Raw genomic sequence first — 57,671 nt, forward strand, 5'->3', positions numbered from 1 at the left:
CTCAGCAAGAAAGGATGTCCCTACGATAATGCCGTGGCCGAAGCCACCTACAAGGTCATGAAAACGGAGTTTATGTACCAGATGGAATTTAGAAGCCTTCGTCATTTAGAACTGGAATTATACGACTACGTCAACTGGTTTAACAGGCAKCGAATTCATGGATCGCTGGGATATTTGACGCCTGTTCAGTATCGCCAAGAAGCCCTTAAAAAGTGGTCTGATTTAATGTTGACAATCCAATAATAAAAAATAGCGATGTAAGGGAGGTAAGTCCCTACGCCGCTATTTTTTATTGGTTTCTGTATTCTTGTTTCAATTTTACCATGATGAATTGCTCAGAGTTGATAGGGTCTCCCTCTATAATTCCGAATAAATTACAGCTCTTGTACAACTGACCAATGCTGTTAACTCTAGACATAGTATTGCTCATGGTTAAACTAACGTAGAATTTCTCGCCTGTAATCAAGATACCCAATTTTTTGTGTTACTATTTAGATTTCAAAGTGTTTTCGCGCTTTATTGATTCTTGAATCAATTTCAATGGCTAATTCATTTTTTTGCATTATATTAAGTTCCCACAGAAATGCAGAAAATCTCCGTGTTCCATCTTTATAAACCCCGTATCTCGGTCGGTTTTTGAAGGCATTTTCGATAGGTTCAAACAATAACAGGTTATCAATATTGAAGTCCCTCAGTCTTTGATTTACCTGTGCTATTATTTCTTTGTTTCGTTTCATTTTCCCCATTGTTACTTCCTCGCTCTCGTTTTTATAGTTTGATTAACAGGCGTAGTATTAAAATATCATTTGAGTGATTAATCGTATGTAAGTAACACGTAAAAAAAAGAACTCTCATTTTTCTTCTGAGAGTCCTTCAAGACTTCAACCGATGATAAACCTTCCAAGACCTAGCTTTATTTTTTTTTGTGATTCTTCATCACTGACCACTTCCAAAAAATTCAAACCCTCTAATACCTTATTTTTTCGATCAACAATAAACTTAAAAAGGAATTCTTTCCTATAAGTATTACTTAATTGTATTTCGAAAGTGTAGCACATTTCTCTTGCAACAATATAACTGTAATCATTGACGGCTTGCTCAGACTCAAAATCGCGAATCATATTGCCAATATCATGAGCTACTTTTTCCATCGTCTTCTCATAAAATAAAAATTCTCGGAACATATCCAAAACATTAATTCCTCTATCACGAATAATAAATCTATACTCACTACAATATTTATTAATAAGCTCTCCGAATTTTCCACTTATGTCCCAAGCCACATCTCTACTTATTAAACTTCTAGATACAAAAGAAAGGATCATTTTATTAGCAACTTCGAGTTCCTCCATATTTTGATAGATAAACAGCTTTTTCTTTATTTCAAAAATTACATTCTCAACTGATCGTTTGGTTCTGATAAGCTCATAAACACCTAAATTAGATGCATATCTGTTTTCTAATTTAGTAATCCATGCTTTCTTAATCACCGCATCTACTTCTTCTCCGTTTTTCAATACAGAAATCATTGACTTATCTCTATACTTATTTCCGTAAAAGTCATTCACAAACTTATCTTTATTTGTTTTTACAGATATCAATTCTTGTATTGCAGTAGTGAAAATAGCTAAGTGATACTCCTCTAAAAATTCAACGTTCTTAACATTTTCAAGCCATCTCAATAAAGTCTCGACATATTTAAATGCAAATTTAAGATTTTTTATATCAATCTTATCTAGTAACGTTTTTCCAGTAAGCATCTCTTTTATTATGTCAAGCTGGCTATCTTCAATAGGCCTGTCACTACAAATTCTTTCAAGCATTTCGGGTATTCTTTCTGCTTTTATAACCCACTGTGCTTCATGTTTTTTAAAAATTTCATTATACTGTTTTGTAGGCGGAATATCCAAAGAAATTTGATAATTAATATTTAAACGGTCTGCATCATTACAAAGTACTTCATGAGACAGCAATATATTATAAAATATTTCAAAAGGTGACTCCCTATACGGGAGTTTTAAATTTTCATCAGGAAGTCTACTTAAAACTCTGGTCTCGAGAAATGACTTAATTCTCTCTAATTCTTTTACTGCTGCCTCTGGATTATGCAATGCACCCTGAGATATAACGTAATCAAATAATTTTGTGATTATTTGATCCCAATATGAATTGAAAAATTCAAAAAAATCGTGTTTCTTTTTTCTGGTATCCTCTTCAATTTCTATGGCAATATTATTCTTTAACATTGAAGTAATCTCACCATACGCACTTTTGGTCGTTATATCTGTTGCAATGTTATCTAATCTAGGCTTATTTATTATGTCTATAATTCTAACTCTGGTTTTTTTAGCAAACCCACCTTTGGATTTACTATCCCCCTTTTTCTCTATATTGTATAAGTATTTCAGAAGTTTTAGACGACTATATTTATCCTCAAAATCTTCAATATAAAAACCCAACATTTTTTCCAATTTATTTATGATTCCACTTCGATCAGAATTCTTAAACTTATTTCTTATTGCCTCCACAGAACTAGATTCCATATTTTCACTTTCATCTGCTATTTCTTCACATAGCTCATTCATCGTTAACAAACAATTCATTTGTTCCTTTTGTCCCAAATTATATTTCGACATATACTTGACCAATCCTTCAATTTTTTACTTCTTCGGAAGTTATAACTCTTCCGAACGAGAAAAGCAATACCTCTTGGCTTAGATACATTATGGATTGATTCTAATAAGCACTCTTTTTTATCTTTACTATAAACGTGAATATACTGAAATGGGAAAAAGCCATCTGAGCCTTATCCAGGGTGACTAATACGGCTTGAATCACATCGTATCGATCGCCCATACCTCCAAATAATGCCGATTGCGCTTCATTTAGTGGCTTAGTTGACGGTGTAATGCGTTTAAAGACAACATAGGTACATTATTCTCATCAGCCATCTTTTTTTATAATTAACTCATCTGCGCCGAGAAATCCATAGATTGCCCGTTTACGATCAACAAGAACTAATATATGTATGAGATGATAAAGCAAATGGTCAATAACTCTTTCCTGCAAGAGATCGGTATCTTGAACTTCATCAACAAAGAGATATTGAAACCTGATTGCCAGCGGAGCAATGAGCTTACCATTTGCTACATCATAGAAGAGTTTTTATGAAGTAAATCATTAGAATCGACTCCACATAAAGACTCTTTCACACTTTTATATCTCTGATCTCTATTTATAGAGAAAGTATTCCTCAATTAAGTTTATTGCATAATCATCTACCAAACTTTCGTGATTGTATAAATCATAGTCTACACTGTTATAGTTGACATTATACAAACCTATTTTTTTCGCTATTTTTTTCATGCTTTCTCGCCCAATCTGCACCGCATCAATATCTTCAATAATATTATTGATAATCTCACAGGCTATTACTTCATAATCTTCCTCATCAGAATAATTATCAATGGAATCATTCATATATGTCTCAAAACAAGATGCAATTTCTTCTTCACAAGCCCACGAGGCGGTATCCTCCAGTTTTCTCAATAATTCGGTTTGAACATATTTCTTCATCTTATCAAAATCATAACCTTGTTCATCTTTTTCCTCAGTAACCTGAATAAGTTCCCATATATTCTCTGAGTTCGAAGCACGATATAACATTTCCATATATTTTTCATTGTTTATTATCTCGCTCATGTTAAAGTATTTCAAATTTAGAGTATTAATAACTATTTCTGAGGCCCACATTAACAATATGTGACCGTGTTGGAATACTATTTTTAAAACCTCATTTATAATATTCTCATATTGCTTATTCTGAAAATTACATTCAAATATACTTTTTAAATACGATATACATATCGTATTTGGAAGTTCAAGTTTATCATTCATATATTTAAACGGTAAAACTTTAAGTTCAAAAAATTCTTGAGGATTTAGTAATAGCCTATTAATTTCCTCCTTAGTTTCATCCAATCTCTCAATTTGTTCATAAAATACCGCTGATGAAATAAGATTCTCTTTGACCTGATATATTTTTTTAGACAAATAATCAATTATAGAGGGATGTCTAAATGAAATATTATTTCCGTTATCATAAGAAAGTAGTGCTTTCAATCCTCTCTTTGTGTCATTGAGGTCCTCAATTTTCTTAATTCCCATTGTTTTATTGAACTTTTCAAAACATTCATCAACAAATCTCTGTTCAACAAATGTATCTGAGAGTGAATAAAGAACAAATATATAGTTTAAAGCATTATTATCCAAAGCGCTAACTTCTTTTTCCCATATAAAATTTGGATTATCAAGATGGTTTAATATAGTCTCCCCAATCTGCTCTGGTTCTTTCGATTTGCAATCAGAAGTAGCTCTTTCAATTATCAAAGGACTGAAGTTCACATGCTGAATGGTTGCATAAAGTGTTTTTTTATCATTTAGCAAAAAACCAATTTTCTCTTTAATATCATTTTTCAAAATATACTTACCAAAAATGTTAATCCGATCATCTATAACATATTCTTCTGAAACTGACAACACTTTCGTATCGTATTCAAAAAATTGAGCGAGGCTTTCATTTAGCTTCTTAGAGTTTTCAAATATTGTAGTTCGAGTAGTAAAAACAATTTTTTTAGTTTTACATTGTTTCATAAACTTTAATAACTCTTCAATTTGTAACAAATAATCTTCAGATCCATTTAATTTCGTTTTACCTAAAAAATCATCAAAAATTATAACTTCATCTTCTTTAGCAGATTTTTTTAGACTCTTAAGGAAATCCTCAATACTTTTCGATCCCAATTTATCTGAACCATCTATACTAGTTAACTTGGAAAAATTACTTTTACTTACAAGAGAATTAGCTATCATCATTGCTGTCGATGTTTTCCCAATACCAGATTGTCCCTCTAAAATTAATATATTCGAATGTTTTAATACCTCTAATCCAGTATCAAATATATTTGTTTTAACGAAAACATCTTTCATATTTTCAGCAAACTCACTTGCATAAGAACTTTGTTGTGCTGTAAAGTTAATACCCTCTAATTCCGTCCCTAGTTCTTTCTTTATAAAAGAATATATCTTTTCTTGTTCATTGATTGACTTATGTATTACAATATTCATTATCTTAAAAATATCTAATATATCATCAACAGGAGAGAATAATATCCCATATGGGTTTGTAAAGGTCTTATTTCTTAAATTTGTTGCATCATCTGCTATTGATATAAACTTAAATCGGTAACCCTGGTATTCTGTTAATATCTCTTTATTTAATGAATCTTCAACTTTCTTTTTGCTACATGTCGATGATACCTGAGCAATTATCTTTTTTTCTTTGTCTATTAAGTCAATACCCTCAGCATTTGGTTTGTACGTATTTAGATTGACCAATTTATAATCATACACAAGTTCAAGCAAATCGGAAAAAAACATTTCGGAATGAATATTTAGATCTAATATATTTAGTTTTCCTCGCAACTTTAACTTAGTAGCCAATACTATTAATTTTTCTTCAATATAGTTATATAAATACGTCCGATTCATCTGTGTCTTCCTTTCTCAATTCCTTCTTAGGCTGTTGCTTCATAAGAAGTGTTTTTAATAGATTAACTGTGGATTTGCACTTACATAGTAGAGCTAAACTAAGGAATATAGGACCACTAATATACAAAATATCACTCAAACGATTGTTGAATCTTCTCTTAGTCGGAATCCTTTTAAAATGATCTTCAATAACGAGTACATCCTCTGCTTTAGTTTGATTGTTTCTTCCTCGGCTATCAATTGATCAAGTATGCTCATTTTTCAGGGCTATTCAATTGTATTTAAGTAGTGAATAACCCTGAATCAGATCGACTTGTTTTCGAAAATAAACTCGTTTTAGAATATTAGTTTGGAAATATCCATCCTGAGAAACCTTGTGACTTTTTTCTATCTTCAATTTGGTGCCGTATCGCAACATCAGTCCGACCTAGAATTATTGCTAATGCTGGAGTAATCGCTGGCATTTCATCGGGATGAGAAATTTTGGAAGTTATCCAATCAAGCAATACCTTCTCATCGGTTGTGTAATGTTTTGACATATTTTTCACTTTCCTCTCTATTTTTATAATACGACTTAATCAATCGTTGTAACTCAAATGATTAACTACCACAAATTCACTCGCTACAAAGGGTACTTAATCACTACTTAAAGCCAGACGTCGCAATTCCACTAATAATCCGTTTATATCAGAAATCCAATCATATTCCTCGATTTGCTTAAATGCCTCCCGTCTCTGTTCATCATTCATTTTGTGTAAATCATCTGCAACAACATTGGGGTGGAGCTCCGATGCCATAACATATATCTGTTTTCTGGGGTCTGTCAGGGACATTGTCAAATCAGTAAATTTTTCTACGTATTCGTTCACTAAATTTCGATTTTTCATAAATTCCAAATTTGATCGAATCTCCCTGCCAAGAAGATTAACAACATATTTTTGATCCAATCCATTTCGAAGTGAGGTAATGACAAAGAAAATTCGTTTGTTCGTAATATCGTACTTTGATTTGCAATGCTTCACAATTTCATTAGCGAATTCAAACCACTGCTCTCCACGATAAAAGCCAAGATCGGATAATATCTTGATAGCACCAATTTGAGTTTCTTTGGACGATACGATGATTAATCCATCAGCATAACGATTAAAACTAAGCCCTGTGTCATGTAATTGTTGAGTTAGAAACTCACACATAGCTCCTCCTACTTCAACCGACACTCTACGTGCTGATTTACGCACGTTATTAGACTCAATACGTTTAATCTCCTCTTTGAAATAAACGTTGGTAATCCTTTTGAAAAGATCAGCATTAGCATTTTCATGTGTAGCTTCCAATGCCATTAAATTTTGTACAGAAACATTGGCAGAGACATCCTCAATCGACGTATGTTCTGATTGTTCCAGATGTCCAAGTAAGAGCTGTTTAATTTCGTTGTTAGAATGGACACCCATTTGATTCGATCGAAGCAATTCCTGAATCATATCCTTCATGCTTCTCACTTCTTCAATCAATTGATCAATCTTTTCCATAGCGCCCCCTCTTTACTTTAGTATATTTTTTATTCTAGCAGTATAATAACACAATTAAAGACTTTTATTCAATAGTATATAATTATATATATGAGTATTAAATATGATTGTAGTAATCAATCCACTAATCCTTAATCTAAGCGTATAAATGAAACGCCAACCAAGCTAATAAGAGAGTCTATTATCGTGATTGACGGGTATGCGACCAGACCAAAGATAAAAGCCAAGGAAAACAGGATTGTATACCTGAGTTTCGCTCGGCTTTTTGAGGCAGCTATATAAGTTTTAACACGACCTTGATATTCTTCGGTCAACTTCTTGAGATGTTTACACTACTCCCGCATCAATAAAGCAACCGACTCCAAATGTGTTGAGAAACATTAAATACAAGTTACGGGAATAGCATTTTGAAAGGGGCGGCTAAGACTAGCTTCCTCTTTAACGTATGAGGTTTCTGTGTTTTTTATACAGACGATAAATCACTCATCCATTAATAGCGAGGAACAGCAAATCTCAGAGCGTTAGAACATTCTATATACTTTATAATTTTTGTATAATGACATTGCTAAAAAATTTTAGCTCTTTATCCATCTTAGCCTTCAGTTCGTGTACAACTTTCTTTTGAATACAACTATATAGTCTTAGATTAACTCACAATCATTATCATAATTAACGTCACAGGTAATTCTACCTCGAGAGCATACCCTTTTTGAACCTAAAATAATTATTCAATCAAAAGAAAAGCCGTCCCTGCTGACACAGAAGACGGCTCGTTCACCCTAATAAAACATGAAACGACCACTAACCAAAAATGATGGATGGAAGCCTACGGGCTTTTAAATGCTCACAACTTCATTATACAAAAAAGTCCATACTTAGCAAAAATATTGCAACTTTCTCATTACACATCAATAAGGGAGTCAGTTATGTAAAAATTCACCCCATCAATTTCACTTCCTCTTAGCAGGTCTCCATTTGAAACTACAGTTCATACAGCCGTTAACGATTTCACTTCTACCAATGAACCCGACTAATATACCTACAGGTAAGGACAAACTAACGGATATCCAACAAATAATGCCTATGATAAAAAGTAGAACTTCCATAGAATCACTTCCTGTGCTGCTTATACCACTTTCGATTCTCACATTCGATTGATAATAAAAGCCATCACCGCACCTACCACCACTAATATGAGAGGAAATAACCCCATCCATCCCAGCGTTTTAAACAATTTCACAAAGCTGTATCCCTTTTTATTGGCTACAATTTGCTGTGACTTGCACTTACGACAAACAACTGCATTTGCACTCTTTGTACTACTTGCTTGGGGACTATTCGCCCTAGATTGACCGCTAACAGCCCTGTTAGTTTGTGCGGATGATCTATTAGGCTGATTGTATGTAGTTCTATTATCACGTTGCACTTCTTTTGATTCCCTTCTAAATGAATCTTGATTTTATGGTTCGCTAGGTCTTTGACGCCTGTTCAGTATCGCCAGAAAGCCCTTGAAAAAGTGGTCTGATTTGATGTTGACAATCTACTTTCTCACTAGCCCCTGGGTGGGGGTATATAAAAGAGCGACTGTTGTCAGCCACCCCTTTTCAAACTTACGGTCAAAAAAAAGCGGGACATTACCCGCTCCGTTGCCCCCATTTAAAAATGGTAATAACTATACGTTCGTTCTCAAAACCTGTCTATAAAACTCTACTAATGTACGCACAACAACTGAGATTTTTATCGTTATTTATCATCTTATATTTTATTACATTGCTCTATTCCCTTTGTTGTTGATATCATCCCCCCTTTACAGAGGGGATTTTTCCTCGAAATTAGTACCTAAACCCAACCGCCATTATTAGAGAAACATATACATTAGTATTATAACAAGAGCAGCCACCATCAATAAAAAAGGTAGAATCGTTAAAGTTATTCCTGCAATTGCCATTCCTCTTCCTTTAGATGACTTTATTGCACTTAATCCTAGTGGAAAACCCACCAATGAGGAAATACCTGCGATAATAAAAAATGTTAAACCTGCTCCACTTGCAGATGTAACCACCTCTGCTACAATTGCTAAGACAACGAAAATGGCAGATATAATACCCAAAATCATTGAGACAATAGCAGCTCCTAGCCTATTCTTTAGTGGCTTTACCTTTACTTTATTTACTGTTTTAGTTAAAGCTTGAGTAGACATCAAGTATTGCTCCTTTTTACCTATGTATTTTGTCCTATTAGCAAATAGTACCTTTATCCTTTAACTCTTTCAACATCTTTTATAAAGTTTAATTACAATGGATCGGCTACACTTAGTTGGACATAAAAATAGGGGCGAAAACAGCAAGCCCACAGCTGCCATTGTAGAGACATACGACCTCACTGCTTCGGCTCTAGACCGCGGGATCGAGCAATAGAATGCAACTGTTTCATTCAAGGAGCAAACCGCGTTGACCATGAGACGATAGTAGGATAGTAGCTATCATCCAGAATAACTATGAACAATACTCTGTACCGTGGACGTGAGTTCAAAAACCACACGATAGACGAGCTTCTAGATACGTTTAGTATTGGAAGATCCCTGATTCCACATGACTAGTGTGCTATAACAAATCAAAAAAAAAAACGGCATCTCTGCCGTTTGTGTTTAACATGTTGATGCAGACAACGGTGGCCGATTCTCTGTTCGGGGCGGTTTTCATACGATGAAAAGACGAATGCACAGTATGCCTGTTGATGTGGCTCATTTTTAGCAAGATTAGATGTGATTTTACCTGAAAGCCTTTAACATTAAAAATAATTGATTATGAAAATGCACTTCATTCGTATATATTTTTGTAATTAAACCAATGCACTTGTCTATGATTTCCCCAGTGTACTTTTGGGACATGATGGCTTTATTCGAATAGATCCTTACTGTCTTCCAGTCATGAATAATTTGGTCCAATAACGGGTCAAGCGTATGTTTTGCATTGATATGATCAATGTTGTACTTATAGAGCGTATTTAACCTGTATTTCTCAGAACATTTTCTATAAATCGTACTGCTCAGTGTTTCTATAATCGTTTCATTTTGTATAATGAGCTCGTAATTTTCTGCGAGCAACAGTATATTATTCAAACTTTCCGTTATTTCATTTTGATACCTGCACATATTTTCTACGAATGTATTGATGGTTGTGTGTGCTGAATTCTTATTGTTCAAGATTTCATGACTACCTGGGGGCACTAGCGCATATTCCCAAAAGTAGTTTGGCATCTTTACGTGTTCTGAAGTCATGCATGACGATTTAAATTCTGAAAATGGCAGAGAATATTGTCTGTATTCCGTAATATCATCAACCGTATATATTTCCTGGTTCGCAAGATTGAAGCCATAGACAAAAACAGGGTGCAGTCCATGTTTTTTGTTATAGTAAAAGTCTCTCCCGCGTTGATAAAATAAATCAATAAATATGGAAATCGGATGACCACTAGAAATAGAGTTTATGATCTCATCTTGTAACGTATCTAGTGCAGGGGATTTTTTACGAATAGAGATCCCCATTTCCTCAAGAATCTGATCTCCCTCCTCAAGATCAAACACCTCTAACTTGAAATATCCTCTTGTTTGTATTTTTTGTTTATCAAATCTATAAATAGTAATGACATTATTCAAAATCGGCAACTCATCTTTTTTAAAGTATCTGGCAAGTGTCAACAACAAATTGTAGCCGCAATTAAAATAAGGAAAATTATGATGTGGAAACATTTTTGTCATGCCGTCGAAGGGCTGAAAGGTGTCCAGGGAAATCATTTCTTCCATACAAAAGTTCTCCTATACTAGGATGTGTCTTGAAACCTACTGAAGTACATCTTTTGCCGCCTTCAGGGTTTTCAAACACGCCCAAAATTATTGTTGATATTACGGCTATATTACCTCTTAACAAGGTTCATCATACGGTATTGCCGCGTTCCTGCCTTCATCTCTTCATATTTCTTCGAGCCGGGCAATGAGATGAAATCATTAATATCTCCAATATTCGTGCTCGCTTTGGCGTTGCTCGCAATCCCTTGTGTGCCAGTACGCTGCTTCGCACTCTCATCACATGATAGAAGAACATTCGAAGTCACATCCTGATTGCGGATTACAGACAGGCCTACTTCCTCTAACAGCCTGACGTTCTGCGCCACCTGATCTCCCAGCATCAGCTCCGTATACAGAAATACGCCGCCACCTCTCATGATCCGGTACACCTCTTCATAGAATCGTGATCGATTCGGATAGGCATGTGCAGATTCTATATTTAACACCACATCGAAGCTCTCGTCTGCAAACGGGATATTCTCCGCATCGCCGACGAGATAGAACGATTCACCCCCTCGGGATTTGGCATTGCAATAGGTAATATTCGCCGGGCAGATGTCGAGACCGACAATATACAGCGGCTTGAAATATTTAGACAGAGCTGCTATGTTTCCTCCCCTGCCGCATCCGATGTCGATTACCTGCCGCCCCCGAATCTCCGTCCTGCCCACTGTCTCAAGCAGCAGCTTGACTGAGTTTCTATTCCATGCATCATCGGGCTCGATTACCGCATGTTGCTCACTCCCATCCGGGACGTAACCATAATTTAAGAAGGTGGCGAATCGGCCTATACCGGACAGCGCAAGGGAGTTGGAAATCTCGCTATAATCCCGAATTTCAGCCTCTTTCCGGTTCCATTCGGAAGAGTGGGCAACCTGCTCACGCCGGTCAAGCATTGATACATAACGATCATCGATCGTATATACCGCATCGCAGTTGCAGCATTGCAGCAACGCCTCCGACTGGACCAGCATCCCCTTACAACTGGAGCATACCAACCTTGCATGCAGATGCTGTAGCATGACTACCACTCAGACGGTGTATGCATTTGATTTAACGCGTACACATTAAAGTAATTGGGGATATTCAAATCTTCATAGTAATCGATCCAGACCTTGAAGCCGTTGGTGCGGAAGATGTTCTCAAGCCTGCTGATCTGTTCTCCGTCCAGTCCATGTACCTCCATTACAATTTGCCTGATTTTGCCCCAATCCTCCGGCTCTATGCCTTCCAAGACCTCAAATTCACTTTTTTCCACGTCGATTTTGAGCAGATCAATGGCGTTCATATCGTAATAGCGGATCATTTCAGAGATCGTAGTTAACTTGCATCGATGGATTTGTTCATTCAGAAACTTCGGCGACATAAGTTGATCCACAAACCGGTTTAACATGCGCGGGTCGTCAAATTGATCCCGGTAATGGTTGATTAACCCGTATCGGAGATCCAGATCGTGGTTCTCCCGGTATTTGATCTGGACAGAATCCGTGGACATCGTGGGGAAATAGGCAAACTCCGCTTCCTTGATCTCATTGGAAAGCCCGACGTTAACCGTTGTTACGCGAGGCAGCGAGCTCGTATTCATCTTCAAGAGCTCAAACGTCGGAGGCAGTGGCTCAAAGGCATATACCTTGCAGTTGCTCTTGCTGCTGACATACAGGGTGAACATGCCGATATTAGCCCCGACGTCCATGACTGTGCCATGATCCGGGAGCGTAATCCCGTGCTTGAAATACATCTCCTTCTGGAAAATCTCGTTGTAGAGGAACTCGGTCTCGCCTTCGTTGTTTTGATAGATTTCGATCCCGTTGTCCAGTTGCTTCTTGGCAGTAGTCTCTATCTGTGGCGAAAAGCTCTTGTACTCCATCCTGCTCATCCACTTCACCCTCTCAACCATTTTGTTTTTGGCATCTCTCTAACTGCTGGCGCTCTCATAGTGTCTGACAGCCAGCTTCCAGAACAGCCTGACCACTAGAAGCGATATCACAGGAGCTATAAAAATCCATATCCCAAGGAAGAAGTCCAAGCGGTCGATCAAATAAACCGACGGCATGTTGGTAATAAACAAGATAGGCACGACATACAGTCCTATTCTCTGCAGCCATTTGGGGTATATGTACATCGGCATATTGTTAAAATCCCAACATTTGTCGATTATGTCGAAGATCGAACCGGACTTCACCGTCCAGAAAGCAAGAATTTGCGGAAGCAGAAGCACCGAGTAGGTCACGATCGTACTGCTCAAGATCACGCCGATATATCCGGCCACATGGATAAAGCTTGGCTCGATGCCAAGCCGCCGCCAAGCCACTACGATCATCGTGATGCCGGCGATCAGGTTCGGAATCGGAAAAGCGTAGTTAACGTTCCGGAATGAAATCATGAACTGAAGCGATAGCGGCTTCGTCATATACAAGTCCAGCGTTCCGTTGCGGATATGGCCGGAAAATCTATAAAAGTTATCCATAAACAATCCTGTATAGATTGCGATCATAATCGTATAGGTCCCGGTGAAGATCATCATCTGGTCAGGAGAAATTCCATTAATTTCGATCCCCAGCTGGAAAACGAAGATAACATAGATCAGCTTGGAAAACAGAAATACGGTCTCCATGATCAACCCAGAGTAGAAATTGGCCTTGTATTCCATATAACCGACCAAACTGTTCTTTGCGAAAATAAAAAACATACGTACATGCTTCCGAATCTCACTCAAGCTGATACTCACAGATCTAACCTCCAACGGCTACATATTTCTTCATCCCGGAATCCCAAGCCAACTTGGAAATGACCAAAAGCACCGTTACCCAAACGGCCTGTAATAGGAGCCCGCTCACGATCTCATGAACCGCCAGGTTCCCGATGATGATCTTAACCGGGAAGAATACGACATACTGGAACGGTAAATAGCTGGAAATTGTGGCAAACGTATCTCCGAAAATATTAAGCGGAAAGATGGCGCCACTGAGCAGATAGACGCCTTGGTTGAACGCGATATAAACGCCCCAAACCTCAGTAATGATGAACGCGAGCGCACTAATCGAATAAAAAAGCAGGAAGTTGATGAGCAGTCCGAACAAAATACTGACCAGGAACATAACGATCTGCCCCACTCTAAGCGGAAACTCCCAAATCTGAGTAAACACGGACATCAGTATGACGAATAAGACAAGGACGACCCCGGTTTGGACCGTTTTCTCACCGAAGAAATTGCATATCCGATAGCTGAAATAATGAATGGGCTGAGCGATAAATTTGCTTAGTCCGCCCGTCTTGATATCATTCGCGATCTCCCCTTCGAAGCCGGCAGAAACCAGCTTGGAGACAACGCCGGACAACACGGAATAAATGATGATCTCTGAATACGTATAGCCGTTAATAATCTCTTGCGGCGAACTGCGGAACACGGCTGTCCAAAGGAAGCATTGGACAAGTATGATAAATCCGCCGCTGATAATGCCCATCAGGAAATCCACCCGGTACTCCATCGCATTCTGAAGCGCAAGGATGTAGGTCCTTTTATACTTCTGCAAGGCTTTCATGTTTGCCCCCATCTTTCTGATATAAGCTTTCGATGCCTCGCTCGACAGGTATGTCTTCAACTGTGAAATCGAGGATCGGGAACCGGTCCAGTATCATTTTGGAAAGCCGCTGGAGGTCATGCTTATCAATTTCCATGACGGCATTCATGCCGTCATGTTGAGTAATCGTGCCATAGTCGCTTAGCGCTTGCCTCGGCACTTCATCCGTAAATTGCAGCTTGATAATCTTTTTGGCATGCAACAGCTCGTTCACACGCCGAAGATCGCCGTCGTATACGATCTTCCCTTGATTAATGATGATTGCTCGTTTGCATAGATCCTCAATATCCGCCATGTAGTGGCTTGTCAGAATGACCGTTGCCTTCGTCTGCTCGTTATAATACTTCAGAAACTCCCGAATACGCTTCTGCGAGATCAGATCGAGTCCGATTGTAGGCTCATCCAGGAAAATCACCTTGGGCCGGTGGATGAGCGACGCAATAAGTTCCATCTTCATCCGTTCCCCCAGCGAGAGTCTCCGCACCTGAATATTGAGCAGATCTTTAACGTCAAGCATCTCTGTAAGCTCATCCAGAACAAGGTTGTAGGGCTTATCCTCGACCTCATAAATGCATTTGTTCAGGTACAACGATTCGTTCGCCGGTAAATCCCACCACAACTGTGATTTCTGCCCCATCACGATCGAGAACTGCATCTTGAATTCTTTTTTTCGTTCCCAAGGGACATAGCCTAATACCGTCGCTTGCCCGCTTGTCGGATACAAGATGCCGGACAGCATCTTAAGCGTAGTTGTTTTGCCGGAACCGTTCGGGCCTAAAAATCCGACCATCTCACCCTGCTCGATTACAAGTGATATTTCGCTAACCGCTTCTTTGATCAGTGATTTCCGCCTCACTAAATTTTTGAGCGATTTTTTGAGCCCCAGTTCTTTCTCGTAATACTTGAAGCTTTTGGATAACCCCTCCATCTGGATAATACTCACTTGTGCACCTCATTTATGTGAATTTAGAATCGTTATACACCGTGCAAATGCAAGACACTGCACTTGGAACAAGCCGGTGTCAGTCGTTCATCCATCATTTCCCTTATCCTTCTGTAGGTCATGCTATGCCATAATTCCTGTACAGACGTATCATGTAATTTGCCGATCTCGAACTCCTTGAAAAATTTGCATGCGATAATTGTTCCATCGGGCGTAATGTCCATCCGGTTCGAGAGAGCCAGGCACTTCTTGTTCATCGTGCCTTTACCCCTCACCTCTTTGCCGAGCACGAAATCTTCAATCTGGTCATGATCCAGATTCGGCTGGTAGCGTAAACGCATTTTCCAGACCCGATTATTCACCCGGTCCAACTCGCTCATCAAAGCAGGGATACGCTCCGGATCGAGCTTGTAGTTAAAGGCGTGCCAGCTTCGTTCGCCCCTGTGCTCGCTCGCCGGAAGGAAGTCGAACTTCTCGTCAAAGTAATTGTCCATTCCCTGCGTGCATTCGTCCGAGATGTACCACGGGAAGCAGACCATGACCATATCTACACCGACGCCCTCCAGAAAGTCCAGCAGATCGTAAAGCTTGTCAGTCATACCATCGTTAACGACGGTATGGATCGTAATTTTGCCCCTGAACCGGTTTTCCTTGCGTAGCTCGACCAGCTTCCGGATCGCATCTATCGCCTTGTTGAATACCCCTTTGCCGCGAAGCGCATCATTCTCTTCTTCGAATCCATCAAGCGCAATCAGCAGCTCCAGGTTGTCGGAGATTCTCAGCAAGGCGTCCAGCTTTCGCTCGATCAGCACCGCGTTCGTGCAGATCGTCGTCTCACGAGGATGGGCTTCAAGCAAATCGGCCAAACGGTCGAAATGACTGTATACAAGCGGCTCGCCGCCCCAGATATAGAGTCTCGACTTGGCTGGTTCCGTCTCAAGGATCAGCTTCTCCAGCAGCCCGTAGTCGAGCTGTTCGCGCTGCTGCTCCGGTGTCATAAAGTGATGGTAGCCGGTGTCGTTCCATTGATAGCAATGTTTGCAGCGCAAGTTGCATTGGTTCGTCAGTTTAATTCCGACCGACTCTGGCAACGGTGTCGCGTAACCCGCTATTTTCTCCATGTTCCGCTTGGTTTCCACCGTATTCTTGATCGTACGTTTCAATATTTGTAGATCCTTTGCGGAATGCTTAATCTCAGATTTCGGATTCATATCAACACACCCTTCTTAAACGTAATAGGTTATTCACATGAATCAGTAGATATAATACCTTGAACAAGCCGTACAAATCGGAAGCATATTTTTTTTCATATACGCGCGATACTCTTTGTAATTGTCACTGCGCCAGATATCCAGCAAATTCTCTTCGTTCACGTTGCCGAAGGTCAAATCATAGAATGCATGGCAGGGCGAGACGTCACCCCTTGCCGTAATCTCCGCATAAGTCCATGGAAGGGAGCAACGGTTTCGTTTATCCGCCATCTGATGGAATTGTCCCGAGAAATAGTTGTGCAAATTCGGTTCATCTATCGTCTTGGGATAGGTAATCACATGGATACTGTTTTTCAAGCAATAATCTCTAACATTATTGAGCTGTCTGGTCAATTCGGGAATATCGATCTGGCTGAACGAACTGTTGTCTTGCCAGACCATCCCCTTGGCATACGGAGCTTCATGCACGCCGAATTCCTCACGAAGAACCTCCACATACTGGGAATACTGCTCTTCCGTGGCATAGAGCTGCACTTCCATGCTGATATGATCCAACTTCGACAAGTCGATATGCTTAAAGAAAAATTCCTCGACGTACATATAGGTCAAGGGCGTAATGATAAAGGATACACCCATCTTCGGAAATTGCTTGCCTTTGCTTTGCCGGAGCTCATATAGCTTCTCGATCCCTTTGATTACTTTCTTGAATACGCCTTTGCCCCTCTGCCTGTCGTTGATATCCTCGGGGCCATCGAGCGACACCCAGATCTTATTAGGCGGAGTCTCGACTAACATCTCGGCATGCTTCTCAAGCAGTGTGCCGTTCGTGGGGAAGTCGGCTATGCTTCCATAATGATTGATCATGGCGAGAATGTCGCTCAGCCAAGGGTACATCAGCGGCTCGCCGCCGAAGAAATCGTAATACGGCTTGCCGGGGCTGCACTCGATGATGATCTTTTTGATCAGCTCCGGGTCCAGCTGCGCTAATGTTTTTTTGCTTTTGTAGGGCCCTTCGAGTCCCCATTCATAACACATCTTACATCGTAAATTGCACTCCTCTAGCAGCTGCAAGACGATCCATCTCGGATAGCTCACCGTATCCTTGGCAACACTCAATTTACTTAAGCTCATCGCATTACCCCTTCTGCCATTGATATCTTAGCTCTTCGTTAACACAACCCTTGAACAATAGTGATCCACATAATTCGTCCGTTCACCGGGTCTGTTCTTGATCGCTTGATGCATCTCCTTAAGGATATCTACAGAAAAATCCATCTCTCGCCACTTCTCGTAGCGTATTCCAAATCCAAGCGACTCCCACAATTCCAGATTGCTAAGCTCATGACTGCCGAACGGCTCCAGAAGAATAAGAGGGGTTTCGGAGGCAAGCGAGTCGATCAATGTGCCCGCTCCCGGCTTCGCCACGATAGCCATTGCCTCAGAAGCGACGTCAAATAACCAATGATGATCAGCCTCAGCGGTGTATGAATTCGTATCTTCTCCCGCTATTTCAATATATGGCGGAAATTCGTGGAGGCCGTTAGCGCTCTTCACCCATGAACACCATTCCGGATCGTTCATCCAATATCGGTGATCGGGATCGGGCTTCGCTTCCTTCCAGTCGTAAGCTACAATATCAAGCCCATAGTTATGGCCGGCAAGCTCTGGAATTGTATTTTGATAAGTGCCCATCCCCCAGCCGCCGCCATGAACAACAAGCCGCTGTTTCCTTGATTCGAAGGGCAGTGGCGTACCAGAAAGAACCGGGATTTCGCATCGAATCGCCATCTTATCGGTGTCATAGAGACATGCATTGTAATAATGCTCGTCATACCGGGGATGAAACTTCTTCAGGCTCTTCCAGGACGGGGCCAGATCTGAATCGACGTAGAGCAGGTCTACATGAATCGGATTCGGCAACATCTTCTCCCTATACAAATCCAAAATATAGACCCAGTGTCCGGATAGCGATATGAATTCGTAGCGTTCTTCTGCTTTCCACGCCTCCAGCAATAGCTCGACCTGGGCATAATCTATACTACTGCGGATATCCATCGGCATTCGGGCCGAAAAATTGGCAAGTGCGAAATTATTGTGGTAAGCCGTCCTGCTGTCCGCAATATGCTCCCTCTTGTCATGCTCCAAATAGCTTTCGAACACGAGCACTTCCGTCGCGATATCCCTTTTCCCGAAATCGCTGGCAGCTAACAGGCCGGGAATATAAAATCCCAGACCGAAACCCGAGCATAGAATTGTTACTTTCCGCTTCCCCATAAACTCTCTTCCTCCATCCATGGTTTCAGGCACTTCGGAATGCATCAGCGGGCGATCTTGAAAGATAACGACAACAGAACCTCCTTAAGTTTCGCGGACAAACGTTCGTTATCCCCTGTCCCCTCGATCAGCGAATAATACAATCTGCCCTTCACTTGCTTATTTCGGTTCCCCTTGCACTCGCTGACGACCTTGTTAATAAAGAGTGTATTCGCGCTTAACGGTAGCATGCCAAACCCTTGATCAGGCTTATATAGAACACCCTCGCGGTCCAGCGATTCCAGCAATTGATCGAAGGATACATCCCCTGCAAACTGTAAGGTCGCATGTGTCATACTCCCGGCCGTATCGTGCTTCTCGAGATACCGGTCAACGTAATGCTTGATCAGACTCATCGATCTTCTGGCATTGACCTCAACAATCGGAACGATGCGTCCGTCTCTTAGCAACATCGAATCGATACATACGTCGCCGTGATAACCCGACTGGTAAAGCTCGCGGGCCGCCAGCTTCATTACATCAAAGTACTCCGCTTCGTGCAGCATTTGAAGCAGCCTGTCATCGGCTGTATAGGAGCCTTGGTAAGCGAAATCGTGATTGACCAATTGCTGCACAGAGACATGCCGGTACTTACCGTCCGGATCAATGTGGAATTGGCAAGAGAAATCCAGCTCCTTGAAGAGGAACGGCTCAATAATAAACCGAACCGTTCTTCCCTTTCCACACTGATCGGCAAGATAGGATGTGACCCGCCGCAGAATTGCTTCCGACTCGATTAGCAAATTTCCCTTCCCGGATACCCCAAACTCATCTTTGATCAGAAAGGGGCCTTGTTTCAGCAGAGCCAAGCCGCTTGACAGCAGCTCTTCGTGGGAATAGACCGTCTGGCTGTCACACCGAAGCCCAAGGCGACGGTTCAATTCGGTTGAATACAGCTTAGAATTAACCGTCTGAACCGTCTCGACAGCTGGACAATCCTGTTCCAACCCGAAACGCGCGGCAGCACGGTCCGCTCCCGGAATGACCGCAAAAGGCGATAACCGGGCGCCGTTCAGCCAGTCTGGATCTATGTCACCCACATGATCAGTTGCGGTGAGCAGGTCGAATATATTGGCCGTTCTGCCTGTGCTTCCTGTATCAGGACTCTCAAGATCGGTTGAATTGGACAGAAATCTGAATCCGATCTCATGCAAATACGCTTTATGAGAAGCGTTCATTCGATAACGGGTAATAAGCCTATCCTGCTCCCCGCAAAATGGGAAAAGCAACTCATCCATGGCCATCACGACATTCTCCATTTGAGGATCGTTAAACGACGGCAGTTTGGCTTGATTAGGGTCGCGCCAGAAGCGTTCCGCGTCAAATGTCCCGATAACGAGCTCGAACTTGCGTCTATCGTTCATGCAGATGCCGTCTTCTGCAGCTCCGAGATATAATTGCAGAAGATTGTAACCGATTCCATGCAATCGAAGTCGAATTGTTCAAAATCGATTTCAATGCCGAAGTGCTCCTCCACCTTCAATAAGAAAGTAATTAGCTGTAAAGAGTCCATTCCCCCATCTTCCATGATGCTGGAATGACCGTTCAAGCTGTTTTCCAGCTGGGCGTCATCCTTGACTTCGCTTATCATCGCTATGATCTGTTCTTGCATAGGTACCTCCCGTGTAATGGATATATTGAACCTGGTAATACTGGATCGTTCTAGCGAGTGCCTCATGGAGTTCTTTCAAAAATTTGCGAGAATTCATGAAGGGCAAGTTCCTGCGTATTCCCAAATTGACAGGCTGTTCATACGTGATGCCCAGAAATCTTATAACCCCTTCCAGCAAATTGTCGATATACTGAAAACTTCTCGTCTGTCTGTTAGGTATGGTTCTATGGCATGAATCACAAGATGTCGGGTCAAATACTAGGAGAGATTCTTGGGTGAGTGGATTTGTTGTGGTTGTACCGGAAAAAGCGCATGAAGCCATGCGGATCGCCTGAAAGACAAGAAGGAAATAGACTGTCAGCAAACGGAAGCTTTAAGATAAGGGCAACGGTTTGGCTTACTCAATACGCTGTATCGCAACGATTATAATCCCGGCATCACTCCCTCCAAAAAATGCCCGGATCATCACTGGCTTCGGGCTAAGGCTTCTATTTGGGTGCAAGAAGAGATATCCACAACTGACATCATCTCTACTCCCGCAACATTACTGAATGCCTACCTTCTTCAGCCATCGTTCAAGGAATATGGATTCTTCATTTTCTATATTCATAATCAGCGTTTGTAAGCTTTCGGAAGTATTCGTATCCTTTGTCAAATTATATTTAATCGCTAGATTCACAAGGATCTTTGCTTTAAGTTCAATGGCTGTGTATTCATCTATATGCTCTTGATTTAATTCAATTAAATGCCGATTATCGTACAAGTACTTGAATCTTAGCGTCATCATCTTCTTATGATCATAAAGTAAATGAAAGGGTCTTATATCAAGCATAGCCTTATGTTCCGATGTCTCTTTCGCATGATTAAATAGAGTTGTGTATATTTGCATACCGAAGTCAAGATTATCCCTGTCGCCCCCATAGTTGAACATCTCCCAATACTCCGGCGTTTTGTTAGTAAAATAATTTCTTATAGAATTCACCAGGGTATCTGCACTGAATTTATCCTGATATTGATCATTGAATGTATACAGATAAACCATCTCTCTTAGATAATCATGATTCGTTGTTAGATGATTCATGTCGAACGCAAGATTGAAATCATTAAATGATATCTCAGCCTGACTATACACCCCGTTCTTAAAAAAATCGGAAACATACAATATCTCTCTATCCAAATCATAGCCGTAAACAAATATGTCATGATGCAATTGAAGTTTATTGTAGCGATCGCTTAGGGGCACGTAGAAATAATTGATCATGGTGTGGACATAGTTATTCGCATTAATATTTTCTATAATAAAATGAGTAACAGAGTCCCATTTAGTTGTTACAGTATCTCTATGTAACTTTTGAGTCGTAATCCATTTGCACGCATCCGAAGGCCGTAGCTCATAAGTCACAGGGAAATAAAAATCTCCCCAATGATGTTTATAATCTTTGTTAATGAATAATTGAATATAATTGTTAAATATCCATGGGTGAGCGCACTCGTAATGGGTAAGTATGGACAAGAGATGAGCATGTTGCGTATAGGTTGTAATCATCGGGTAACTGACCGGCAATATTTTTCTGCCTAACGTTTGAGTTGAATTTTTCAACCTTTCCTTCACCCCTGGTTATTTGGTTAAATGGCTCAAAGATTCCGAATCAGTATATCTCATTTAGCAATAAGCGCTTCGTGCTTGCCCTGTCCAGTTTTCCTGTTTTTGTTTTTGGAATGTGATCGATAATCCTCCATTGTCTAGGCACTTTATACGATGACAAATGCAAGTTGCAATGTCGTGTCAGTGCATCTATATCAATCGGGTATTCATTAAAAACTTTCAGAAATGCGATGGGCACTTCCCCTAAAAGATCATCGTGTACACCAACAACCATGACCTCCTCCACTTCTTTCAAGCCATACAAAAATTCCTCGATTTCTTCCGGATAGATATTGATACCGCCGGATATAATGATATTCTTCTTTCGGCCTGTGAGTATAAGACATCCTGATTCATTCCAATATCCCAAATCTCCTGTCTTTAACCAACCCTCGATAATGGTATCGTTCGTTAACTCCGGGTTTTTGTAATAACCGAGCATCACATTCGGGCCCTTGACCCAAATTTCTCCGATATCTGCTCCTTCAACCTCATTCTCTTCTTCGTCAACAAGACGAATAGAAACGTCATTGATGGGTGTTCCACAGGATAAGGAGGGCTCTCCCCGTTCCATCATGCTCACCCGCGGAGAAGCTTCGGTCAATCCATAGGTTTGAATAATGTCTGCGTGGGGAAATACAGTCTGAAGATGGTCTACCAATTTCGCGGGAGTCGCCGCACCGCTAATTACAATAAGTTCAATGGAATCAAAGGCACTCCAGTTCTTTGTCTGATGGAAATCAGAAACAAACTGCATCAATTGCGTAGGCACCGCCGAGAATGCCGTGACCGTCTTATTCTGAAACAGTTTAAACGCGGTGCGTGGCAGCATGGGTAAGCTGATAAGTTTAATTCGGGTTCCATATAACATGCAAGAAATCAATTGCGTGACAATCGTAGAACTGAAATGAACGGGCATCGTTACAAGAAATGAATCTTGATCCGTATACCCCACCTTTCTGCCATGTGCCAGCGCATTCGTTAATACATTCCGATGGGATAACATAACGATTTTAGATTTTCCGGTTGTGCCCGATGTAGGAAGGAGAATCGCACATTGCTTGGGATCGGACTGATTGGTTAACGAGATCGATTCGAACGAAGGCATGGGTTCTTGCGATAAATCCTGAGCGGTAACCCAAGGAATGTCGCAATTGATATGCGCAGGCTGTGCAGATTTGCTGATAACCAATTTGGCGTCACTGGCATTTAAAATATTCTCAATTTCAGTATTGGATGCCGAATAAGGAACCGGTACTAACACATAACCACAGAATTGAATGCCAAGCGCCGCAAAAATGAACAAGGGCTCATTATTTGTGTATAATGCAACATGACTTCCGGACTCAAGCTTAAAATTCTTGTGGATATATAAAGCAATCAGATAAGCTTCTGTCATCACCTCTGCGTAAGTCCATTGTTGCTTTAGATCTTCAAAGATAACATGATCTTGGCGATTCGTTGCCTCCAGAAATAGACGCTGAATGATAGTCATCATAGCGTTTTCTCAGTCAAATAATTAAGGATTAATCCAGCCGTGGAGAAATTCTCAAATAACAGATCTTCATCAGGGATCGAGATGTTAAACTTCGATTCCACTAGAACAATAAGCTTGACGAAGCTTACTGAATCGATCCCTTGGTCCAACAAACGGGTATCGTGGTCTTCCGGATACTCGATGTCCAGCTCAGCAAAAATTTCGTCTTTCAAGATCAATTCTATTGAATTAGACATCATGTTTCCCCCGTTAGATAATCTTTAGAAAAAGGCTGATTAGAGAGGATCGTATACGTGATGAGCAAGTGAGAGTGATTGTGAAGAAGAATATGTTCATAACGATAAACAAGGTGAATTTGCACTGAAAGAGTTGTTTACAGAGTTGTTTGCAGAGATGCTGCAATTCATGTTGGAGGCGGAGTATGACACGATGCAGGACATAAAAAGCTTGACGTGAAGAGTACAACGACGGAAATAATTGAGGGTTACCATCGTCAACATAGCAAAGACCAAAAAAGCATTTCCCCAAGCCATGAAGCGTTGCTGAAAATGCTTTACAAAACGAAGAGGAATGTCACTCGTAAATGGATAGGGCATGTACAAAACTGGGACTAAGTAACCCATTCCCTTTTCATTTTCTCCCTCGACGGGATTGAACTATATTGCGTAAAATGTTGCTTGGAGAGCGTTTACACTAGTGCTTTACAGCACCAAGCAATTGATATATTAAATATAATTACATATATGCCAATTGTCAACAATTTTGAAAAAGCCCGTTGAAGCCAAGAAGATGTTCAAATCTTGCTGTGGGGCTTTCAAGAACGAACGTCGATCCTTTAAGAAGAATGGCTCGATTTCAAACTGGAATCGCTAACGAACACACGGTGTTTACTAAATCAGTAATTACTTCATTATTACAGGTACAAAAAAAGACACGGAATGTAGCCGATCCAGACATGGAAACATAGGGACCACTTTGAACGTGTATGGTCACGTTTTGCTGGCGGCTGATTAATGCGCTGCAGATAAATTTGAATCAGTTTTAGAGTTATAATCAGATAAACTAATTTAGCTTAACAACTTCTCAAAACTAGGGCTTGTCTTAACACTAGATTCAATCGAATGATTTTAATAAAATTAAAGTCAAAGCTATGTCAGGCCATATTTACTTTTAAGAATACCCTAGAGAGTTGTAAGGCATCGTAATACTTTCACACTGTCGTATCCGATACAATATGTTAAACTTAATTCCACAAAATTTATTTACCATTAATTTTAATATGAAAGAAGTGAAAATAAGAATGTCCTTTCCTACTGAATCCACTTCTACTTATGCGGCACGAAATATTAAATCTCTTGCAATTCAGGCTTATCAAGATACTCTCGCTAACAAAGACTGTGCCGATAAGATTGATGCAATTGGGACGCAAATCGCGGATCTCTTTGTTTTCATTTATGGCTATACCGCTATTGACAATTCTGAGGGCATTGATACTGATGATGAAATTCTTAATTGGACCTTTATTGATGTTATGGACGATCTTAACGCTGCAAACTGGAACATTGCTTGTGGATTTTATAAAGCAGCTGCTTCTTGCCTTCGTAATGCTCTCGATGTCTCCAATGCAGCCTTGTATTTTCAAATACATGAAAATGRTCATAGCAAAAAGAACAAGACGGGATACAATTCTGAATTTTCGAAATGGGATAGTGGTTTGAGCAAAACACCAAATTGGGGAACAACCACTTCGTTAATAAAAAAACAACCTAATGTCCAAAAATTCAATAGTGAATACTCTTGGGAGTTTCCAAAAGACTGCCTCAACTTCTATCACTATTTATGTAACTTTAGTCATGGAAGACCTTTCGCTAATGACAAAACTCCGACTAATAGCATGAATTTAGGTTACAATGCCCCACAACTCGAGGAAGATTTATTCGAAAGATTTACTGAACTCGCTGAAATAACTATAGCCTGGATTTCAACTATGTGGCTAATTACTTTTCCTCAAATCCTAAGTACAGATCCACTTGGAGACCTTTCAACTTTCTACCCGTATAAAGAAATATTAAATTCTTCCAAAGGAAAGGACGCTCTTGAATTCGCTAAAAAAGTATGTAATTTATAATTTTTTTAAGTACAATCAATTTTCTTAATCTTCCTCTTCTCGCTCTCAATGGCTCATTTCAGTAGGAGTTCGACTCAAATATTGGACATAATTGAGTGGGGCTTAAGACTAATTTCAATAAAGTCCATCAGCATTTTATTGTAACGCCCTTATTTATTCTGCAGCTCAGCTGCAGGCTTTATAACTGAGCTATGAGACGAAGCAAAGTTCTAATTCCTGCAATCGAGCATCTGTTCACTGTAAATACAGCATTTATAATATAAGTTATGGTCGATTCCTATGAGAATTCAAGAATGTCTTTAAAACCATAATGTTTATCCGATATCAGATAAATCAATGACAGCTAATTCGTTGAATCATAAATTTAAAATCAAAAAAATAGGGACGTAAATATATTGCGTCCCCATTTCGTCCCCAGCTCATCGATCCACTTACTCCAAACCCCGCCGCTCCAACAAAGCTACACTCTCCACATGCACCGTATGCGGGAACATATCCACCGGCGTGACCTCTACCGTGCGATAGCCGCCATCCTCCAGCACTCTCAAATCACGTGCCAGCGTACTCGGATTACAGCTCACGTACACCACGCGTTCCGGCTTCATCTCCAGGATGGTATCGAGCAGACGCGGGTCGCAACCTTTGCGTGGGGGATCGACGACGATGACGTCGGCTTCGATGCCTTGTTCTTTCCAGCGAGGGATGACGTCCTCGGAGGCGCCAACTTCGAATTTCACATTCTTCATCTCGTTCAGCATCGCATTGCTGCGAGCATCCTCAATGGCTTCGGGCACAACCTCTACCCCGTACACCTGATCTGCATGCTGTGCCAGGAAAAGAGAGATCGTTCCGATGCCGCAATAGGCATCAATTACGGTTTCTTTTCCACTCAGCCCGGCGTATTCTACCGTTTTTCCATACAGCACTTCAGTCTGTACCGGATTGACCTGGTAAAACGAACGTGGAGAGATCGCAAATTGAACGTCCCCGATAAAATCATAGATTACATCGCGGCCCCACAGGACACGGGTCTCATCACCGAAAATCACGTTCGTCTGCTTTTTGTTCACGTTCTGACAGATGCTCGCCACTTGAGGGATCGCTTCACGGATACTGCCGATCCACTCATCTTTGTGTTGAATGTCCCGACCATTCGTCACCAGAACGAGCATCATCTCGCCTGTACGGAACGCCTTTTTCACCACGACATGACGCAACAGGCCTCGGCCTGTTTCTTCGTTGTATGCACTGATGCCGAGATGGCTACCAATCTCCTTCACCTTCGCTACAACTTCATCATTGTGCTCGTGTTGAATAAGACAGGTTTCCATGTCGATGATTCGGTGACTTCCTTTGGCATAGAAACCACCCACCAATCCACCTTCGGTTACACCAATCGGCACCTGTGCCTTATTCCGATAACGCCACGGCTCGTCCATGCCCATCGTTGGCAAGACACGAATCGCATGTTCTGTATTTTCCTCGTTCGTCTCATCCTCCACCAGCACATTCAGCTTCCCGATCCTTTGCAAATTATCGATCACAAGCTGACGTTTCCACGCCAGTTGACCAGCGTAGCTCATATGCTGAATCTGGCATCCGCCGCATTGATCGTAGATCGGACATGGTGCAGATACACGATCTGGACTGGCTTTGACAATCTCAAGCAACTTGGCGTACCCGTACTGCTTCTTCGTTTTCATAACGCGCACGCGCACGGTTTCCCCAGGAAGAGCACCCTGCACAAAAAGTGTGTATCCATCCGCACGGCCTACACCCTCGCCGTCATGGTTCATGCCAATGATCTCAATGACGGTTTCTTCATTTTTGCTAACAGGCAATCCTTCAATTGGCGCGGATTCACGTGCTCTGCCTTTGGAACGCGAACCAGAAAGAGATGCACCATTTGGCCGTACCTCTTTACCAGACTGACTTGTAGATGGACGAGTGGATTGCATGGATTGACTTGGCTGACGGGAAGCTGAAGCCTTCCCTTTCCCTTGAGGAGCAGCCGAATTCCGGCGGTTTTTTCCACGACCGCTGCGGTTCGTATTTGACAACGTACATTCACTTCTTTCTTATATAGTACACCGCCTGCAATGACGGTGAGTTAACCTAAGCTGTTCTGAACTGTTCTGAACTTTTCCGTAATTTTTCGTAATCTTAATAAAAGAATTGCCTTCTTCACGCCAAAAATAACGTTCCAAAATTCTAACGAATCTCAGAGACGTTATTTTGATGTACAAACTTACCGATGGAATAGCTGCAGATGATGCTTTAGATTCGTAAACGTTGCTGGCAAGGTGCCGCCCAGTTCACCATCCAGATTCAGTTGCACATACCCCGGTGAAGTGATCTCCATGTGATCCGTCTGGAAATGTACGACTTTTTTGTCGTTCAGATGCTCTCCGCGCAGCGCCAGCGTAACAAGACGGATCATATCCGCCAGGTTACATTTGCGTACACCAATGACATCGAACAACCCATCATCGATGGTTGCCCCCGGAGCGAGCTTCTCAAAGCCGCCAACGGAGTTCGTATTCGCAATGAGGAACAGCATGAATTCGTCATGAATTTCTTCCTGACCATTCGCACGAATGATTAATTCCTGCGGGGACAGGCTTGCCATTTTCTCAATCCCCTTCATATAATAGGCCAGTTGCCCGATCATCGTTTTCAAACGGCTCGGCACTTCATAGGTGAGTTCGGTTAACGATCCACCGCCGGCGATGTTGATAAAATACCTGTCATTCGCCTTGCCCAGATCGAGTGGGCGGGTCTGCTGTTGAATGACCAGATCCACGTAATCTTCCCATTGTCTTGGAATACCCAGCGCACGTGCAAAATCATTGGTCGTTCCCAAAGGAAATACACCCAGCGGAGGACGATTCTCCCGTTCAGCCATACCATTAATGACCTCATACAACGTACCGTCTCCACCAGCAGCAAGAATCATGTCATATCCGCGTTCAATCGCAATTTCCGCTTCCCGGGTTGCATCGCCTTCCCCCGTTGTTGCGTGACACGAAGCCTCTATGCCGCCTTGATCCAAACGCTGCAAAATATCAGCCAGACGTTTCTTCATTTCTTCCCGGCCTGAAGTCGGATTATATATTAATCGAGCTCTCTTCATCTGATACGCCACCTATTCCACATTATCCATGAGTCCGAATGACCTCATCTTCTTACGCTGCATCAGTCCACCAAGGGGCATCATTTCAATTAACACAACCATGCACTTTCGTTAATCCTGCCCAAACACTATATATAACTATGCCAGAGGAATGACGTCCCATTCCTAAAGCTATTGCTTCTATCATATCATCAAACGTAAAGATGTCCTAGCCTATTCCAGCTGTGATTTTTGCATAAACCCTAACACCCAAAGTCCCTTACCCTAATAAACAAGTCAAAGTCATCTTGAAACCGTTCTCTCCATCTACTTTGGCAAAAAAACCACTGATCTTCCATTCTGCCCGCTTGCACAGGAATTAATCTTGGTACTTTCCACTGTCTACATATAAATATAGTATGACAAAAATATACAGCAAATTTACAAATCTCAATATAAAAATATAACCCGAATCAATATTTTTCCAGTACCATGAATATACAGAACGCATCCATACATAACTGACTTCACTCTACTACGTTTACAAAGGAGAATTGCACGATGCAAACAACCAAAAAACTGGTACTGATGCTAATGGTTACCCTCCTCGCCTATTTACCGATAGGCACCGTTGCGGAAGCAGCCGTCATTAATCATGACCAGGTCGTCGGTTTTCAAGAAGTCACACCCGTAACGGCCACGCAAATCACAGCCAAACGTTTTCAACCTTTCCTGAAGGTCTATCATGGATGCGTGCCTTTTCCAGCCGTTGATGCACAAGGCAACACCAGTGCAGGCTTGGCAACGTCAGGATCACACAATGGTGGATGCGGCTCCAATCTGGGTCAGGTCTACTCTCGTTCTGCTTGGCATAATGGAGTGTGGGCGATCATGTACGCATGGTACTTCCCTAAAGACAACCCTTCTCCGGGATTTGGACATCGTCATGACTGGGAAGGCATTGTCGTATGGGTAGACAACCCGGCAGTTGCTAATCCCAAAGTACTCTCGATCGCCTACTCAGGTCATGGACATTTCACCAAAGTGGCACCAAGCAACAGCAACATGCAGGGCGATCATCCGAAAATCTCCTATAATAGCACCTGGCCGCTCAATCATGAGCTTGGTGTAACCAACGTTGTTGGGGGAACTCAGCTGCTAATCGGTTGGGATGATCTGACTCCAGCTGCGCGTAATGCCCTGAATACAACAGACTTTGGCAGCGCCAATGTACCATTTAACGATAACAACTTTGCGAACAATCTGAATAAAGCCTGGTTTAGATAGTTGGCTGGATAAAAAAATAGATCCCCTTCATGGCTGATAAGCCGCTTGGAGGGGATTTATCTGTATAATATGCCGCGTATGCTGCTTCATATCGCACTCATATCTGAAATGGCAGCTTCAATGAACAAGAGGTCATATGTCGCCCGAACTCCTCCTGCTGCCCCGACACTAAACCTATCTTCATACACCTTGTACATCTGAGTAAACAGAGTTCGTAGACTAACCTCTGGTACTTCAACCGCTTCCGAAGCGCTGGCCCCCATGCCTTTTACCGAGTGCAGAAAATCTCTTGCTGAAGCATATCTCTCGATATGAACCAAACGCTTCTCCCGATAACTCGTAAAACCTGATCTCTCCAGCATAACTCTCCACTCGTCAGCCGAATGAAACGAAAGTCCATGTCGCTGCGGTTGCATTCCGCAGGCTAGATATACCTCATGAAATGCCTCATGCATCTCCCGAAAAGTGTCCGTCCCAAAAGTTGTGAACAGAAGCCTGCCTCTTGGACGGAGTATACGTTTCAAGCCGGTCAAGGTCCGTTGAGGATGACGCAACCATTGAAAACAAGCATTGGAAACGATGATATCTACCGAGCATGAAGGGACTTCATGAACCCACCTTTCAATATCAGCCTGCACAAAACGAATTCCTTCTGCCGTACCTTTTCCATCTTCAGCATGCTTTACACGCCGGGATGCCAGACGAATCATTTCGGGTGCAATATCCAAGGCCGTAATACTGGCATCGGACCAATCACGGGCAATCATTTGAGTCAAAACACCTGTACCGCAGCCTACTTCAAGAAAATTCAGTGAATGGCTCAACGTATTGTTCTTGCCATGTGCAACAATCTCTGCGAGCTGAGCGGCCATCCCTCGCTGAACGTGGGCATGTGCATCATAAGAAGATGCGTTACGATTGAAACGCCGCTGAACATGGATGCTACTGTCGAAGCTCGTTCTATTTTCATCCCAACTCCTGCTTATGCTCATGCCACCACCTCCTCCACTCCTTCTCAATTCTGACTTCCTCACCCAGAAAAACTGCATGTCCCCTATCGTTCAGCGTCACTAACCTAGCTCGCGGTAACCGATCCAATAGTTCCACCCCTGCATCATATGGACAAATTTTGTCCTCATGCCCGTGGAATAAAAGGACTGGACAATCGATTCGAGCAAGATCGGGCAAATGATCCTCATAACGTAAAATCTGAAGCCCTGCCAGTAGCGCTTCTGGTGTCCAGCAACCAGCAGGGGGCAGGCGGTCAGCATACCCCATTTCCCCCTCCCGTGCCGTAAACATCATTTTGCGAAAACGACTCTCCACGTCTGGCTGATAATCCTTGGCTATGTCTCGCATCATCTGCCTGACGTACGCATCGTGCACACCAAGGCTCAGTTCCTTCTTATCCCGAACAAAACGTGCCGTTGCACTAAATAACACCAGCCCATCGGCATAACCTTTGGCTGCCAGTCCAAGAGCAAGTACCGCTCCCATAGACCAGCCCGAGATGAGTAACGGAGCGCGAGGCACGTTCTCTCCGCAAGCCCCTTTCAGCACGTGGAACAGTTCCGGCATGCCGATATCGCCATGAGCGGCGCCCTCATCCAATCGATTAGACCGAACTGCCCGAGATAACCACTTAGCGGTTGTTTCCACGATGTCCAGCATGTCTTCGGGAGTACTTACAGCACTGTAATCGAGAGAAAGATGTTGATAATCAGGCAAACGTTCCCGCAGCAAGTCAAACACAGCATCTGTCATACTCCAGCCCGTTAACCATAAAATCGTCCCTTTTTCTTTTTGCTCTACTCGTCGCATGTATTCATTCCGATTGTTCATGATCTGAGCACCCCGAGCTGATCTCCAACTTTCTTAATGAGAGCACTCGCCTGCCTCAACTCATCAAACGTATGCGCCGACGATACAGAAAAACGAATTCGTGCTGTGCCGACTGGCACCGTAGGCGGCCTAATGGCAATCCCTGCAATGCCGACCGCTTCCAGAGCTTCGCTGAATCGAAGTGCACGTTCATTGTCACCAACCATAATCGGCACAATTGGCGAATCTCCTTCCCCTACATGGAATCCTGCATTCGTCAATGCGGAACGAAACATTTCACTGGTCGAACGGAGATAATTACGGCGCCAATGCTCCGTCTGTACCAAATGTAATGCCGTCATAATTCCTGCCAAAAGCGAAGGTGGAAGCGCCGTAGAATAGATAAGCGGTCTGACTTTATTCATAAGATATCGTATTAATACGTTGTTACCAGATGCATAAGCTCCATATATACCGAAGGCTTTGCTGAATGTCCCGATATGCACATCTACATGGCGATGCAGTCCCAACTCATGACACAGCCCTTCTCCCTTTTCCCCGTAAACACCTCCACTATGTGCCTCATCCACCATCAGCATAGCGTCATATCGCCGTTTGAGTTTCACCAGTTCATGCAACCGTGCCCGATCCCCATCCATGGAAAACAGTGCATCCGTGACAATCAGCTTACGCCCTTTGTCCCGATGTTTGTGCAACAGAGCCTCCAGATGCTCCAGATCGTTATGCCGATATCTGGCATGATCCGCACGGCTTAACACAGCACCATCAACGATGCTGGCATGATTGTACTGATCGCTAAAAACGATATCTCCTCGCCCCGTAAGCGCTGCAATGACACCTGAATTCGCCATATAACCATTGGCAAAAACAAGAGAGGCTTCCGCCTGCTGCCAAGACGCCAGCGCTGCTTCCAGACGGCCGTATACTGAACCATTACCCGTGACAAAACGAGAAGCACCGGAGCCTGCACCTTCAACCTGAAGTGCTTCACAAATGGCTTGAATAATATCAGGATGCCCTGCAAGTCCCAAATAGTTATTGGAAGCCAGATCAAGTAAGCTATTCCCTCCTCTTACAATATGACCAGGACGTTCAGGAGACTTAGTACTATCGCGTAAATGACGTTGATTTGAGGCGTGAGCCAGTTTCTCAAGTTCATTTTCCATCCAGTTCATATTTATCGGCACCACCCTGCAAAGCATTGAGTTCAATCTCAAACCCCAAATCCTCAATCATCTGATGATCATTCGTAATGTCCTGACCTACTGTCGTCAAATAATCCCCCACAAAGATCGAATTGGCCGCATACAGCGCCAAAGGTTGCAATGAACGCAAACTAATCTCACGCCCTCCTGCTACACGAATTTCTTTGGATGGACAGATCAATCGAAATAATGCCAGAACCTTAAGCGCTCTCATCGACGTTATACGTGAAGCCCCTTCCATAGGTGTACCGGGGATTGCATTTAAAAAGTTAACCGGAATCGAATCCACATCAAGCTCTCGCAGTGCAAAAGCCATCCCTACAATGTCTCGCTGACTCTCGCCCATGCCGATAATAACACCGGAGCAAGGAGACATGCCGGAAGTTCTGGCCTTCTCTACAGTTTCAACCCGCTGGTCATACGTATGTGTTGTCGTGATAGACGGATAGTTATCTCGGCTTGTATTCAGATTGTGGTTGTAACGATGCACCCCTGCTTCAGCCAAACGTTCTCCCTGCCCCTCCTTTAAGATGCCAAGGCAAGCACAGATTTTAAGGGGTAGCGTTGCACGGATTTCTTTTACAGCGTCGATGACCTGCTCCAGTTCGTGATTTGTCGGTCCTTTTCCTGATGCAACGATACAATATGTACCCGCTTGGCGAGCCATTGCTTCCTGTGCACCTGCCAGCAGCGTTTCCTTATCTAGCAGACTGTATTTCGGAATAGATGCGCTGGATCGGATGGATTGAGAGCAGTACCCGCAATCTTCCGGACACAACCCGCTCTTGGCGTTGATAATCATATTCAGCTTTACTTTATTGCCATAAAAGTGTTTTCTTACGAGATAAGCCGCATGCAGGAGTGGCAGTACCTCATCATTAGCCGCATCCAGAACAGCAACTCCTTCCTCTACTGTCAGGCATTCGCCTTTCAAAGATTTTCTGGCAAGGGATGCCCAGTCTGTATCTTTAGGAGCTATGCTCATATTCATCGATATTCCTCCATTTTCTGAATGGTCAAAGCATCTCTGACGGGAGAAAGGTTGATCGTTGCCTGAACCGCATGGATTAACCTCTTGGAATCAATCTCTCCTGTAAGCTCGGGAAAATGTCCCAGACAAGGAATGCCGCTGTAGTGTTCAATGATTCTCCCGTTTGTCTCCACGCTTGGGTCAAGGTGCAACTCACCTGAGAGGCCGTCATTCAGAATGAAACCTAGAATTGAAATTCCGCGGCGCTCTAAGTATTCCATCGTAAGCAACGTATGATTAATCGTACCTAGCCCTGATCTTGCAACGATTAGTACCGGAGTCTGAAGTTCGGCTATCAGATCAGTTGTCAGGGCATCTTTCGTTATTGGAACCGCTACTCCGCCTGCCCCTTCAATAAAAACGGAATCATATCGATGAAGTATCGATTCCCCGGCACTGAGGATATCCTGTAACGTAATGTTCAATCCCGTCTGTTTTGCAGCAAGCATGGGTGCAAGTGGAGCCTCAAATGTGAACGAGGCAATATCCTCCGCGTCCGAATCCATCCCCGTGTATTTCAGCAAAAGCTCTGCATCTGTTGTGCCTTCACCCGCAAGTCCACCGGTCTGGACCGGTTTCCAAACGCCGACGTTTCCCCCTTCCGCACGAAGCGCGGCAACAAGCGCACCTGTTATTACCGTTTTGCCTACACCCGTATCGGTACCTGTTACGAATAACCCTTGTGTTCCATTCATCTCTACCGACCACCTTCGGTGACATCAATAATGGCTTTCATCAGAATATCGGTCATCGCATCCAGTTCTGCATCGGTGCTGGCAAGCGGAGGCATGAACACCACGACATGGCCTAAGGGTCTCGTCAGCATCCCCAGTTCCCGGGCACGCCCGGTTACACGAACGCCGATGCGTTCTGCCCATTCATACGCTTGCCGGGTGGACTTGTCCTTCACCAGTTCAATGCCCACCATCAGTCCCTTTTGCCGGATCTCTCCGACATGCGGAGCATCCTGAATGGCACGAAGTTTGTGCTCAACCAACAGTGCTTTCCTCTTTACACCCTCTAACATATGGTGATCTTCAAATCGTTTCAGGCTTGCCAGCGCGACTGCACACCCGAGCGGATTACCTGTAAACGAATGACCGTGAAAGAACGTTTTCTGCTTTTCATAATCCGCGTAAAAAGCACGATACACCTCTTCGGTTGCCAGTGTAGCTGCTACAGGCAAATAACCGCCAGTCAGCCCCTTCCCAACTACCATCAGGTCAGGGGACACTTCTTCATGATCACAAGCAAACATCATGCCTGTCCTCCCAAAGCCTGTAGCCACCTCGTCAGCGATAAACAGTACGTTATACTCCCGGCATAATGTCGCCATCTCGCGCAGACAGCCTTCGGGCATAACGATGATGCCACTTGCGCCTTGAACGATCGGCTCGACAATCATCGCCGCAATTTCATGTGCACTCGTTTCAAGAATCTTGCGTAGCTCAGACAGGGTAGCTTCCTTTGCTCCATGTGCACCACTCTCATGTCGATAAGCGTATGGATAGGGGATGACATAAGACGGAAACAGCATCGGTCGAAATACGTCATGATACAACGGAATGGCACCTACGCTCACTGCGCCAATGGTGTCCCCATGATAAGCCTGATTCATGGTGATGAATTTGGTTTTGGAGGTCTTCCCGAGATTCATCCAATATTGAAAAGCCATTTTGACTGCAATTTCCACCCCGGTTGCGCCTGCATCAGAATAAAATACTTTCGTCAATCCGTGAGGTGTAATCTCTACAAGTTTCTCGGCCAGCTCAATTGCAGGGATATTAGCCATGCCAAGCAGTGTGGAATGTGCTACTCGTCCCAATTGTGCAGTGACGGCCTCATTCAGCTCCGGCACATTGTGCCCATGCACATTAAGCCAAACCGAAGAAAAACCATCGTAGTAAGCCCTCCCCTGTACGTCATACAACATAACACCTTCGCCTCGTTCAATGATTAGGGGATCAGACTGGTTGTAATCCTTCATTTGAGTAAAAGGATGCCAGACATGAGCCTTGTCTAAGGCTACAAGCCGTTCATATGGTGTCATCGTGCAGCTCCTTTCCATCAAAATCATCTAATTAATTCAATTGTTAACCAAAATAATTTTTATGGTTAACAATTAAGACATGCACATCTTATCAAACAAATTCTCCGCTGTAAAGAGAGTTTTACATTCTCCATGTGGCCTGTAGAGCGAAATAAAGGCCGCAATAAAACAAAAAAAAACGGCATCTCTGCCGTTTTTTATCATGAATGAATTTAAAGTAGAATCCAACTTTAATGCTATTTAACTTTTTACAGCCCCATCACACTTCTCCAGCAAAAACTGAATCTGGCGTTCCAGCCACTGTCCAAGCAAAGGATGAGGCAACAACGTTTCCCCACTATATGCATAGTCCAACTCTTTAAGTCGACCAGGAATAACATGCTGGGTAAAATAACCGGCACTTAAGAACAGCGGTGCCACAATTACGCGACTGCCGCGCTCTTCGGACCAGTATTTCGCCTTATCATATACACTTTCCGGATTAAGCAATGCATAGTCTGTATGAGCAACGCCACTGATCTGCTGCACTCGTTCCGCGAGCGAAGAAATGCCTGCTTCCCAGCGCTGGCGGAATCCATCGTGGATACTGCCATGTCCGACAAGCAAAATCGTTTCCTGCTCAGGTTGCTGTGATAATGACCGGACTTTGTCCCATACCATCACCGCAATATCAGGATCATTATCCACCGGATAGCCAAAATGAACCCGAGCTTTTACCTCAAATGGTTCGAGATCGGTTTCACGTTCAGGGGCATCTTTGGCCCCAATGGCATATTCTATCTCATCCACATGCGTACTGCCAGACGATACAAACAGAGGCACCACCAACAGATCGGTTACGCCTTGCGCTTCCAGTCGGTTGATCCCGTCCTGGATCAGACGCCCATCGACCAATTCCAGAAATCCAGCTTCAACAGGCAAAGAGTCAGGCAGATTCAACCGGGAAATCGCGTCATCGACGGACTCTACCCAGGTCTTCTCCTGAGAACCGTGACTAATGATGAGTACACCCGGCTTCTTCATGACTTAGCGCCCCAGGCGTTCCAGCGTCATTTTATAACCGTCATTACCGTAATTCAGACAACGCTTAACCCGAGAAATGGTAGCCGTGCTCGCGCCCGTCTCCGCTTCAATCTGGTTATACGTGTTGCCTTTGCCAAGCATACGTGCCACTTCCAGCCGCTGGGACATGGATTGGATCTCGTTCACGGTACAAAGGTCATCAAAAAAGACGTAACACTCTTCAATATCCTTAAGTGTCAGAATGGCCTCAAATAGTTGTTCAATGCTTTTATCATTTAGCTTTTTCAGCTGCATTTTATCATCATCCCCTAGCGGTTACTGTGTACATACATTGTACCTAGCCTGAGTTGGTATTTCAAGCGTTAACGATTTCACGCACTACAGAACAAAAACACATGTTACCGCTTACAAACAGTACTATTGTCCTCCGCATACGGACATCCAGCATAAAAACTGTGTTAATTCCCCCTTTATGGGTGGACATTTCCGATCATTCATCTAGGTTTTTAAACCTTATAATTGTTACAATTTTGTGTCTAAACTTCATTTTTATTCCTTCAAACATCCTCTGATCCCTTTTGCAGGTCTGCGCCCAAATCCGCAAATATCCCGTTTTCCGTGACACTCGCCTACGCCGCCTCTCCGCGGATGACATACAGTATATCAAAAGGGAGTTCCACCCTGTTTGTTATGGCCCTATCCCACACAATTAATTTCAAGATGCAACGGAATTCCGAAATCGATGGTGGAACGCAATTCCGAAAAATCTAATATAGAAGGAACGTGATCGTTCATGCCACAGCATTACTATCATCGCCAGCCAGGAACAAGGCAACGCCCAGCTCCCAATCCCAATGGCCATCGGCAAGCTCGTACTTCGGCTTATGTACCTTATGAGACCGTCCCACGCTCTTTGAATGAAACCCAGATCCAGCCGATGTACCCCGGAGTTAATCCGACCTACACAGGCTTCGCTGAGGTTGAAGCATCCGGTCTGGTGCCCTATGGGCAGGGTGTACCTAGCGGAGGGGTCTATGGCAGCGACATCGTGCCTGTTGCGCCCGTCGTTCCGACTCAAGCACCTGCCTCTTCAGGCAGCTCCGGTTTTTCTCTTGCCAATCTTGGCGAGTTAAAAGGTATGATTGACCGCTTCGGCGGCATTGATGGCATCATGAGCGGTGTTGCTAAAATGCAAAAGGTCGTTGGCGGTATTCAGCAGATGGCACCAATGATGAAACTGGTAATGGGCATTCTGCCTTTTGGAAAAAATAAAAATAACAGCAGCGAGGCGGATGCCGATTTCGAAGAATACTCGAAGCCCCGCCCGCGCAAACGCCGCAAAAAAACGACGGGAACGCAGCGGAAACGCACCTCGTCTCCTGCTCGCCGAAAAACAGCAGCATCCAAACTGCGTCCCAAAAGACGAAAAAGCTAGTTCCATTCAGGCACTCCCTTCACGAAGGCGGGTGCCTTAACTTTTTTGAGCAACCTTTTCTAGAACTTATGTTCTTATACTGGAAAATGAGGTATACTAGAGAATACATATAAGGAGGCAGACCATGGAACTGTTCAAAGACAAGTATACACCCGCACTCATTGATCGAACCGGCGAGCTACTGCGTCAGTTTTATCCTGAGCTACACACACAGCAATTTCGCGAACTGGTTTTCGCCGAAGGCTGGGAAGCGCTGGAGTTCAAGGCAAGGATTCGCCGAATTACGGAATCTTTGACCCGGGTTCTGCCCGCCGATTACGAACAAGCCTTACATATCCTTGAACAGGCAGCTCCACAATTGCGCGGGGTTGAGTACCTTTTTGTGCCTGATTTCATTGAAGTGAACGGACTCGACCCCGAAAATTACGACTTATCGATGAAATATCTTAAGGTATTCACACCTTATTCGAGTTCTGAATTTGCGGTGCGGCCGTTCATTCAGCGTTATCCACTACAGACGATGAAACAGTTGATGGAATGGACGGAAAGCAAGGATGAGCATATTCGCAGGCTGGCCAGCGAAGGCAGCCGCCCTCGTTTACCTTGGGGAGCCAAGCTTGGAGAATTCATTGTTGACCCTACACCGGTTCTTCCCATTTTGCATGCACTGCGACAGGACGATTCCCTCTATGTACGAAAAAGTGTAGCGAATCATCTCAATGACATTTCGAAGGATCATCCGAATCTTGTTCTTGATCTTGCTAAGGCTTGGTACGGTCAGAACGCGCATACCGACTGGATTGTTCGGCACGCAAGCCGTTCATTGCTTAAGAAGGGACACCCTTCTGCACTGAGCCTGTTCGGATACCACAAGCAGGAGGCTATTCATATTGAAAACCTGAAGCTGGAGCGGGAGGAAATTTCCACAGGTGAGGATTTGCATTTTTCATTCGATGTGGTCAATACAAGTGGTGAACCGCAGATGCTGAGGCTTGAATATGAGATTGGTTATATGAAGGCAAACGGTAAACAGGCACCTAAGCGATTTAAATGCTCCGACAAAGTGTATGCAAATGGTCGCAGCACCGTCACTACCAAACAATCATTCAAACTCATTACGACACGTAAATATTATGCGGGGCTGCACACGCTTACGATCATTGTAAATGGACAGGAAACGGAAACCGTCTCTTTTGTGCTGGAGGTCGACTGAGCTCGAACGGCGAACTCCCTTTAGTTGTGCACAGGTCGCTGTAAGCGAAACACTTATACACATGTGGATAGGAGCATGAAACGGAGCAAAGAGCTGTTCTAATCAACAGACCAAAGCCGTCCGGCAACACTCCTTTGAGCAGAGGATATCTTCTGCTTAGGAGGTTGGCTTGACGGCCCTTTTTTTCCATCCGTTCAATCACCTTATTTACTTAAACCAACCGCGTTTCACAAACCAAGCCACCATACAGCCTCCCAGGACAAACATCAGTAATAACACAGCACCGTACCCATACCTCCACTGAAGCTCCGGCATATGGGCAAAGTTCATGCCATAGATACCTGCAATTAGAGTGAGTGGCATAAATACCGTCGTAATGACAGTCAGTGTTTTCATAATCTGATTCATGCGGTTCGAATTCAACGAGATATAACTGTCGCGCAGGTCTGCCGTCATCTCCCGATCCGCTTCGATCATATCCGTCAGTTTGAGTAGATGGTCATAAATATCAGTAAAATACGCGGTGTGTTCTCCCGTTCGCTGTACATGCTGTGAGTTAACGACACGGTAGAGAAGATCGCGCATCGGGACAACGGTGCGTCTAAGCTTCAAGAGTCGACTACGCAGGTCAAACACCTGATTCATCAATTCTTCTACGGACTCCTGACCACCCCGGTTTTCCAGTTCAGCCAGCTCATCCTCAATGGCAAATAGCGATGGAAAATAGTGATCGACCAATTTGTCCATTACCGTATATGCTGCTGCTACCGGCCCTCTTGCCCAGATGGTACGCTCATGTGCATGTTTCAACAGCCGATCCCACGCCTCATCTACTTCTTCCAGTTTCCCATGATGAAAGGACACCAGAAAGTTCTGTCCCAGAAACAGATCCACCTCTTCTGCCTCGAGTGTGACCGGGTTCAGCGCATGTAACACAAGAAACTGCAAATTCTCATAGTAATCCAGCTTGGGACGCTGTAATACATGCAGACAGTCTTCAATCGCAAGTGGGTGAAAATGAAAATATGTATCCAGTAGCCGGCTTTCCTCTTCCGTTGGCTGGTTGAAATCTGCCCATACCCAGGCATAGTCATTCAAATCAAGCTGCTCCAGCGGCATATTCACCGTGACTTGATGATCCCGTGTAATTGCAAGTGTACGAATCATGGATTGGACCACGTCCTTGTCTTATCGAAGTTCTGATTCCATTGTATACTCTGAAAAACAAAAAAAGCCAACCCTGTTGGCTTCTCTCATTTCCCTATCCACAGTTCCCTGTATCCACAGGAAGGTTTCTTTTGGTTTATCATTCCACGGATGGCTATCCACATATCCAGCCTGTCCACACGTTCGTGCACAGGCATTTCTTCAACTCATTGTATATTTATCCACATATCCCGATATTCACATCGTTATGAACAGGCTCGTCCTTCACTTACAGTATCCAATTGATCGATACCCGGCTCTTCTGTTGACAACTATTTAGAAAATGATCCAGTACAACAGACCTGCAAGTGCTCCGGTAATTGGAATCGTAATAAACCACGTAATGATAATACGTCCAGCCAGTCCCCATTTTACAGCGGAGAAGCGTTTCGCCGAACCTACACCCAGAATCGCGGATGTGATTGCGTGTGTCGTACTTACCGGGAGGTGCAGCAATGTTGCTGAGAAAATAACGGATGCGGCAGATAGATCGGCAGCAAAGCCGTTAATCGGTTCGATTTTAAAAATCTTGGTCCCCATCGTTTTGATGATTTTCCATCCACCAATGGATGTTCCCAGTGCCATAGCTGTTGCTGCAGAAATTTTAACCCACAGAGGTACATCGAGATTATCTTGTACTTTGGCTGCGACGAGTGCAAATGTAATAATCCCCATCGCTTTCTGTGCATCATTGGTACCATGCGTAAATGCCTGCAGGGCAGCTGTGAAAATCTGTACCGTACGGAAGCCTTTATTCACATTGTGCGGACTGCGTTTCGCAAACACATATTTGAGAATCGTCATAACGATATAACCAATGGCAAAAGCAATCAGAGGTGATATCAGCAAACCTACGACAATATCTGAGAATCCGCTCCATTTTACTTTGTCCGAACCCGCTCCAACGAGTACAGCACCCGCGAGTGCTCCGATCAATGCATGTGAAGAGGAGGAAGGAATTCCAAACCACCAGGTTACCAAATTCCAAATGATTGCGGCAATCAAGGTAACAATGACGACCTCAATTCCGTTCTCAAGCTTGGTGGGGTCGGTCACGCTCCCCCCAATCGTCTTCGCCACGCCTGTAAACATCATCGCACCGACAAAGTTCATTACCGCTGCCAAAATAATGGCGCGGCGCGGCGTCAGCGCACGTGTGGATACCGATGTTGCAATGGCATTAGCCGTGTCGTGGAAACCGTTGATGAAGTCAAACGCCAGTGCAAGGAAGACGACTATACCTAATACCCAAATCGTTGTTTCCATTATTCTCTGGCTCCTTAAGAATTACGCATGATGATGGATTCAAGAACGTTCGCAACATGCTCGCAAGCATCCGTTGTTGTTTCAAGGCGTTCGTAGATCTCTTTGCGCTTGATCAACTCAATCGGATCGGACACCGTAGCGAATAGATTCTTGATACAGTTACGCAATACTTCGTCGCCTTGGTTTTCCAAATCATTCAGACGAATTGTATATTCACGAATCGCCAGCAATTTTTTCTGGGATAACAAATGAATCGCCTTCTGAATTTCGTAAGCCGATTCGCGCAAAATCTCTGCAAATTGAATGATATATTCGTCTGGTTCCACCAAATTGTACATATAAAAACGGGAAGCTGTCGCTTCAATGCCGTCCAATACGTCATCAAGAGTTGTTGTCAGTTCCATAATATCATCGCGTTCGATCGGCGTGATAAATGTTTTGTTGAGTTCTGTAATGATCGTGTGCACGTAGTCATCACATTGTGACTCGTACTTTTTCATTTCATTAGCAAAAAGAGTTACATCCTGAAGGTTGGAAATATGCTGGGAGAAGTAATCTGCCGCTTGAACAACCGTATCTGCCATGTTCTCCAGTGTTTCAAAAAATATGTCCTTCTTCTTCTTAATCTTCATAGCTCTATCCCCTCTTCGAGAAATTGCGCCGATAACCGATGAAACATGAAATGACAACCTTTGATATCTTATCATATTTGTTTCATGGTTTGTACAAAAGCTGCGATCCTTTTTTATATTCTTCTCATATTAACCTGAAATGAATCGTAATTATTTGGAATTATGGCAAAAACAGACTGCAATTTTACACTACGTTTACAAAACCCCACAAAATTCGATGCGTGACCCAAAACACTTTTCATATAAATCGCTAAGATACGACAACACATCTTCACCTGTTTTAAACCCTATTCATCGCTTTCCTTCATCTCAGTATTTCAAAAACGTGATTCATTACGTTGCCCTGACATTTGTCTATGGCCAATTATTGTTCCGCCAGCTTCACATGGTCTGCAAACTGTGGATGGTTCGGCACAATGCTGATGAAGGTTTTCCCCGGCACCAGATTCATTTCACGCCCATCCTTCACAAAACGAATAATATCTCCCTCTTTTCTAACCCATTGTCCGCGAATCATCTTGCCCTTCTGAAACAGCATCGCCTCGCCGCCATGATCCACGTTCACGGATAACCTGCCTACATCGTCCAGCACCTTATGGTCTGCCCCCGCAACAATGATATTGGACGCACCTAACTGACTTCCGTTATCTTTATCCTGATCTGGCTTCCCGTTCACCATTCTCATATATCGTCCGCTAACTTCATCATAATCATACGTTACTTTATAACTATTCAATAAATAATGGAGCTCAAACTGCTTCACGCTCTCTCCATTAGAGGTAGCCCCTGCCTCGTCATACTTGTACACAGGAGATTGGAATTCGTGGCTGTACCCTTTCTTGTCCGTTCCTTCTCTAAGCTTGTCCACAGATGTATATAGATTGTGAGGCGCTTTGCGTTCTTTGGAACGCCAGAAGTACGGCCCGCCATTCGAAATTTCATCCATGTGCTGTTTCCGCTGTTTTCGCAAAATGGAATAGGCCTCCGGACTGCCTCCGGCGTGAATAAGCACCCCGTCATAACTTTCACCAAGTTCAATCAGGTATGGACGAATGCTTCGTATTGGGCCGACGGTTTCTGCTCCACCTTCACTCTGAAAAATAGCAATGAAGCGTGTAATGCCGCCTTCGGCAAGCACCTCAATGATAATATCCGCTGCGCTGAGTCCCGATTGGGGACGGGCGGCAGGTGCATTGTTGATCATCACTGCCAGCGGTCTCTGTGTAGAAGCTTTCTCCACAGCCAGTCCCGTGAAAGGAGCTGTAAAGCCAGAATTAACAGGTTCCTCCACAGGCTTATCTTCTTGAACGGGTGCAGGTGTGGGCTCCGGCTGGGGAATTTGAGCTACCTCTTTATTCTGGCAAGCAACAAGACTAACGGTAAGAAGGCAGATCGATGCGGCTGATATAGCTTTGTTCCAAGAAAAAAACTTCAATATAGGACCTCCTGAACGATTTGGCTGACTTTCTTCTGCTCGTCATGTGATATTTCTCTCATGCAGGCAACCATCTCACGTATTTCTTTCCATTTAATCACAACGTTTCCGTTTTGTCTTCGTCTTCTAAGTCTTGTCCTATCTCAAAAGTTCTCTTTGAATCATGAAATGAGCAAATAAATATGTCCTAAATGTGAACTTCTTAAACCTTACTTAAAATTTGAACTAGATTGTGATTATTATCACAAACAAAACACCTTTACGAATATACAATAAAGACATCAAAGGTGATCACTTAGAAAAACAAAAACAACACACACACTAGATTAAATAAAAGGAGTGGTTTATATGTTCAGCTTCAACCAATGGCTTAGAGAAAACAAAGTGGCAATGTGGATTTTAACAGTACTTCGGGTGTACATCGGTTATGACTGGATGACTCACGGATGGAGCAAATTGACTGGCGGATTCCAAGCTGGCGGGTTCCTCACAGGGGCACTTGAAAAAGCAACAGGCGATCATCCAGCCGTTCAAGCTTGGTGGGCAACGTTCCTTGAAAAATTCGCTATTCCAAATGCCGGATTGTTCGACTTCGTCATCCCGCTCGGTGAATTCCTGGTAGGTTTGGGACTCATCCTTGGATGCTTCACTACACTGGCTGCTCTGATGGCTATGGTGATGAACTTCGCGTTCCTCTTCTCGGGTACAGTAAGCACAAACGCTCAACTGGTAGTAATGGAAATCTTCATCGTCGTAGCTGGTGCGAATGCTGGTAAAATTGGTCTGGATCACTGGGTACTGCCTTACCTTCGCGGATTGTTCAAAAAGGACAGAACCATTCAGCCAACAGACACACCAACCGTTACACCCACTAAGAGAACAGCTTAAACGCTAAAATAATAAGAATTTCCGGCCCTGCTCCCTCCCCTTGGAGCAGGGCTTTTTATTGCATTATTTTCATTCGTTTGTCCAGAACCAGACCACCTATGCTGATCTGCTCTTATTCTCAGCCACTCTGCCGTCTTCAACCAGCCCAAGTCCAACTCTCTACACTTGCTCAACAGTAGAATCCCATATTATGATAGTTATAAAGTCTATCAGAGCAAAGGAGTATCCCTATGCCCACTCAACGCCGTCTCGAAACGGACGCCGACTTTCAGGAAGCTATGACCTTAAAACATAAAATCAGGGTATTCAAAGATAACCACCAGATTGACTCTGGCGGCATTATCATTCGTTTTGACGAGAAAACCATTGTTGTCCAGTCCAGTGTCAGTGAACTGGCCTATCACTCACGTACCGAATGTGAGTTGTTCGAGCTTCGCAAATAGTGTTAACAATCAGGCTTTGGGCAATAGCTCAGATATAACAATGCTATAACATTTCTTCTTAATACCAAAAAAAGGTTCCACGCAGTCAATAACAGACGCGAGGAACCTTTTTGCATATTGAAATTTTTACATTATCGTCCTGAACAAAATGGTTATCTTCAGCTCATTAATCCTTAATGACCTCAACAACCTAATTATTCCCGAAACATAACCGAACATTTAGATCTTTGACCTGCTCATCTGCTCCAGGTTATATGCCGTCACCAAACTGCCAGCAATTCAAACTTAATGTGCCGCAAGCATACGATTGAAATAAGCGCTTCGCTGTGCGAGACATATCTGCTGCGCCCATAGCGTAGAACAATGGTGCCATATGTTCCATGCCATAGGACGGAACTGCCGTCCGAGCATGAGGGGCTTTTTTTTCATACAGAAACAATTCTCTCGTATTCCATTGCTGCAGACGTTCCGCGAGCCAGTCATCGAACTCTACAGCCCAATCCTGCGGCTCGTCATCCTGTGCCAGCATTCTCAGATTATGCACCGTTCCACCACTACCGATCATGAGCACATTATCATGCCTAAGCTGCTCTAACATTCGCCCAATATCATACTGCTCTTGAGGGGAACGAAGTGAATCCACCGATACGGCAATAACGGGAATGTTCGCCTCAGGGTACATATGCAGCAGCGGCACCCATACACCATGATCCAGACCGCGCCCTCGAACAGGTCGATGTGGCAAGTTGCTTCGCGAGAATAAAGCACAGATCTCATCCGCAATCTTGGTCTGCCCAGCCGCAGGGTACTGTATGTTATACATTGCTGATGGGTATCCGTAAAAATCATGCAGGGTCTGATGGGATTCATCCATCGTCACCGAAGGCTCGGGACAATCCCAGTGTGCGGTGAATACAACGATGGCCTTTGGAGCTGGCAGCCTGTCTCCAAGTTCGTTCAAAAATTGAGTGTAGTCACTGCTCTCCAACGCCAGAGTGGGAGAACCATGCGCAATGAATAGTGCGGGTAATGTCATTGCTGCCAACCTCCAGACACGGATAGGATGCTTACCTCTCTATTTTACCCCGAAGAAGTCGCTTTTCCAAGTTAATACCCGTTACTTTTGATTGATGACTTTTGAATGATGACGTTTGGCTTATGGCTTAGATCATCCAGTGTTGCCAGTTCTCTTCAATCTTCTGACGCTCCCCGAGCCATTCTCTCGTACGTGTGATCAGTTGTTCACGCTCTTTACCAGATGAGAAGGTATGATTGCCCTGGAAAATGATTTCCTTGTCGCAGCGCCCCTCTTGGCGCATCCAGAAGACTTTTTGATACAGAAACGCATAGTCTACAGGGATGACCTCGTCCGAAGTACCGTGCACAACCAGCACATCGCCGCTGAACTTCACCGCTTCCTGGAATGGCTGATGCTCTGCCAGAGAGTTGAAGAATTTGGGAGTGAATCTATAGCCGAGATAATCGGCAGCTCCTGCTTTTACACCGTCATCATACACATCTCTACCCGTAATCTTCACGATATCGTTGAACGGGTAACCGACAGCCGACCACATGACGAGATTTTTGACCCGTTTGTCACGTACAGCCGTTAACAGCGCAACAGCTCCGCCCAAGCTATGTCCAATCAAAGTCACACGTGTAGGGTCGACATCGGTGCAGTTCACAGCATAATCGAGCACAGAACGGGTTTGCAGTACCATCGACTCCAGCCCTTCCGCTCCGTATTCACCGCTGCTCTCTCCGCAGCCGATGTAATCAAAACGCAGCACCAGATATCCGTCCTCCGCGAGTTCACGAGCTGTCTTCACAAACAAGCGATCCACTCCGATTCGGCTTCCTACAAAGCCGTGGCAGATGACAGCCAGAGGCACACGTTGCTGACGTGTCTCCTCTTTGATATCTTTTACAACCGGATAGTGAATGGTTGCGGTTAACTCCTCTTCTCCGTGACGGATACTGATCTGACGTTCCATACGGATCTCCCCTTTCATGGTGACCTTGCTATATAAGTTGAACTAAAGTTTTTACACAGCCCACTCCGATGACAGAATAACCTTACAATCGCTGTTATCCCCAGATTTTTTGTTTCCCTTTTCCAAAGGGGAAAATCCGGTGATAAGCGTATGCTTCCGATGTAGCTTTCTTGCAGAAAGCTTTTAGGCGAACGCTTCGCTTTTTCAGGTTTTTTCTGTCCTCTCCGTTAGAGTGTAAAAGAAGAATTCAAATTATATAACAGTTCCTTGTTATATATTCAACTTTCACATATTAATTATGTTTAATCCGATAAGTTTAGTAAGTATTAAGAAGATATTAGTATATTATCATCCCCACACCCTGCAAGTCAACGCGAGAAATGATACAACTATTACATGCACAGCTGTTCTCTTTTTGACCCATTATCCCGCAAAAAAAAAGAGACCGAGCTGTATTCAGCCGGCCTCGCATTATTTCTGTTCAGTTCCATAATCCACACCATGTGCTTCTTTGATCCCTGTATTCATTTATTGCATCTAACCTAGCGAAGGATCACTCGATCTGCCTTTCCTTATTATCGCCATTGGCTATGATGTTTCTTACGATCTTACTCATAGCTCCTGCGGAACATCGCATGAGTCTCAATTCGTCCATTCCACTCATGCTGCTGACCCGCACCCTCGTTGTCCCAGAAGCTTCTGCCTTGCCAATTATCATCGTTCAGTTCTTCGCCAAACTCCGTATCCTCCACAGCCTCTTCCATCGGCACCACCTCATCCTCCACACCGCGGGAATTGCTGTTGAGCAGCATCTTGCGTGTCAGATCTGATTGTTTATCCATGCTAACCACACTCCTATCCATCATTTCGGTTTGAAAATGCTACTATTGTGATGGATTAGACAGCTCTTTATTCATGGTTCACAGAATCGTTGCTTCTTCCAACCAAGCTATGTATATTCACATCTCCACAGGGGAAAATAAAGCCAAAACAACAGGCTCGCCTCTCCCGAAAGCCTGTTAACGAAAGGAATGAACTCATGGCACATCTACTCGGATGGATTCAGCATCATGGAAAACTGGTGCTCTTATGCACCTGTATTGTGCTAGCCTGTATCGGGCTATGGGTGAATCATAAGCAGTTATTTTATAAGGAATGACTTTGCGAAACGAGAGCCCTTCCCGTATACTAAAATATCGGCAGGGTCTTCATGGAATGGGAGATCAGAACGTGTGAGACAGGGGGAGCAATCAGTGGGAATTTCCTATAAAAAGCTGAAAGAACTACAAAATCGGCAAATCACAGAGATGAGCCGCATGACACCAGATAACGTACAATTTTATAACCAAATCAGCAGCATCGCAAGGCAAGCTCCGGCAGACGAGAGAACCCAGGAAGAATGGATTCTCGCTGCGGGAAGGGCCATCGTACAAGCACAGAAGGACAACAAATCAGCTCGTGATCTGTACGGCTCTGATCTGGAACAGGATATTTACACTCAACTCGGAAAAGGTGCTACAGAAACAGATGGAGGCAACACCAGTACAATACAGGCTGCTGATCCTGCTGAAACAACAGAACCTGTGAAACGAACCCCTAAATGGTACGTTATGATTGCCTGGGCGGCAATATCGGTTGTGCTATTCATCCAAGGTTGCACAGGACTATTCTTCGGCTTCACAGACGGCGATACCGAAGCTTTCGAACATATCAGCCTATTCTCTCTCATCATTGCTGCTGTTGGCGGGATCGCACTCGTAGAGATGCTGCGCCGATTAGCAGAACGCCCGGACGACCAGGGAACAGACAAACATGTCATGCCCAAAGTTAACATTCGTGGCATCATCATTTACATCGTCATCGTAGTGCTTGTTCTCTTTGTTGGTTACCCACTTCGAGATAAACTTCCTGTCTTCTACATGGCTCCATGGGTTAGCGCCGTGATCGGTATAGCTGGACTTGCTTTAATCCGACCTCTCTTTGGGCAGAAAAAGCAGGCATAACCGAAAAGGACATTTTCGAAAGTATTTGTTGCCTTCCATTTTGGAGTAGAACAATACATCCAGAAAGTAGTGCAATAGAAGCAGTTACTTAAATTTTAAGAAATACTACTTAAGATTAAGAGACCGTAAGGTCTCTTTTTTTATTGAGGTGTTCTTATTTCATTGTTATGCAGGTGGAGGTTTTGCTCCAGTTCGGGCTGATTGCGTAGTTTAAGACCTTTACCAGGTGTTTCTCCAAATTGGCGCTTAAACATGCGAATGAAATAATTCACTTCCATGCCTACATTCTCTGCCGCTTCCTTCACACTGGCTTGAGGATGTTCGTTCATCCACTCCAGTCCCTTTTGCAAACGCCAGGACTGCATATACTGATGCCCAGTCACACCATAATGCTGATGAAATAATCGATTCAAATGCTGAACAGAGTAACCTGCAGCTTCGGCCACATGTTTCAATAAGAGGTCATCTTGATAGTGTACCTGCATTAGGGTTATTGCCCGGTTGAGCCCTTTCAGCCCAGCATCCGAATTTTCTTGTACATGTGAACCTGCCACATCACTCTCTTTCTTAGCACTTTTCGCCCTCATAGATGGTTGTCTCCTATTCCCCTCCCCATCAGAGGAAACAGGAACGACTGGAGCTAACGACTGAGCCATGTCCAGAATAAGCTGGTAGAGCAAGGCAGACGTTTTCCACATCGACATCCTTCCCTGATCCAACGCCTTCCACAGTTCTATCATCTGTGCCCAGATCAGATCAAATCCGGCTAATGTGCAAGGTTCTCCGCGGGCGATGCCAGCTGTGTGGAGCACCGATGCTGCTAGTTCACCACCGATGCCAATGAACCCAAGCTCTCCGCCCGCTTTTGAATGGGGAATGTACTCATGAGCAACGCCCGGTTCCAATGCAAATAATTGCTCTGGACCCATAACGAATGTTCCCTTGCCAGAAATGTTGAACCGCCCCCCGCTACCCCGTGCCAAAAATAACTGATATACCGGAAAGCCCTCCGGGCGATGCAACCCTTTCTCTTCCTGTGTACCCAAACCGTACAAATATAGTGGCATGCGGGCATCCGGCTGCCCCGTCAATCGAAATGCTAACATTCCATCCTTCCTTTCGGCTGATCTGCTCCCACGTTCTTTGACTTCTATTATCCATCCTTTGATCCAAACCCGGCAATGACCTTAGGAACCCTTTTGAGAATTTCATTTATTGGAAAAATAAGGACATCGGTCATAGCCCTAGCAGAATGCTGCCAATGTGCCATTTACGGTGGGACAGAAAAACTCCCTTTCCGAAGGTGGAAAGGGAGTTGGGCATAAAGTTCATGCTGTTTGAAACAGCGAACTTCATACAAGGATATACCTATTAGACTTATGAACTTTGTGTACCAGAAGTAGATGACTCACTGCCAGTAGAAGCCGGATTGTTACTTCCACCAGAAGCAGGTGCTCCGGTATCCCCACCAGACGTCCCACCACCTGAACTACCCGCTGCTGGGGCAGGAGTGGCGGCTGGAATCTTCAGATCAGCTGGATCTGAAGAAACAGAAAGGTATTTCGTTGGTTGACTGGACACTGAGACCACAACAACTTGGTAATCTCCTTCTCCAAAAATGAGCCCATCTGAATCCCTAGTATCATTTCCAATCATTACTTTTTTACCTGTTTCACCAATACTTAAACTTGTTACAGGTGTTCCGCTAATACCTGATTTACTCGATTTTTTAACAATATAAACATCGTAATTTTTAATACCTGTTTCACTAGTTGGCTTGGTAAAATTGATACTAATTTCACTAGATATTGCCGTTGGTTTAAGATCTGATACCTTCCCAGCATCTATTGGTGTTGGTGCTTGTTTTTTTGCATTAATCGTAAAATTAGGAGATGTCGCTATATTTGATTCTCTTTTGCTATCAGACTCGGACAAGATGACTATTTTATATGACACTCCATCTTTAATTTGGTTGCCATTGCTGTCTTTCAAAGTGGAGGGCAGCTCTGTAGGGCTTGAAGCTACCTCAACTGCATTATTTTCTCTAACCGTCGCTTTAGCCGTATTAAGATCAAATGAAGTTGTAGCCGGTACAACCATTAACATGTAACGCTTGATACCTTGTTCCGGATTTGGTTTGCTAAAGTTCACAGTTATATCCGTTACATTACCTGCCGCTTGATCTGCATTTTTGACATCAATATTGCCAAACTTAACTGCTGACACAGCTGACGTTACTGATAAACTGATATCTGCGAAGGCTGAAGACAGTACATTCGGAGTGCTGTTACCGTTACTGAAGGCAAGAACAAATATACGATAACTCTGATCATTCGTAATATCTGCGCCATCTGAAGTTTTAACATTTTCCAGGTTAAAGGTATAATCTCCACTGCCACCAGCTTTATTCACAACCTTGTAGTAAGGATTCCGATTGGCTTCCTCCAGGTTGAACCTTCCTATATTGGCGGCTTTAACCGCAAAGACACGATAATGATTTATATTAGCCTCATTGGAAGGCCTATTAAAAGTCACTTGCAGATCTCTACCATTGCCATTATCCGCAACATCGGAAGCACTCACTCTGGTTGGTGCTGTAATCGCAAAATTCTGAGTCAGTGTAATTTGAGCCGAAGACGAGGACAATGCGTTTTGGCTCCAGTTCCCGTTGTTATTTACGGACAATACGAACACCCGGTAAGCAAGACCATTTACAATGAAATTCCCGTTGGTATCCCGTGTATCACGCTGTAGTGTCACTGTCAGGTTACCACCCGTTTTATTCACCTGTGTATAATAGTTCGAAGAATTTGCAGCATTCAGATTAAAGCTTCCTACGTTATTGGCAGGTACAACGAACACACGGTAGTGGGAAACATTGGATTCATTCGTTGCTTTGTTAAACGACACGCGCAGATCTGATCCATTCCCGTTGTCCGCAACATCTGTAACAGACAGATTCGTTGCCACACCTGCAATACTATTCGACGTCAGTCTCAAGACGCTTGAAGAAGAAGACAGAGCATGAGTGTAGTTGTTCTGCTGATTGCCTGCTGCCATGACATAGATGCGATAATCCTGCAGGTTCGTGATGTTATATCCACTGGTATCCCGCATATTGGATGGCAGTGTAACCGTAAGGTTGTTGCCTGTTTTATTGACAGTATAGTACAAGCTGGAAGACAAATTGCTTGCTGTAGTTAGGTTAAAGCTGCTGGATACCGTGTTGCGCACAACAAACACACGATAGTTTGCTACCTTTGACTCATCCGATACACGGTTAAAGCTCACCTGAATATCGCGTCCATCTCCATAATCCGCAATGTCTCTCACTTGTGTAATGACCGGAGCTGGAGTTGTGTTCGCGGACAATGTCAGGGAAGATGAAGCCGCAGACAGCTTGCTATCTGTTGCTGTATTGGCACTTACAGACATGATGTAAACAACATACGCAGTCCCGTTTTTGATCAACTCGCCTGACGTATCTCGCGATGATGAGGACAATTGGCTTTTGATCGTACTCGAATTCCCTTTATTAATGAACGTGGAATTTGTGCTGGATACCTTGTTCGCAGCAGCCTGGTTAAATGTCGATGCATCCTTCGCCTTTACAACAAATGCACGGTAATTCGTAATATTCGAAGTCGTGCTTGGCTGTGTAAAGTTGATCTCCATATCTCTTCCGTCGCCATAATCACTAATATCAGCAATCCGCAGCCCTGTCACAGCCTGAACAGAAGGTTTCACTTGGTTCAGCTTCAAAACTTGTGAGGACCAGCCTAAATAGTTTTTGTTGTTATTGTTGCTGTTACCTACAGTGAGTACATAAAGGCGGTATGTTTCATTGCTATTCAGCAGATCACCGTTCACGTCACGTGTCTGAGCATTAAGTGTAAGCTTCGGATTGGTGCCGTTTGGTGTAATCGAAGTATAGTTTCCCGGAGATACTGCCGAAGCAACCGACTCCTTAAAGCTGTTGGTATCCCTGCTTTTCACCAACATCACCCGGTATGCCGATACGGTTCTTTCTGAAATAGCACGGGTGAAGCTTACTGTGAGATCACGGCCATCTCCGTTAGTGCCAGATACCGATCCGTAGATATTCCAAGCAGAAAATTGTGTATCATCAATTGGCGTTTCAGGTGTAGACGTTGTTGTTTTAATATCCACGCGTTGATTACGTGAATTCCAGAATACTTTTTCCCCGAAAGCTTCACTCACAAAACGAATTGGAACCATCGTACTACCCTTAATCGTACTCGCAGGAACATCCATCACATTCAGTTGACCATTGATATATGCAGCCTTGGAACCAAGTGTCAATGAAACCTCCCGATCGTCACGGGTCGCTGTAATGGTTTTCGTTCTATTGTTGTACTTCACCTCCGCATCAATCCCTTCAAAGATCGACCGAAGCGGAACAAGGACACGTCCTGCCTTCATCACAGGGGCTTGAACTGATTGCACCTCTGTACCGTTAATATATATGCTAATCCTTGCTGCAGCGTCCATCACAGATGTTGGTAGTGCAGATACAAGCATGGCTGATACAGCCAGTGCTGACATCACCTTTTTCACTTGATTGCCTCCCGCTTTCCTCATATACCTATCCCCATTCTCCCATGATTAGTTCACTCTTATAAATTAGCTATGCAATTCAATAATTCCTGTATTTTCCTATGCACAACTAAGACGTTCCAATTTGTAAAAAAGTTTCCGGTTTCCCAAAATTATTTTCGCAGAAACATTGGTCTTGCATCTACCTTGTAAAGGTTAAAATTAACAGAATAATTTGTCACTATTCCGCAACCACTTTCTGTGCCAATTGCTTTAATCTATGGGTAAACGCTCACATAATGTATAATTAATGTTTCACAGGATGTAAATTCATTTTGAACAGGCCAACTTTAATTCGGCTTCAATTACTAAACCATAACTACAGGAGGTTTATATCCATGACATTATTTTCTTTTCAAAATAAAGGCGTGCGCACGCTGCTTACCGCAACGGCTATAGCGATGCTGCTACAAACGGCAGTTGCTCCAGTCGCCGGCATTGCTTCTGCTGCCCCTGCTACAAACACCAAGGTAACTTCAGCCGCTTCAAGCGCGATCTATAAATCCTTTCAAACCATGCTCTACAAAAAAAATGGCCTGCCCGCTGCAGACCGTTATCTGGAGTCTAAGATCAGCCAAGTCACTCCTTATCATGCAACCCTGATGGTACTTCAACTCGAGAATGCCCGCTTCAAGGCACTCGACGCCATAACAGATCGCATGCTTGTGCCTAATGTTCAAGATCAGATGCAGAAAATGTACAAGTGGAATGACAGCTTCACTCAGTTGATGTCCCGCACCAAGGACAAGAATCTTCGCTCACTGCTGCAGCAGGCTAGAGATAGTGGTTATCGTCTTACTGCGATTGAGGGTTCTCTCTATCCAATCATGAATTATGCAGCATTCGATAAATACACCTCTTATGTGAATAAGGATATCAAACAGTACATCCGAATCATGGCTGTCGAAACGAATAACATTTCCACTGAGGATGGAGGGCTGATGATTGGATATCAGGAAATGTTGAATCGTGCCCTGAATCAGGAACAGTTCCTGAAAGATTTTCCTGACTCAAACCGGAAAAATCGGGTGCAGATGCTGATGAATGAATATACTCTGTATACCTTTTACGGGTTGGATAATACGCCTCTGTTCGATTATGACACCAACATAATGGATGCAAATGCCCAAAAAGGTTACAAAGCTGTCTTACAGCGCACCGCTTCCGAGGATAGTGATTTTGTAAAAAAACTGGATGCATTCATGAATGTCGTCGCTGAATCCAAGTTTGAAAAAACGGAAGCCGTCGACAAATGGCTGGAGCAGAACGTATCCAGGGATGAATATTTGAATCAGTAAATCGGTAGAGCAATGGAGGAACATGTGGGGAAGTGGGTAAGTATAGCTATCACTAGCAAACTAATTACCTAGATAAGCTTAATAGTGAGTAATGTAAGTTGGTTGCGATGGATATAGTGGCTCAACCAGGCGATCAGGCGTGTGCATGCCGTGGAAAGTTGTTGATTAGGCAACATTTTTCCAACACAGTGCCTTGCGATGGTCGCTCATAAGGTTGCACGGGTGCAAAAATATTCTAACGATCTCCACGAACCTTATTTGGCCGATTTAAAGGTGTTCAGTAATCTAACGATCACCAGAGACGCTATTTCGTCTAAATTGAGCAAAAATCGATGATTTTTCACCCTAAATGGTGAAATAACGCTTCTCCTGATCGTTAGAATTTAAAAAGGACTGAAATGGACCAAATAGCGTCATCTGAGATCGTTAGCCGATCCGTGGCTAGAAACATCGGCGTGACCGAGGTTACTTGAGACTCGGGGTGACACCTACCGCTGCATGATCGAGGCTACTTTGGGGCTTCGGGCGACACTTTCTGGTGTATGTTCGAGGTTACTTCGAGGCTCGGGATGACACTTTCCGCCGTATGACCGAGATTATTTCGAGGCTCGGGATGACACTTTCCGCCGTATGACTGAGTTACTTTGGGGCTCCGAGCGACACTTTCTGCCGTATGACCGAGGTTACTTCGGGGCTTCGGGCGACACTTTCTGGTGTATGTTCGAGGTTACTTCGAGGCTCGGGGTGACACTTTCCGCCGTATGACTGAGTTACTTCAGGCTCGTGGCGACACTTTCCGCTGCATGACTGAGTTACTTCGGGGCTCGGGGCGACACTTTCCGCTGCATGACCGAGATTTACTTGAGGTTCGTTGTAAAACTTAATGCGGTGACTCGTTACTCCTTATAACACCTCGCGATGCTTGATTACGTTTAGTATGTACTTCATATAGATTCTTTTAATACATGAGCGGGGGCAGCCTAGAAGATATCAAGCTCCCTGTACGAAGTTGCTGTTTCATAGCAAGGTGATCGACGACATGATGCCAAAAAGACGAAGTCAACTGCCCTCTTGGGCATGACTTCGTCTTTTTCATGCTTCTGAGACAGTATCGCCGCGACTAACCGCGTCCCCTGCCCCTTCAATCACCACTAAGATTCAATTCGTTTGACCATGTGGTAATACTCATGTCCACCGATGAGGATCACTTCATCTTGAACATAGCCTTGCCGTTTATAGAGCTGCATGGCGCGGCCATTGTCCTGCTCCACGATCAGGGCCACCTGCGTGTGCCCAAGCTCTCTTCCCTGCTGCTCAAATGCAGCCATCAGTGCACGGGCGATACCCTGCCCTTGAAAAACCTCACTTACCGAAAGAGTATCGAGATAATACTCTCCCGGACGGGTTTCTTTTACCAAAGCATATTTCTCATCCGCATCGCGCCCAGGACGATCCAGAAGCGGCTGATCCAGTCGCTCCACATCATCACCTGCATAGGCTACCAGCATCCCGGCAATCTGCCCTTCCTGCTCCATCACGGTAATATTCTGATAACTGATCCGGTTATTCTCCTGTGTTACAAACTCTCGCAGAATGTCCATCGCCCGCTCATGATTACTCTCACCCGCAAGCGCATAGGCAATATCCCCAATCGCCTGCACCAGCAGCGGGATGATCTGATCCACATCTTCCTTCCGTGCAGGCCGGATCTGAGGCACTGACTTCAGTTGCTCTGACCCTATAGTAGGTTTCACTTGTAAAAAGACACCTCTCTCTACATCTCTATCTTCGTTTCTATCTCTGTGTCATACATGTACCTGTATATCTTTGGGACT

50 protein-coding genes are annotated in these 57,671 nt (G+C 43.7%); 9 read left to right on the forward strand and 41 right to left on the reverse strand.

Annotated elements, in window-relative coordinates:
* Positions 1-243, forward strand: a 243-nt coding sequence (locus AB4Z30_RS24640) for an IS3 family transposase (protein WP_441930074.1), incomplete at its 5' end; no start/stop codon positions are given.
* A 248-nt stretch (positions 244-491) separates the two neighbouring features.
* On the opposite strand, the gene AB4Z30_RS24645 is transcribed toward AB4Z30_RS24640, so the two are convergent.
* The 21 genes from AB4Z30_RS24645 to AB4Z30_RS24745 form a co-directional block, all read right to left on the reverse strand.
* Complete coding sequence (locus tag AB4Z30_RS24645) at positions 492-746, reverse strand: hypothetical protein (RefSeq protein WP_441930075.1); 255 nt, start codon at positions 744-746, stop codon at positions 492-494.
* Positions 747-881: 135 nt separating this feature from the next.
* Positions 882-2,636: a hypothetical protein gene (locus tag AB4Z30_RS24650; protein WP_441930076.1), complete on the reverse strand. Its 1,755-nt coding sequence runs from the start codon at positions 2,634-2,636 to the stop codon at positions 882-884.
* Positions 2,637-2,943: 307 nt separating this feature from the next.
* Entirely contained in the window at positions 2,944-3,132 is a 189-nt protein-coding gene (locus AB4Z30_RS24655) for a UvrD-helicase domain-containing protein (protein ID WP_441930139.1), read from the reverse strand.
* Positions 3,133-3,231: 99 nt separating this feature from the next.
* Positions 3,232-5,550 carry an SMEK domain-containing protein gene (locus AB4Z30_RS24660; RefSeq protein ID WP_441930078.1) on the reverse strand — a complete coding sequence of 773 codons (2,319 nt, stop codon included), beginning with the start codon at positions 5,548-5,550 and terminating at the stop codon, positions 3,232-3,234.
* A 344-nt stretch (positions 5,551-5,894) separates the two neighbouring features.
* Positions 5,895-6,089 carry a hypothetical protein gene (locus AB4Z30_RS24665; RefSeq protein WP_441930079.1) on the reverse strand — a complete coding sequence of 65 codons (195 nt, stop codon included), beginning with the start codon at positions 6,087-6,089 and terminating at the stop codon, positions 5,895-5,897.
* Between the two features lie 96 nt (positions 6,090-6,185).
* A complete protein-coding gene (locus AB4Z30_RS24670) occupies positions 6,186-7,079 on the reverse strand; it encodes a hypothetical protein (RefSeq protein ID WP_441930080.1) in 894 nt (297 codons plus the stop codon).
* A gap of 1,858 nt (positions 7,080-8,937) precedes the next feature.
* Entirely contained in the window at positions 8,938-9,279 is a 342-nt protein-coding gene (locus tag AB4Z30_RS24675) for a hypothetical protein (RefSeq protein WP_441930081.1), read from the reverse strand.
* Positions 9,280-9,849: 570 nt separating this feature from the next.
* Complete coding sequence (locus tag AB4Z30_RS24680) at positions 9,850-10,884, reverse strand: hypothetical protein (RefSeq protein WP_441930082.1); 1,035 nt, start codon at positions 10,882-10,884, stop codon at positions 9,850-9,852.
* Between the two features lie 110 nt (positions 10,885-10,994).
* Positions 10,995-11,900 carry a class I SAM-dependent methyltransferase gene (locus AB4Z30_RS24685; protein WP_441930083.1) on the reverse strand — a complete coding sequence of 302 codons (906 nt, stop codon included), beginning with the start codon at positions 11,898-11,900 and terminating at the stop codon, positions 10,995-10,997.
* Between the two features lie 50 nt (positions 11,901-11,950).
* The gene (locus AB4Z30_RS24690) at positions 11,951-12,802 is read right to left on the reverse strand and encodes an FkbM family methyltransferase (protein WP_441930084.1); all 852 of its coding nucleotides are present in this window, start codon (positions 12,800-12,802) and stop codon (positions 11,951-11,953) included.
* A 39-nt stretch (positions 12,803-12,841) separates the two neighbouring features.
* Positions 12,842-13,654, reverse strand: a complete 813-nt coding sequence (locus tag AB4Z30_RS24695) for an ABC transporter permease (protein WP_441930085.1) — start codon at positions 13,652-13,654, stop codon at positions 12,842-12,844.
* A gap of 4 nt (positions 13,655-13,658) precedes the next feature.
* Positions 13,659-14,468 (reverse strand): ABC transporter permease, encoded by an 810-nt coding sequence (locus AB4Z30_RS24700; RefSeq protein ID WP_441930086.1) that lies wholly within the window; start codon positions 14,466-14,468, stop codon positions 13,659-13,661.
* A complete protein-coding gene (locus AB4Z30_RS24705; protein WP_441930087.1) occupies positions 14,446-15,450 on the reverse strand; it encodes an ABC transporter ATP-binding protein in 1,005 nt (334 codons plus the stop codon). The genes AB4Z30_RS24700 and AB4Z30_RS24705 overlap by 23 nt, the downstream gene beginning before the upstream one ends.
* Before the next feature lie 32 nt (positions 15,451-15,482).
* Positions 15,483-16,661, reverse strand: a complete 1,179-nt coding sequence (locus tag AB4Z30_RS24710; RefSeq protein WP_441930088.1) for a radical SAM protein — start codon at positions 16,659-16,661, stop codon at positions 15,483-15,485.
* A gap of 42 nt (positions 16,662-16,703) precedes the next feature.
* Entirely contained in the window at positions 16,704-17,792 is a 1,089-nt protein-coding gene (locus tag AB4Z30_RS24715; protein WP_441930089.1) for an SPASM domain-containing protein, read from the reverse strand.
* Positions 17,793-17,819: 27 nt separating this feature from the next.
* Entirely contained in the window at positions 17,820-18,935 is a 1,116-nt protein-coding gene (locus AB4Z30_RS24720) for a UDP-glucuronosyltransferase (RefSeq protein ID WP_441930090.1), read from the reverse strand.
* Between the two features lie 44 nt (positions 18,936-18,979).
* Positions 18,980-20,338: a hypothetical protein gene (locus AB4Z30_RS24725; protein WP_441930091.1), complete on the reverse strand. Its 1,359-nt coding sequence runs from the start codon at positions 20,336-20,338 to the stop codon at positions 18,980-18,982.
* Complete coding sequence (locus tag AB4Z30_RS24730) at positions 20,335-20,586, reverse strand: acyl carrier protein (protein WP_145335759.1); 252 nt, start codon at positions 20,584-20,586, stop codon at positions 20,335-20,337. The genes AB4Z30_RS24725 and AB4Z30_RS24730 overlap by 4 nt, the downstream gene beginning before the upstream one ends.
* 544 nt (positions 20,587-21,130) lie before the next feature.
* Positions 21,131-22,186, reverse strand: coding sequence for a hypothetical protein (locus AB4Z30_RS24735; protein WP_441930092.1), 1,056 nt, complete (start codon positions 22,184-22,186; stop codon positions 21,131-21,133).
* Positions 22,187-22,235: 49 nt separating this feature from the next.
* Complete coding sequence (locus AB4Z30_RS24740) at positions 22,236-23,729, reverse strand: class I adenylate-forming enzyme family protein (RefSeq protein WP_441930093.1); 1,494 nt, start codon at positions 23,727-23,729, stop codon at positions 22,236-22,238.
* Complete coding sequence (locus AB4Z30_RS24745) at positions 23,726-23,965, reverse strand: phosphopantetheine-binding protein (protein WP_441930094.1); 240 nt, start codon at positions 23,963-23,965, stop codon at positions 23,726-23,728. Before AB4Z30_RS24745 ends, AB4Z30_RS24740 begins: the two co-directional genes overlap by 4 nt.
* Before the next feature lie 1,064 nt (positions 23,966-25,029).
* Here AB4Z30_RS24745 and AB4Z30_RS24750 point away from each other — a divergent pair.
* A complete protein-coding gene (locus AB4Z30_RS24750) occupies positions 25,030-25,857 on the forward strand; it encodes a hypothetical protein (protein WP_441930095.1) in 828 nt (275 codons plus the stop codon).
* A gap of 431 nt (positions 25,858-26,288) precedes the next feature.
* Here AB4Z30_RS24750 and rlmD read toward each other — a convergent pair whose 3' ends face one another.
* Positions 26,289-27,917 carry a 23S rRNA (uracil(1939)-C(5))-methyltransferase RlmD gene (gene rlmD, locus AB4Z30_RS24755; RefSeq protein WP_441930096.1) on the reverse strand — a complete coding sequence of 543 codons (1,629 nt, stop codon included), beginning with the start codon at positions 27,915-27,917 and terminating at the stop codon, positions 26,289-26,291.
* A 188-nt stretch (positions 27,918-28,105) separates the two neighbouring features.
* On the reverse strand, positions 28,106-28,990 hold the full coding sequence (locus AB4Z30_RS24760; protein ID WP_441930097.1) for a diacylglycerol kinase: 885 nt from the start codon (positions 28,988-28,990) through the stop codon (positions 28,106-28,108).
* A gap of 567 nt (positions 28,991-29,557) precedes the next feature.
* On the opposite strand from AB4Z30_RS24760, the gene AB4Z30_RS24765 reads away from it, so the two are divergent.
* The gene (locus AB4Z30_RS24765; protein WP_441930140.1) at positions 29,558-30,256 is read left to right on the forward strand and encodes an NPP1 family protein; all 699 of its coding nucleotides are present in this window, start codon (positions 29,558-29,560) and stop codon (positions 30,254-30,256) included.
* Between the two features lie 86 nt (positions 30,257-30,342).
* Here the strand turns inward: AB4Z30_RS24765 and bioC are convergent, their stop codons facing one another.
* The 8 genes from bioC to AB4Z30_RS24805 all read right to left on the reverse strand — a co-directional run bounded on the left by bioC (position 30,343) and on the right by AB4Z30_RS24805 (position 37,700).
* Positions 30,343-31,248 carry a malonyl-ACP O-methyltransferase BioC gene (gene bioC, locus AB4Z30_RS24770; protein WP_441930098.1) on the reverse strand — a complete coding sequence of 302 codons (906 nt, stop codon included), beginning with the start codon at positions 31,246-31,248 and terminating at the stop codon, positions 30,343-30,345.
* Complete coding sequence (locus AB4Z30_RS24775) at positions 31,223-32,098, reverse strand: alpha/beta hydrolase (protein WP_441930099.1); 876 nt, start codon at positions 32,096-32,098, stop codon at positions 31,223-31,225. The genes bioC and AB4Z30_RS24775 overlap by 26 nt, the downstream gene beginning before the upstream one ends.
* Entirely contained in the window at positions 32,095-33,273 is a 1,179-nt protein-coding gene (gene bioF / locus AB4Z30_RS24780; protein ID WP_441930100.1) for an 8-amino-7-oxononanoate synthase, read from the reverse strand. Before bioF ends, AB4Z30_RS24775 begins: the two co-directional genes overlap by 4 nt.
* Positions 33,254-34,288, reverse strand: coding sequence for a biotin synthase BioB (gene bioB / locus AB4Z30_RS24785; RefSeq protein WP_441930141.1), 1,035 nt, complete (start codon positions 34,286-34,288; stop codon positions 33,254-33,256). Before bioB ends, bioF begins: the two co-directional genes overlap by 20 nt.
* A 2-nt stretch (positions 34,289-34,290) precedes the next feature.
* Positions 34,291-35,028: a dethiobiotin synthase gene (bioD, locus tag AB4Z30_RS24790; protein WP_441930101.1), complete on the reverse strand. Its 738-nt coding sequence runs from the start codon at positions 35,026-35,028 to the stop codon at positions 34,291-34,293.
* Positions 35,029-35,030: 2 nt separating this feature from the next.
* Positions 35,031-36,383 (reverse strand): adenosylmethionine--8-amino-7-oxononanoate transaminase, encoded by a 1,353-nt coding sequence (bioA, locus tag AB4Z30_RS24795; RefSeq protein WP_311281719.1) that lies wholly within the window; start codon positions 36,381-36,383, stop codon positions 35,031-35,033.
* Positions 36,384-36,623: 240 nt separating this feature from the next.
* On the reverse strand, positions 36,624-37,406 hold the full coding sequence (locus tag AB4Z30_RS24800; RefSeq protein WP_441930102.1) for a sirohydrochlorin chelatase: 783 nt from the start codon (positions 37,404-37,406) through the stop codon (positions 36,624-36,626).
* A gap of 3 nt (positions 37,407-37,409) precedes the next feature.
* On the reverse strand, positions 37,410-37,700 hold the full coding sequence (locus tag AB4Z30_RS24805) for a YerC/YecD family TrpR-related protein (RefSeq protein ID WP_017690665.1): 291 nt from the start codon (positions 37,698-37,700) through the stop codon (positions 37,410-37,412).
* A gap of 499 nt (positions 37,701-38,199) precedes the next feature.
* On the opposite strand from AB4Z30_RS24805, the gene AB4Z30_RS24810 reads away from it, so the two are divergent.
* The gene (locus AB4Z30_RS24810; protein ID WP_441930103.1) at positions 38,200-38,841 is read left to right on the forward strand and encodes a tyrosine protein kinase; all 642 of its coding nucleotides are present in this window, start codon (positions 38,200-38,202) and stop codon (positions 38,839-38,841) included.
* A 124-nt stretch (positions 38,842-38,965) separates the two neighbouring features.
* Positions 38,966-40,054: a DNA alkylation repair protein gene (locus AB4Z30_RS24815; RefSeq protein WP_441930104.1), complete on the forward strand. Its 1,089-nt coding sequence runs from the start codon at positions 38,966-38,968 to the stop codon at positions 40,052-40,054.
* 207 nt (positions 40,055-40,261) lie between these two features.
* Here the strand turns inward: AB4Z30_RS24815 and corA are convergent, their stop codons facing one another.
* From corA to AB4Z30_RS24835, 4 genes are all read right to left on the reverse strand, one after another.
* Positions 40,262-41,221: a magnesium/cobalt transporter CorA gene (corA, locus tag AB4Z30_RS24820; RefSeq protein WP_441930105.1), complete on the reverse strand. Its 960-nt coding sequence runs from the start codon at positions 41,219-41,221 to the stop codon at positions 40,262-40,264.
* A gap of 315 nt (positions 41,222-41,536) precedes the next feature.
* Positions 41,537-42,526, reverse strand: a complete 990-nt coding sequence (locus AB4Z30_RS24825) for an inorganic phosphate transporter (protein ID WP_434748045.1) — start codon at positions 42,524-42,526, stop codon at positions 41,537-41,539.
* Between the two features lie 14 nt (positions 42,527-42,540).
* Positions 42,541-43,158 (reverse strand): DUF47 domain-containing protein, encoded by a 618-nt coding sequence (locus tag AB4Z30_RS24830; RefSeq protein WP_441930106.1) that lies wholly within the window; start codon positions 43,156-43,158, stop codon positions 42,541-42,543.
* 364 nt (positions 43,159-43,522) lie between these two features.
* The gene (locus AB4Z30_RS24835) at positions 43,523-44,593 is read right to left on the reverse strand and encodes a DUF3048 domain-containing protein (RefSeq protein WP_441930107.1); all 1,071 of its coding nucleotides are present in this window, start codon (positions 44,591-44,593) and stop codon (positions 43,523-43,525) included.
* 348 nt (positions 44,594-44,941) lie between these two features.
* Between AB4Z30_RS24835 and AB4Z30_RS24840 the strand changes: the two genes are divergently transcribed.
* Together AB4Z30_RS24840 and AB4Z30_RS24845 are read left to right on the forward strand one after the other, a co-directional pair.
* Positions 44,942-45,481, forward strand: a complete 540-nt coding sequence (locus tag AB4Z30_RS24840) for a DoxX family protein (RefSeq protein ID WP_441930108.1) — start codon at positions 44,942-44,944, stop codon at positions 45,479-45,481.
* Between the two features lie 230 nt (positions 45,482-45,711).
* Positions 45,712-45,924 carry a hypothetical protein gene (locus AB4Z30_RS24845; RefSeq protein WP_434748049.1) on the forward strand — a complete coding sequence of 71 codons (213 nt, stop codon included), beginning with the start codon at positions 45,712-45,714 and terminating at the stop codon, positions 45,922-45,924.
* Between the two features lie 250 nt (positions 45,925-46,174).
* Here AB4Z30_RS24845 and AB4Z30_RS24850 read toward each other — a convergent pair whose 3' ends face one another.
* The 3 genes from AB4Z30_RS24850 to AB4Z30_RS24860 form a co-directional block, all read right to left on the reverse strand.
* Complete coding sequence (locus tag AB4Z30_RS24850) at positions 46,175-46,960, reverse strand: DODA-type extradiol aromatic ring-opening family dioxygenase (protein ID WP_441930109.1); 786 nt, start codon at positions 46,958-46,960, stop codon at positions 46,175-46,177.
* A gap of 127 nt (positions 46,961-47,087) precedes the next feature.
* On the reverse strand, positions 47,088-47,918 hold the full coding sequence (locus tag AB4Z30_RS24855; RefSeq protein WP_441930110.1) for an alpha/beta hydrolase: 831 nt from the start codon (positions 47,916-47,918) through the stop codon (positions 47,088-47,090).
* Positions 47,919-48,526: 608 nt separating this feature from the next.
* Complete coding sequence (locus AB4Z30_RS24860) at positions 48,527-48,760, reverse strand: hypothetical protein (protein WP_441930111.1); 234 nt, start codon at positions 48,758-48,760, stop codon at positions 48,527-48,529.
* 411 nt (positions 48,761-49,171) lie between these two features.
* Between AB4Z30_RS24860 and AB4Z30_RS24865 the strand changes: the two genes are divergently transcribed.
* Entirely contained in the window at positions 49,172-49,921 is a 750-nt protein-coding gene (locus AB4Z30_RS24865) for a hypothetical protein (protein WP_441930112.1), read from the forward strand.
* A gap of 140 nt (positions 49,922-50,061) precedes the next feature.
* Here the strand turns inward: AB4Z30_RS24865 and AB4Z30_RS24870 are convergent, their stop codons facing one another.
* Together AB4Z30_RS24870 and AB4Z30_RS24875 are read right to left on the reverse strand one after the other, a co-directional pair.
* Positions 50,062-51,027 (reverse strand): AraC family transcriptional regulator, encoded by a 966-nt coding sequence (locus AB4Z30_RS24870; RefSeq protein WP_441930113.1) that lies wholly within the window; start codon positions 51,025-51,027, stop codon positions 50,062-50,064.
* Between the two features lie 271 nt (positions 51,028-51,298).
* Complete coding sequence (locus tag AB4Z30_RS24875) at positions 51,299-54,523, reverse strand: copper amine oxidase N-terminal domain-containing protein (protein WP_441930114.1); 3,225 nt, start codon at positions 54,521-54,523, stop codon at positions 51,299-51,301.
* A gap of 353 nt (positions 54,524-54,876) precedes the next feature.
* On the opposite strand from AB4Z30_RS24875, the gene AB4Z30_RS24880 reads away from it, so the two are divergent.
* Positions 54,877-55,836, forward strand: a complete 960-nt coding sequence (locus AB4Z30_RS24880; protein ID WP_441930115.1) for a hypothetical protein — start codon at positions 54,877-54,879, stop codon at positions 55,834-55,836.
* A gap of 1,151 nt (positions 55,837-56,987) precedes the next feature.
* Here the strand turns inward: AB4Z30_RS24880 and AB4Z30_RS24885 are convergent.
* Positions 56,988-57,590, reverse strand: a complete 603-nt coding sequence (locus AB4Z30_RS24885; protein WP_441930116.1) for a GNAT family N-acetyltransferase — start codon at positions 57,588-57,590, stop codon at positions 56,988-56,990.
* Positions 57,591-57,671 lie beyond the last annotated feature (81 nt).

It is taken from the genome of Paenibacillus sp. 2TAF8 (assembly GCF_052114825.1).
In the GTDB taxonomy this organism is placed as follows: Bacteria; Bacillota; Bacilli; order Paenibacillales; family Paenibacillaceae; genus Paenibacillus.

Bases quoted from the DNA above. Each gene is read 5' to 3' on its own strand.
- AB4Z30_RS24645 (WP_441930075.1), bottom strand. From the start codon at position 746: ATGGGGAAAATGAAACGAAACAAAGAAATAATAGCACAGGTAAATCAA.
- AB4Z30_RS24840 (WP_441930108.1), top strand. From the start codon at position 44,942: ATGTTCAGCTTCAACCAATGGCTTAGAGAAAACAAAGTGGCAATGTGG.
- AB4Z30_RS24710 (WP_441930088.1), bottom strand. From the start codon at position 16,661: ATGAATCCGAAATCTGAGATTAAGCATTCCGCAAAGGATCTACAAATA.
- AB4Z30_RS24860 (WP_441930111.1), bottom strand. From the start codon at position 48,760: ATGGATAAACAATCAGATCTGACACGCAAGATGCTGCTCAACAGCAAT.
- AB4Z30_RS24765 (WP_441930140.1), top strand. From the start codon at position 29,558: ATGCTAATGGTTACCCTCCTCGCCTATTTACCGATAGGCACCGTTGCG.
- AB4Z30_RS24825 (WP_434748045.1), bottom strand. From the start codon at position 42,526: ATGGAAACAACGATTTGGGTATTAGGTATAGTCGTCTTCCTTGCACTG.
- AB4Z30_RS24680 (WP_441930082.1), bottom strand. From the start codon at position 10,884: ATGGAAGAAATGATTTCCCTGGACACCTTTCAGCCCTTCGACGGCATG.
- AB4Z30_RS24740 (WP_441930093.1), bottom strand. From the start codon at position 23,729: ATGATGACTATCATTCAGCGTCTATTTCTGGAGGCAACGAATCGCCAA.
- AB4Z30_RS24700 (WP_441930086.1), bottom strand. From the start codon at position 14,468: ATGAAAGCCTTGCAGAAGTATAAAAGGACCTACATCCTTGCGCTTCAG.
- AB4Z30_RS24815 (WP_441930104.1), top strand. From the start codon at position 38,966: ATGGAACTGTTCAAAGACAAGTATACACCCGCACTCATTGATCGAACC.
- AB4Z30_RS24845 (WP_434748049.1), top strand. From the start codon at position 45,712: ATGCCCACTCAACGCCGTCTCGAAACGGACGCCGACTTTCAGGAAGCT.
- bioF (WP_441930100.1), bottom strand. From the start codon at position 33,273: ATGAACTGGATGGAAAATGAACTTGAGAAACTGGCTCACGCCTCAAAT.
- AB4Z30_RS24730 (WP_145335759.1), bottom strand. From the start codon at position 20,586: ATGCAAGAACAGATCATAGCGATGATAAGCGAAGTCAAGGATGACGCC.
- AB4Z30_RS24715 (WP_441930089.1), bottom strand. From the start codon at position 17,792: ATGAGCTTAAGTAAATTGAGTGTTGCCAAGGATACGGTGAGCTATCCG.
- AB4Z30_RS24880 (WP_441930115.1), top strand. From the start codon at position 54,877: ATGACATTATTTTCTTTTCAAAATAAAGGCGTGCGCACGCTGCTTACC.
- AB4Z30_RS24650 (WP_441930076.1), bottom strand. From the start codon at position 2,636: ATGTCGAAATATAATTTGGGACAAAAGGAACAAATGAATTGTTTGTTA.
- AB4Z30_RS24670 (WP_441930080.1), bottom strand. From the start codon at position 7,079: ATGGAAAAGATTGATCAATTGATTGAAGAAGTGAGAAGCATGAAGGAT.
- AB4Z30_RS24745 (WP_441930094.1), bottom strand. From the start codon at position 23,965: ATGTCTAATTCAATAGAATTGATCTTGAAAGACGAAATTTTTGCTGAG.
- AB4Z30_RS24800 (WP_441930102.1), bottom strand. From the start codon at position 37,406: ATGAAGAAGCCGGGTGTACTCATCATTAGTCACGGTTCTCAGGAGAAG.
- bioC (WP_441930098.1), bottom strand. From the start codon at position 31,248: ATGAGCATAAGCAGGAGTTGGGATGAAAATAGAACGAGCTTCGACAGT.
- AB4Z30_RS24690 (WP_441930084.1), bottom strand. From the start codon at position 12,802: ATGAGCAGGATGGAGTACAAGAGCTTTTCGCCACAGATAGAGACTACT.
- AB4Z30_RS24805 (WP_017690665.1), bottom strand. From the start codon at position 37,700: ATGCAGCTGAAAAAGCTAAATGATAAAAGCATTGAACAACTATTTGAG.
- AB4Z30_RS24810 (WP_441930103.1), top strand. From the start codon at position 38,200: ATGCCACAGCATTACTATCATCGCCAGCCAGGAACAAGGCAACGCCCA.
- AB4Z30_RS24760 (WP_441930097.1), bottom strand. From the start codon at position 28,990: ATGAAGAGAGCTCGATTAATATATAATCCGACTTCAGGCCGGGAAGAA.
- AB4Z30_RS24775 (WP_441930099.1), bottom strand. From the start codon at position 32,098: ATGAACAATCGGAATGAATACATGCGACGAGTAGAGCAAAAAGAAAAA.
- AB4Z30_RS24870 (WP_441930113.1), bottom strand. From the start codon at position 51,027: ATGTTAGCATTTCGATTGACGGGGCAGCCGGATGCCCGCATGCCACTA.
- AB4Z30_RS24725 (WP_441930091.1), bottom strand. From the start codon at position 20,338: ATGAACGATAGACGCAAGTTCGAGCTCGTTATCGGGACATTTGACGCG.
- AB4Z30_RS24875 (WP_441930114.1), bottom strand. From the start codon at position 54,523: ATGAGGAAAGCGGGAGGCAATCAAGTGAAAAAGGTGATGTCAGCACTG.
- AB4Z30_RS24660 (WP_441930078.1), bottom strand. From the start codon at position 5,550: ATGAATCGGACGTATTTATATAACTATATTGAAGAAAAATTAATAGTA.
- AB4Z30_RS24855 (WP_441930110.1), bottom strand. From the start codon at position 47,918: ATGGAACGTCAGATCAGTATCCGTCACGGAGAAGAGGAGTTAACCGCA.
- AB4Z30_RS24665 (WP_441930079.1), bottom strand. From the start codon at position 6,089: ATGTCAAAACATTACACAACCGATGAGAAGGTATTGCTTGATTGGATA.
- AB4Z30_RS24675 (WP_441930081.1), bottom strand. From the start codon at position 9,279: ATGTCTACTCAAGCTTTAACTAAAACAGTAAATAAAGTAAAGGTAAAG.
- AB4Z30_RS24685 (WP_441930083.1), bottom strand. From the start codon at position 11,900: ATGCTGGTCCAGTCGGAGGCGTTGCTGCAATGCTGCAACTGCGATGCG.
- bioB (WP_441930141.1), bottom strand. From the start codon at position 34,288: ATGAGCATAGCTCCTAAAGATACAGACTGGGCATCCCTTGCCAGAAAA.
- AB4Z30_RS24850 (WP_441930109.1), bottom strand. From the start codon at position 46,960: ATGACATTACCCGCACTATTCATTGCGCATGGTTCTCCCACTCTGGCG.
- AB4Z30_RS24720 (WP_441930090.1), bottom strand. From the start codon at position 18,935: ATGGGGAAGCGGAAAGTAACAATTCTATGCTCGGGTTTCGGTCTGGGA.
- bioD (WP_441930101.1), bottom strand. From the start codon at position 35,028: ATGAATGGAACACAAGGGTTATTCGTAACAGGTACCGATACGGGTGTA.
- bioA (WP_311281719.1), bottom strand. From the start codon at position 36,383: ATGACACCATATGAACGGCTTGTAGCCTTAGACAAGGCTCATGTCTGG.
- AB4Z30_RS24830 (WP_441930106.1), bottom strand. From the start codon at position 43,158: ATGAAGATTAAGAAGAAGAAGGACATATTTTTTGAAACACTGGAGAAC.
- corA (WP_441930105.1), bottom strand. From the start codon at position 41,221: ATGATTCGTACACTTGCAATTACACGGGATCATCAAGTCACGGTGAAT.